This window comes from Kitasatospora sp. NPDC058032 (assembly GCF_042885845.1).
In the GTDB taxonomy this organism is placed as follows: Bacteria; Actinomycetota; Actinomycetes; order Streptomycetales; family Streptomycetaceae; genus Kitasatospora.
Genome location: NZ_JBHVRK010000008.1, coordinates 263587 through 318986, shown reverse-complemented (window position 1 = coordinate 318986; position 55400 = coordinate 263587). Strand labels below are relative to the sequence as shown.

Genomic DNA, 55400 nt, shown 5'->3' with positions numbered 1-55400 from the left:
GGCGTCGTCCCGGCTCGCCCCGGCGATCTCGACGTCCAGCTGGTGGAACTCGGCCAGGTGGCGGCTGGTCCCGGCGGTCTCCAGCGGCTCCAGCCGGACGTTCGGCGCGATGCAGAAGATCTTGTCGAAGGCCAGCAGCGAGGCCTGCTTGTAGAGGATCGCGCTGGTCATCAGCTTGTAGCGGTGGCCATAGAAGTCGACGTCGACCTGCTTGGAGCCGCGCGAACCGGGGTCGGTGACCGGGCCGATGATCGGCGGGAGCAGTTCGGTGAAGCCCCGGCCGCGCAGGTACTCGCGGGCGGCGGAGAGCAGGTGGTGCTGGAGCCGGAGCGCGGCGCGGGTGGTCGGAGAGGTCAGGTGGCGGCCGGGGTCCGGGAGCGTCGCGGCGGCGGTCGCGGGGGTGGGCCCGTCGGTGGTCATGGCGTGGTGAGTCCCAACTCTCGTGGTGCGGCGGGTGTTCGGGCGGGTTCCGGGGTGTCGGCGGCGCGGCTGTCGTAGCTCCACTGGAGGTGGGAGAGCGCGCCGAGCAGGTCGGAGGAGCCGAGGATCGGCGGACGCGGGCCGCCGGACAGGCCGGCGATCGGCATCGAGCCGACGTCCGACCAGTGCAGCCGCCCGTCCGGGCCGAGCGAGCTGCGGGCCCGGCCGGCGTTGTCGGGGTGCAGGCAGTAGGGCACGTCCAGGTAGCCGGCCGCGAAGGCGCGCACCAGGGCCCGGCCGATGTCGGCGTCCAGCTCCAGCACGGCGCCGATCAGGGCCCGCGCCTCCGCCTCGATGCCGGTGTCGGGCACGGCGAGCGGCGGGCGCGACGGCTCGGCGTTGGCGGCCACGGCGGCCGTCTCCAGCGCCCGGACGTTCTCGGCGACGGTCGGGATCCGGTGCGCCTCGGCGGTCGTCTTCACGATCAGCCGGGCCGCCCCGGTGCGCACCGCCAGCCGGGCGGCGTCCTCCAGCAGCAGCCGGGCGCCGCCGGGCGTGCGCGGGAAGACGCCCATGTAGGCGTAGAGCACGAGGTGGTGGTCGACGTCGGGCAGCAGCTCGCCGGCGAGGCGGCCGAGCACGGTGAGCGCCTCCTCGTCCTGACGCGGGTCGGGCTGCTGGGCGTAGCTGAGCGAGACGCTGCGCAGTCCGTGCTGCCGGAAGAACAGCGCCTCCAGCAGGCTCGTCGCGATCAGCAGGCTCGGCGGGCAGAGCTGGCCCATCAGGCAGCCGCCGAACGTCTCCAGGTGCGGTTCGGCGCCGAACTCGCGGATCGAGGCGAGCAGTTCGCAGCTGCGCCGCCAGCTCTCCACCGCCTCGCGCAGCGGGGTGCGGCTGTAGGGCAGGCAGTAGGAGACCGGGCCGCCCTCGGTGGCGTCCAGGCCGACCGCGAGCAGCGCGCGGACGATGTGCTCGGGCAGCGCCGAGCCGTGCCGGACCTGCACCGGGAAGCCCTCGCCGGCGACCCCCCGCAGCACCGCCCGGGTGACGTCCACCGGGTGGCCGGCGATCGGGTAGCCGTTCAGCCCGATCCCGTCGGCCAAGGCGCGGCGGGCGGCGGCGAGGTCACCGGTGCGGGTGTAGCTGTCCAGGGTGATGGTGCCGACGGTGACGGCGTCCGCGCCCCGGGTGGCGAGCAGGCCGTCGCGCATCCGCAACGGGTCGGCCATGCCCATCCGGGGCTGGACCACCAGCGCGCCGGCGGCCCTGGCCCGGGCGACGAAGGCGCCGAAGCCGGCTCTGGCGGGGCGGGAGCCGCCGGGCGCGGCGGCGGCGAGGGCGCTCACCGCAGCACCCGGGAGACGCTCGCCACGGGCAGGGACAGGGGCAGGGGCAGGACGGGGCCGGGCGACCCGGCGGTGGGCAGCGAGCCGACGAAGGCGCGGAAGTCGGCGACCGACCGGCCCTCCTCGAAGACCCCGTCGAACCCGGCGGCGAGCAGCGACCGCTGCCGGTCCGGGTCACCGGGGCCGGCGATGGAGAGCTTGCCGCCGATCACCGTGGGCGTGCGGCCCAGTTCGGGACAGGCCCGCAGCGCGCGGATCACCCGCAGGCCGTCGTGGTGGCCGTGCCCGTTGACGCTGCTGAGCACGATGAGGTCCGGCGCGGCCCGCCGGCACTCGGCCACCAGCAGTTCGTCCGGTACGCAGGCGCCCAGGTTGGTGACCCGGTGGCCGAGCTCCTCCAGCAGCAGTTGCAGGAAGACCAGGTTCCAGGTGTGCGAGTCCGAGGCCATGGTCGACACGACGACCTCCAGCCCGGCCGGTTCGGCCGCTGCGCGCTGCTGCTCCAACTGGTCCACGGCGCAAACCCTCTGTGTCGGTGAGTGATGGACAGAACGCTAGGGAGGATCCGGCGGGCGGACCGGCAGCTCACCCGGCAAGAGACGGGCAGTATCGGCGGCACCCGGGCACCCGGGCACCCGGACGCACCCGGGCGGCGCGCGGGACGGGGGTGCGCGGAACGGGGGGCGCCTCGAAGAACGGGTGTCAGCTCGCCGTCGCGAGCACCGGGTACGCCCCGGCGGCACCGAACAGACGGCGGCACAGGTTCAGCACGGTGAACCGCACGCCGTCGCGGGCGGGGACGCTGCGGATCAGCCCGCTCGCCAGCAGCTCGTGCACCGCGGCCAGCGACTCCTGCGGGGGCCGCCCGCTCAGCTCGACGGCGTCCTCCCCCGACCAGTCCCCCGGTTCGGCGGCCAGCCGCGCCAGCAGGTCGCGCTGGCCCATCGTCAGTCGGTCGAGCGCCGCGTCCAGGGCCTCGCCGACCCCACCGCGTCCGCCGAACCCGGCCGGCGGAGGGGCGAGCTGGAACGGCCCTTCGGCCAGCCGGGCCACCAGCTGGCGCGGGGAGAGCACCGTCGACCAGCCGGCGGCCAGCTCCAGCGCGCCCGGCAGGCCGTCGAGCTGGCGGCAGAGCGCGGCCACCGCCGGTGCCTCCTCGGGCTCCAGCCGGTAGCCGGGGCGCAGCCGGCGCAGATGGGACAGCAGCAGCCGGACGGCGCCCACTTCGGCGAGCGCCAGCGGATCGTGGTCGAGTTCCGGCGCCGGGGTGGGCAGCGGGGCGAGCGGGATCACCTGGCCGCCGGGCAGCGGCTGCGCGACCCGGGCGGTGATCAGCACCCGCAGGCCCGGGCAGCGCTGGAACAGCTCGTCCAGCAGGGCGGGCTCCACGCCGGTGTCGGCGCCGTCCAGGACCAGCAGGGTGGGGCGGGTGCCGATCGCCCGGGCCAGCTCGGCACGGCGCTCGGGGCCCATGCCGGGCCGGCTGGCCCAGTCCGTCCAGCGCACCGACCAGCGGGCCGTGCGGTGCAGCCGGCAGGCCGCCTCCAGGACGAGTCTGGTCTTGCCGACCCCGCCGAGGCCGGTCACCGTGACCAGCCGGTCGCCGTGCACGGCGAGGGCGTCGGTCAGCGCGTCGACCTCCGGCTCCCGGCCGACGATCGCGCCGCGGGCCACCGGCGGGGCGGCCGGTTCGTCGCGCGGCTCCTCGGCGAGCGTCTGGCGGCGCGCGGCCGCCTCGAACACCGTGCGGCTGCGGCCCTCCAGTCGCAGCGCGTCGGCCAGCAGCCGGACCGTCTCCTGCCGGGGGCGCTGCACCCGTCCGCTCTCCATGTCGCGGATCGCCCGGACGCTCAGGGTCGCGTGATCGGCGAGCACCTGCTGGGTCAGGCCGATGCGCTCGCGCCGGATCCTGAGCAGCTCTCCGAAGCCCGCCGTCGAGTGCAGGGTGTGAACGCCGTCCATGCTCCGTCCGCCTTCCGTGGGTTGGCCAACTACCGGGGACCAGGGGCTCGGTCCGCCGTCCGGCGCGCCGAGGGCGGCGCCGAGCGGTGGTGACCGTCGACCCGGGGTTCCCCTGCCGCAGATGGTCCACGGCCCTGCTCTACGGCCGATCAACGGCCGATCACCGCAGGTTCACGACACCTCCGCATCGTCCACGAACCCTCCCGAGAAGGGCGCGACGGTTCCGGGGGCAGGCATGGATCCGGCCCGGGCGTACCGCATCGGGGAACGGTACGACCGGGCCGGTGATCGGGGGCGGGGCGTCAGACGCGCTGCATGCCCGGGTTGTAGGCCTCGGTGACGAAGGAGGCGGCGGTGCTGACGGTGCCGCCCGGGCGGGTGATGTGCGAGATCACCCGGTAGTCGGCCCGGGCGTGCTCCTCGTTGAGCGTGATCGTGGTGTAGCCGCGCCGCCCGTCGTAGAACTTCATGTGCGGGTTGGCCGCCGTCAGGGTGCCCCAGTTGCCCGGGTGCTCCTCGCCGTCGCCGTCACTGGCGATCGAGGTGCCGACGATCTCGACGCCGACGGTCCGCGAGTTCGGGTCGTCGAAGTTGCGCTTGACGTCCATCGCGTAGGCGACGTGCACGTCACCGGTGAGGATGACGAGGTTCTCGACGCCGATGTCCTCGACGCCGGCCAGCAGCCGCTCACGGGCGGCCGGGTAGCCGTCCCAGGCGTCCATGGACAGCTTGGAGGTCGCCGCGGTGGTGTTCTTCCGGCGGGAGAAGACCACCTGCTGCGGGACGACGTTCCACACCGCCTTGGACTTGCGGAAGCCGTCCAGCAGCCAGCGCTCCTGGGTGGCGCCCATCAGGGTGCGGGTCGGGTCCTCCGACTCCGGGGTGGGGAACTGCCAGCCGTCGCCGTTGGCCTGGTCGGAGCGGTACTGGCGGGTGTCGAGGATGTCGAACTGCGCCAGCTTGCCGTAGTGGTGGCGGCGGTACAGCTTGAGGTCGGTGGCGTCGGGCTTGGGCATGCGCAGCGGCATGTTCTCCCAGTACGCGCGGGTGGCGGCGGCGCGGCGGGCGACGAAGGCCTCCACCGACTGGTTCTTCTCCGGGATGCCCGCGGCGTAGTTGTTCTCGACCTCGTGGTCGTCCCAGGTGACGTACCAGGCGTGCGCGGCGTGCGCGGCCTGCAGGTCCGGGTCGAGCTTGTAGAGGGCGTACCGCAGGCGGTAGTCCTCCAGGTTGGTGGTCTCGTGGTTGAACAGCGCCGGCAGGGTGCGGTCGGTGTACTTGCGGTCGCCGCCGACGGCGTCGATGCCGTATTCGTAGATGTAGTCGCCGACGTGGAAGACGGCGTCCAGGTCTTCGTCGGCCAGGTGCTTGTAGGCGGTGAAGTAGCCGTCCTCGTAGGCCTGGCAGGAGACGAGGCCGAAGCGGACCTCGTCGATCTTCCGGCCGCGCGCCGGGGAGGTGCGGGTGCGGCCGACCGGGCTGACCCAGCCGCCGACCTTGAAGCGGTACCAGTAGACGCGGTCCGCGTCGAGGCCGTCGACGTCGACGTGCACGGCGTAGTTGAACTCGGCGTAGGCCTTGGCGGTGCCGCGCCGGGTGACCTTGCGGAAGGCCTCGTCGCGGGCGATCTCCCAGTCGACCTTGACCACGCCGGTGGGCGGCAGGCCGTTGCCGGGCTCCAGGGGGCGAGGGGCCAGACGGGTCCAGAGCACGACGGCGTCGCTGAGCGGGTCCCCGGAGGCGATGCCGAGGGTGAACGGGTTCTCGGTCAGGGCGCGGGGCGCGATCTCGGCGTCGGCGGCGTGCGCGCTCGGCAGGTTGGTGGTGAACGCCAGCGCGGCGGCGGCCGAGGTGACGGTCAGGAAGCGGCGGCGGCCGATCCCCAGCCGGGTCGCGGCCTCCCGGAACTGCTGGTCGTGCGAGGCCTGGTCGTCTGTGCGGGCCATGGGTCTGGACTGCCTTCCGTACGCTGGGCGTGACCGGCGGGTGACACCGGCTGTGTACGGAGGGTATTGGAGTGGACCCTGCGGTACGGCGAGCATCGCGGCACCGGCGCAGAAGTGATCATCAGGTGATGACGGCAGCCGAATCGGGCAATCGGACGATAATGCCCCCTCGCCGCCGACGGGCCGTCGGCGCCGCCGCACCGTCGGGCCGACACGGGGTCTGCAACCGAATGGGGCGGCCGGCGCGGACCCGCCCGCCCCACTCGGCCTGCCGGCCCTGCCCGCTCGCGGATGGGCGGGCGCCGCCCGTCCCTCCACCGCGAGCGGGTGGCCGTCCGCGAACACGGCCTCCCGGCCTGTGCGGACGCCGACCAGCAGGTCTTCGATCGGGCTCCGGTGACCAGCGCTCGAAAGCGCCCCGGAACGCCCCGAGCACGCCCGCCCACCGTAGCGCTCCCCGACCGGCGTGTCAGGGCAATCACCTTGAGCGGAAGGCGAGTTCGGCGGGAGTCCCGAGCGTGATCACGACCGCGAACGAGCCGCAGCCAATCACGCCGCGGCGCCCGGCCGCAAATCGGGCACCGGGAACCGACGCACCGTCATGAACCTGACCCACCAGCCGGGTTCGGCGGTTCCGCCGACGCGGTCCCGCCCGCCCCGGTCCGTGTCCGCCCGGTGAAATCCCCGGACGGACACATTTCCGGTCCGCCAATATTCCGGCAAACGGCCGGTATCGTTCCGCTTCTTCAGAACGACTTCATACAGCCGAAACAGCCCACGCTTTCTTCGCCGCCGACCGGGTGCTAGCCTCGCTTCAATCTCGCGCCGCTTGAACCGCCCTTTACCCGGGTGATTCACCGCCGGAAATCCTGGACAGCCATGCACGCCACCCCGTTTCGGTAATCCTGAAAGGGTTCAGCATGTCCGCTCCCGCCAGTACCCCCGCCACCCCCGCCGGCCCCGGCCTGCTCACGCCCCGACCGATCGTCGGGCTGCTCACCGACTTCGGGCTCGTCGACGACGCCGTCGGCATCTGCAAGGGCATGGTGCTCAGCATCGCCCCGCACGCCAACATCGTCGACGTCACGCACGACGTCACGCCGTTCGACATCTACGAGGCCGGCCTGTACATCCGCGACTCGTTCCGCTACTTCCCGCCCGAGGCGGTCTTCGCCTGCGTCACCTTCCCGCACACCGGCGTCCAGGACAACGCGATCGGGGTGCGTACGCCCCAGGGGCACACCTACTTCGCCCCCGACAACGGACTGCTCACCCGGATCGTCAAGGAGGCGGGCGTCGCCGAGGTCCGCCGGATCACCGCCGAGAAGGTTCGCCGACCCGTCATCGACCCGACGTTCTACGGCCGCGACATCGTCATTTCGGCCGCCGCGCACATCGCCAACGGAGTGCCGTTCAGTGAGATCGGCGAGGAAATCGACGCCGCCGGGATCACCCTTCTGGAGATCGCCGAACCGGTCGTCGAGGGCGACTGGATAATCGGCGAGGTGGCGATTCTCGACAAGAACTACGGGAACGTCTGGACGAGCATCACCCGGGAATTCCTGGACACCCGGGGCATCGACTTCGACACCGAGCTGGAGATCGAGATCGGCGGCGCCCGGCTCACCACCCCGCTGCGCCGCACCTTCGGCGAGACCGGCGAGGGCGAGCCGCTCGCCTACATCGCCAGCCGCGACCAGCTCGGACTCGCCCTCAACCAGGGCGACTTCGCCGCCCGGTACGGGGTCGAGCGCGGGCACGCGGTCCGCGTGAAGGTGCGCTGATCCCACCGTGCGCGCGCAGGGGTACGCATTCGCGCTGCTGACCGCCGCCTTCTTCGGCGCCGGCGCCGTGCTGGCCAACCGGGTCACCCGCGAGATCGACCCGCTGCTCACCACCGGGCTCAACCTGTCGATCGGCGCCGTGCTGCTGGCCACCCAGCTGGCGGTACGGCGCCGACCGCTGGTCCCGCGTGGCCTGACCGGGCGGGACTGGATCCGGCTGGGCTTCGTCTCGGTGGTCGGCACCGGCCTCTCGCTGGCCCTGGTGATCGGCGGACTGAGCCGGACCAGCCCGGTCAACGGCGGCTTCCTCATCCAGCTCCAGGGCCCGACGGCCGTCCTGGCCTCCGTGCTGCTGCTCGGCGACCGGCTGCGCGGGTGGCAGTCGGCCGGGCTCGCGGTCACGCTGGCCGGCGGGGTGCTGGTGGTGCTGCGCGACCCCGGCGCGGGCTTCACCTCCGTCGGCACCGGCGACCTGCTGGTACTGGCGGGCGCGGTGCTGGCCGGGCTCGCCTTCCTGCCCGCCAAGACGCTGATGGCCAAGGTGCCGGCGCTGCAACTGGGCCTGTGGCGGCTGGTCCCGGCGGCGGTGGTGCTGCTGCCGGTCCTGCTGCTCACCCCGGGTCCGCTGCGCTGGCACCCGACGGCGGGCACGCTCGGGCTCCAACTCCTGCTCGCCGTCACCAACTTCTGCCTCGCCTACGTCACCCTGCACCTGGCGCTGGAGCGGCTGCGCCCCTGGGAGACGGCGAGCGTGCTGCAACTGGAGCCGGCGTTCACGGTGCTCGTCGCCCTGCTGGCGCTCGGGCTCGCGCCGACGCCGCTGCAACTGCTGGGCGGGGTGCTGATGATCGGCGGCGGACTGCTCGCCAACCGGCCCGCACCGACCCGCGGCCCCGCACCCGCGACCCCGCCCGCGCCGGCGACCCCCTCCGCACCGGCCGCCACCCCCGCACCGGCGTCCCGGCCGGCCCACGACCCGGGCGACGGCGACCCGCCGCCGCCCGTTCCCACCCGACCCGCCTACCAGAACAGCCGAGGTACCACCCCATGAAGGCGATCCGCGTCCACGCCCCCGGCGGCCCCGAGCAGCTCCAGGTCGACGACGTCCCGGTGACCGAGCCCGCCGCCGGCGAGATCCGCATCCGCACCGAGGTCATCGGCGTCAACTACGTCGACGTCTACCACCGCCAGGGCGTCTTCCCCGTCGCCCTGCCGTTCGTCCCGGGCATGGACGCCGTCGGCACGGTCGACGCCGTCGGCCCCGGTGTCACCGAGCTGTCCGTCGGCGACCGCGTCGCCTACGGTGAACTCCCCGGCGCCTACGCCGAGTTCGTCACGGTCCCGGTGCGGCTGGCGACCACCGTGCCGGACGGCCTCGACTCCGGGACGGCCGCCGCCGCGATGCTCCAGGGGCTCACGGCGCACTACTTGGCGCACGACTCGCACCCGATCGCCAAGGGCCAGGTGGTCGTGGTGCACGCCGCCGCCGGCGGGGTCGGGCAGTTCCTGGTCCAGTTCGCCAAGCGCGCCGGGGCGCACGTCATCGGCACCGTCTCCACCGACGAGAAGGCCGCGCTGGTCACCGAACTCGGCGCCGACCACGTCGTGCGCTACGACCGGGAGAACTTCCGCGAGGCCGTCCACCGGATCACCGACGGCGCGGGCGTCGACGCGGTCTACGACTCGGTCGGCAAGGACACCTTCCTCGACGGCCTCGACTCGCTGCGCCCGCGCGGCACCCTCGTCGTCTACGGCCGGGCCAGCGGCACGCCCGACCCGATCGACCCGTTCACGCTGGTGCAGAAGGGCTCGCTGAAGCTCACCTGGCCCAGCCTCACCCACCACGTGCTCACCCGCGAGGACTTCACCGCCCGCACCGGCGACCTCTTCGCCGGACTCCTCGACGGCACCCTGCGGGCCCGGATCGACCGCACCTTCGACTTCGCCGACGCCCCCGCCGCGCACGCCCGGCTGGAGCGCCGGGAGAGCCTCGGCAAGATCCTGCTGCGCCACCCGTAGGCGCCCGCAGGCGCCCGCAGGCCCCCGCAGGCACCCGTAGGCACCCGTAGGCACCAAGACCGACGCCCCGCCGGACGCCGCCCGCGCCCGGCGGGGCGTCACCTGCCCCGACAACCGGTCCGAACGGCCCCAAGCACGGGAGGACACTCACCCATGGCTCCCCACTCCCCCGGCCCGACCGCCGCCCGCCACCGCCGGATCGCCGTGGTCGGCGCCGGCCCGCGCGGCCTGTCCGTCCTCGAACGTCTGCTGGCCAACGAGCGCTCCCGCCCGTCGGCCGCCGCCCTCACCGTCCACCTCGTCGACCCCTACCCGCCCGGCGCCGGCCGGGTCTGGCGCACCAACCAGTCCCGGCTGCTGCTGATGAACACCGTGGCCTCGCAAGTCACCGCCTACACCGACCCGAGCGTCGCGATCGACGGCCCGGTCGAGGAGGGCCCCAGCCTCTACACCTGGGCCAAGTCCGCCGTCCCGCAGGGCGCTCCGGGCGAGTACGACGACCAGGTGCGGGCCGAGGCCCGCGCGCTCACCCCCGACGCCTACCCGACCCGCGCCTTCTACGGCCGCTACCTGCGCGACGTCCACCGCCGGGTGCGCGCCGGCGCCCCGGCGCACTGCCGGATCGTCGAGCACCGCACCCGCGCCGTCCGGCTGACCGACGCCGACCCGGTGCCCGGCGCCGCCCAGGTGCTGGTCCTCGCCAACGGCCGCCGGATCGCCGACCTGGACGCGGTGGTGCTGGCCCTCGGCCACCTGGCGACCGGCCCCACCGGCGCGGAACGCACCCTGACCCGGGCCGCCGCCACCCACGGCCTCGTCCACCTGCCGCCCGCCAACCCGGCCGACCTCGACCTCGCCGCCCTGCTGCCCGGCCGCCCGGTCCTGTTCCGCGGCCTGGGCCTCAACTTCTTCGACCACCTCGCCCTGCTCACCCGCGGCCGCGGCGGCCGGTTCGCCGAACGCGACGGCCGGCTCGTCTACCACCCCTCCGGGCAGGAGCCGCTGATCCTGGCCGGCTCGCGGCGCGGCGTCCCCTACCACGCGCGCGGCGAGAACGAGAAGGGCGCGCACGGCCGCCACCACCCCCGGCTGCTCACCGAGGACCACGCGGCCCGGCTGCGCGAACGGGCCGCCGCCGGCAAGCCGGTGCGCTTCGCCCGCGACCTGTGGCCGCTGGTCGCCCGCGAGGTCGAGGCCGTCTACTACGCCACCCTGCTCGCCGCCGCCGGCCGCCCGGAGGACGGCGAACGGCTCGCCGAGGAGTACCTGGCCGCCGCCGGCCCCACCCGCACCGCCGCGCTGCTCGACCGCCACGGGATCCCCGCCGCGCAGCGCTGGGACTGGCACACGCTCGCCCACCCGTACGCGGGCCTGCGCTTCGCCTCCCGCGCCGAGCACCGCGCCTGGATCGTCGAGCGCCTGGAGCGCGACGTGCGCGAGGCCCGGGCCGGCAACCTCAGCGGCCCGCTCAAGGCCGCCCTGGACGTGCTGCGCGACCTGCGCAACGAGATCCGGCTGGCCGTCGACCACGGCGGCATCGAGGGCTCCTCCTACCGCGACGACCTGGAGTCCTGGTACACCCCGCTGAACGCCTTCCTCTCGATCGGCCCGCCGGCCTCCCGGATCGACGAGCTGCGCGCCCTGATCGAGGCCGGGGTGGTCGACCTGCTCGGCCCGGACGTCCGGATCGCCCTCGACCCGCGCGGCACCCCGCCCGCCTTCACCGCCCACTCCCCCGCGATCGACGCACCGCCGCTGCGCGCCGCCGTCCTCGTCGAGGCCCGGCTGCCCGAACCCGACCTGCGGCGCACCGGCGACCGCCTGCTGCGCGGACTGCTGGACGACGGCCAGGCCGGCGTCTACCGGATCCCCGACGCGACCGGCCCCGGGTACGAGACGGGCGGGCTGGCGGTCAGCGAGCGGCCGTACCACCTGCTCGACGCGAAGGGGCGGGCGCACCCGCGCCGCTTCGCCTACGGTGTCCCCACCGAGGCGGTGCACTGGGTCACCGCGGCCGGCATCCGACCCGGCGTCAACTCGGTGACGCTGGGCGACTCCGACGCCATCGCGCGCGCCGTCCTCGCGCTGCGCCCGCTGCGCCCGGCCGTCGCCGTGGTCCCCGCCCAGCGCCGCCCCGCCCCGCGCACGCCCGTCCACCCCGGCTGACGCCGGCCACCGCCGCCCCGGTCCCCTCCGTCCCGCCGGACGGAGGGGGCCGGGGCTTTCGCGGTGCCCCGCCGGACGCCGGGAGCGGGGGTGCGCTGGCGGGACGGCGGCCGTGCGCTGTGGGCCGATTCGGCACCGGACCAGCGAACTAGCGTCTCAGCGTCGGTGGGAGGAACGGGCCCGGCCCCCGGGCCCGTTCGGCCGCCGCACCCCTCTCCGCCGCCCACGCCGGGCAGCGGTCGCACCCCAGCACAGGAGGCTTTCGAGGTGTCTGTCATGCCGGTCGGCGGGATCGTCCCCCGCACGGAGGAGGATGTCGCCGGGAACGCCGCCGACCTCGTCGTCCGCAACGCCAGGATCCACACCGGGGACGCCCGCCGCCCGCAGGCCGGTGCCCTCGCCGTCCGGGACGGCGTGATCACCGGCGTCGGGGACGACGCGGACGTCGCCCCGTTCGTCGGACCGTCCACCACCGTGGTGGGCGCGCTCGGCCGGCGCGTCGTGCCCGGCCTCAACGACGCGCACCTGCACGTCATCCGGGGCGGCCTCAGCTACGTGCTGGAGCTGCGCTGGGACGGCGTGCGCTCGCTGCGCCAGGCGCTCGCGATGCTGCGCGAGCAGGCCGCCCGCACGCCCTCGGGCCAGTGGGTGCGCGTGGTCGGCGGCTGGTCGGCCGAGCAGTTCGCCGAGCGCCGGCCGCCGACCCCCGCCGAGCTGAACGAGGCCGCGCCGGACACCCCGGTGTTCGTGCTGCACCTCTACCAGTCGGCGATCCTCAACCGCGCCGCGCTGAAGGCCGTCGGCTACGACGCGACCACCCCCGACCCCAAGGGCGGCCAGATCGTCCGGGGCCGCGGCGGCGAGCCCACCGGCATGCTGCTGGCCGCCCCCGGCGCCCTGGTCCTCTACTCCACGCTGGCCAAGGCGCCCGCCCTGCCGCCGGAGGACCGCAAGGCCTCCACCCGGCACTTCCTGCGCGAGCTGAACCGCTTCGGCCTGACCTCCGCGATCGACGCCGCCGGCGGCTTCCAGAACTTCCCGGAGAACTACGCGACGGTGACCGAGCTCGCCCGGGAGGGCCTGCTCTCGCTGCGCATCGCCTACCACCTGTTCCCGCAGACCGGCGGGCAGGAGCTGGACGACCTCAGGCGCTGGATCGAGGCGGTCCGCCCGGAGGACGGCGACGAGTGGCTGCGACTCAACGGCGCCGGCGAGAACCTCACCTGGGCCGCCGCCGACTTCGAGAACTTCGCCGAGCCCCGCCCCGAACTCGGTTCCTACGAAGCCGAGTTCGAGAAGGCCGTCCGGCTGCTCATGGAGAACGGCTGGGGCTTCCGGCTGCACGCCACCTACGACGAGACCATCCGACGCGACCTCGCCGTCTTCGAGAAGCTCGCCGCCGAGGGCCTCTTCCCGCAGGGCAACCGCTGGCTGTTCGACCACGCGGAGACCGTGTCCCGGGAGAGCCTGGACCGGATCGCCCGGCTCGGCGGCGCGCTCTCCGTGCAGAACCGCCTCTCCTTCCAGGGCGAGACGTTCACCCGCCGCTACGGTGCCGGCGCCGCCGCCGAGGCCCCGCCGATCCGGGCGATGCTGGACCGCGGCCTGAACGTCGCCGCCGGCACCGACGCCACCCGGGTCTCCTCCTACAACCCGTGGGTCGCCCTGCACTGGCTGGTCTCCGGCCGCACGGTCGGCGGCCTGGCGATGCGCCCGGCGCAGAACCGGGTGGACCGGGCGACGGCGCTCGCGATGTACACCGCCGCGGGCGCGGCCCTCACCGGCGAGCAGGACGTCAAGGGCGTGCTGCGGCCCGGCTGCTACGGCGACCTCGCGGTGCTGTCCGACGACTTCTTCACCGTGCCCGAGCACGAGATCCCGGACATCGAGTCCGTGCTGACCGTGGTCGGCGGCGTCCAGACCGTCCTCACGGCCGCGGCGGCCGTCACCGCCGCGGTCGGCGGCGGCGGCGACGCCCGGTACCCGCTGATCGTGCTGCTGGGCCTGGCCATGGGTCTGCAGAACGCGGTGGCCCGCCGGCTCGGCGTGCCCGACCTCACCACCACCGTGCTCACCCTCACCCTGACCGGCCTGGCCGCCGACTCCCCGGCGGCGGGCGGTGCCGGGCCCCGCCCGGGTCGCCGGATCCTGTCGGCGCTCGCGATGCTGCTCGGCGGCCTGGTGGGCGCGGTCCTGGTCCGGCACGGGCAGCCGTCCGTCGCGCTGGCCCTGGCCGCACTGCTGCTGCTGGCCACCGCCGTCACCGCCCGCCGGCTCTCGGCCGCGGACGCCCCCTGGGCGCCGCCGGTCTCCTGAGCGGCGCACGTCGCCCTGGACCGCCGCTCCTCACCAGGGGCGGCGGTGCAGGGCGACGTGCACGGTGTCGACGACCTGGATCATCGCGGCCCGCGCGGTGCCGGTCGGGCAGCTCCCGGCCAGCAGCAGGAAGCCGTGCACCGTCCCCTGGTAGCGGGTCGCCACCACCGGGACACCGGCCGCCCGGAGCCGGGCCGCGTAGGCCTCGCCCTCGTCGCGCAGGACGTCGGCCTCGGCGGTGACCACCAGGGCCGGGGGCAGCCCGGCGAGCTGGTCCAGGGTGGCGCGCAGCGGCGCGGCGGTCGCCTCCCGGCGCCGCCGTTCGTCGGGCAGGTAGGCGTCCCAGTAGCGGCGCATGTGGTCGCGGTGCAGGAAGTAGCCCTTGGCGAAGCGGTGGTAGGACGGGGTGTCGAAGTCGGCGTCGGTGACCGGGCAGACCAGCACCTGCTGGACCAGCCGGACGTCCCCGCGCTCGCCGGCCAGCAGGGTCAGGGCGGCCACCAGGTTGGCGCCCGCCGAGTCGCCGACGGCGGCGACCCGCTCCCCCGCCAGCCCGATCTCGTGGCCGTGCTCCCGGATCCACCGCAGGACGGCGTAGCACTGCTCGATCGCCACCGGGTAGCGCGCGCCGGGCGCCCGCGCGTAGTCGACGTGGACCACGGCGGCGTCGGTGCCCAGGGCGAGCTCCCGGACCAGCCGGCGGTGGCCGGTGGCGTCGCCGGGCGTCCAGCCGAGGCCGGGCAGGAACAGCACTACGGGGCACGGATCGGCGGCGCCGGCCGGCCTGGTCACCTGGACGGGCACCCGCCCGGTGGGACCGCAGGGCAGCGCGAGCCACTCCTCGGTGGTGGCGCCCGGATCGTCCGGACCGGTCCCGTCGCCGGGAGCCGCCGCGGGCGCGTCGGCGGGCGGCGGTGCGAAGAGGTGCGGCGGTTCCGCCGCGGTCCGGTCGGCCGCCCGGGCGGCCAGGAACTCCCGGAGCGCCCGGTCGAGCACCGGTCCGTGGTCGGGGAAGGGGATGGGGTCGGGCAACTCTTCGCTCCTGGCTTTCGGTCGGTCGTGCGCTGCGGAGCCGCCCGGGGTTGCGGGGCCGCGGGGCGCGGTCCGGGGGGCGCGCCGGCCCGTCAGCCGGGCAGGTCCGTCAGCCGGGCAGGTCCGTCAGCCGGGCAGGTCCGCTCCCGCCCCGCGCCCGGCGCGCCAGTCCCGCGGCGGCACCCCGTAGGCGGCGCGGAAGGCCCGGCTGAAGTGCGCCGGATTGACGAACCCCCAGCGCTGGGCGACCGCCGAGACCGTCGGCGCGGTCCGTCCGCGCCGGGCCAGCTCACGGGCGCACTCCTCCAGGCGGCGCCGCTGGACGAGCTTGCCCACCGTCACCCCTTCGCCCTCGAACAGCCGGTGCAGGTAGCGGACGGAGATGTGGTGGGCCTGGGCGATCGGCTCGGGCGCGAGTTCGGGGTCGCCCAGGTGCCGGTCGATGTACCAGCGCACCCGGCGGACCAGCTGCGCGTTGGGTGTGTCCGGCCCGTCCGCCGCCCGGGTCAGGGTGAGCTGGGCGACCAGCGCGCTCAGCAGGTCGGCGAGGCTGCCGGCCAGCCGGTCGCCGACCGGCACGGGGTAGGAGTGCGCGGAGGCGGCCAGGCCGTCCAGGAACGGCAGCAGCACCGGTCCGCACCCGTCCGCCGGGCCGACGGCCGTCGCCGACGCCCGCCGCAGGTCCTGCTCCGGCACGCCCAGCAGCCGGCGCGGCAGGTGGAACAGGTGGGTGCGGAAGCGCTCCGGGTAGTCGAAGGCGTACGGGCGGGCCGTGTCGTACAGCACGAGCCCGCCGGCCGCCACCTCGGCCCGGCGGCCGTCCTGCACCAGCACGGCCCGGCCGGAGACCTGTACGCCGACGCCGACCTGCGGTTCGCTGCGCGGGGCCCGGGCGATCAGGGCCGCCGTGCGGGAGAAGCGGGCGGCGTCCGCCTCCAGGGTGGAGACCCGCACGTGGCCGAGCCGGTGCGAGACCAGCAGCCCGTCGAACGGCCGCCCGGTGAGCGGGCGCAGTTCGAGCGGTACCAGCGTCCGCGACAGGGCCCCGCCCAGGTACGCCGCCTTCTCGCCGTCCGGGACCGAGGTGGTCGTCACCCGCACGCCCATCTGACCGCCTTCCGTCGAAATCCCTGCACGATCAGCCTGACCGAAAGGGCAAACGCCGCGTTAGGTCATCTGACTGTCGTACTGAGTACGCGTCGGCGGTCGGCTCAGCGGGCGACCGGGTGGCCGAGGGCGTGGGCGAGCGCGGCGCGGGAGGTGATCCCGAGCTTGGGGAAGATCTTGTAGAGATGCGCCGCGACCGTGCGCGGCGACAGCCGCAGCCGCTGGCCGATCTCCTTGTTGGTCAGGCCGGTCGCGGCCAGCCGGGCGATCCGCAGCTCCTGGCCGGTCAGCAGGGCCGGCACGGACGGGGCCTCGGACGGTCCGCGCTGCGGCGGGACCAGCGCGTCGCCCGCCGCCCGCAGCTCCTCCTCGCACTGCGCCGCCCAGGGCGCGGCCTCCAGCCGGCGGAACACGTGGTGGGCCGTGCGCAGCACCTCCCGGGCCCCCGAGCGGTGGCGGCGGCGCAGCCAGGAGCCGTGGGCGAGCCGCAGCCGGGCGAGGTCGAAGGCCCACCGCTCGGCGCCCGGCACCTCGTAGGCGGCGCGGTAGGCGTCGTCGGCGTCCTCGTCCGCGGCGGCCACCGCGGTGGCCGCCGCGACCAGGAAGGCGTGCCGGCCGGAGATCTCCGCGGAGCGGGCCCGCCGGACGGCCGCGAGGTGGGCGAGCGCCTCCTCGCGCCGGCCGGCGTGCACGGCCGCGGCCACCAGGTCGAACACCAGCGCGTGGTGCCGGGGCGGGGAGCCCGCCGGCCGCCCCGCCGGGAGGAGCCCGCAGAAGTGCCCGTACGCCTCCTCGTGGCGCTGGTGGGCGAGCGCGGCCAGCCCGCGCAGATGCGTCAGGCGGTCGAGCACGAACCGCATCCGGGCCCGGACGGCGGTCGGCCGCACGGCCCGCTCGACGGCGTCCAGCCCGGCCTCGTCGCCGCGCCCGGCCAGGAAGGCGGCGTGGTACTGGCGGAACAGCAGGGCGTTGGTGCGGTAGCCGAGTTCCTCGGCGATCTCCGCCTCGCGCAGGCAGTCGTCGGCCCGCTCCCAGTCGCCGAGCAGGAAGTCCTGGTGGCTCTTGGCCTTCGCCACCGAGCCCTGGCCCGCGTAGCCGTGCAGCCGGGTGAAGCGCTGCCACAGGTCGGCCTCGGGGCAGTCGAGGGCCGAGGTGGTCCAGAGCAGCAGCCAGGCGGCGCCGGCCTCCTGCTCCGCGGTGAGGTCCCCGGCCACCGCCAGCAGGGCGTCGGCGACGCCCGGGCCCGGCTCCGTCCAGGCGCGCAGGCAGAGCCGGCCCACCTCGGAGACGGCGTCCCGGTGGCGCTGCAGCGCCTGCCAGGCCCAGGGGTCGTCGGTGTAGCTGGCGGCCAGCAGCAGTTTGAAGAAGGCCTGCTCGACCAGCCCGCCGAAGGTGTCCGCGCCCGGCGCGGTCATGGTGTCGAGGGCGGCCGGCAGCAGGGCGGCCGAGGACGCGAAGTCGACGTGGTGGCTCTGGTCGGCGTAGACCACCGCGTAGGCGAACACCGGCGCGACGTCCGGCGGGACGGTGCCGGCCTTCAGCTCCTCCACCAGGGCGGCGGTGTGGCGCAGCTGCCCGCCGCGGGCGGCCATCACGGCGGCCCAGCTGAGCCGGCGGACGCGGTCGCCGGAGCCGGGGCTGAGCACGGCGGCGCGTTCGAGCAGCAGCGCGCCCTCGGCGTCGCCGCCGCGCCGGGCGAGGTCGCGGCCGGCCTCGGCCAGGCGGCCCGCGAGGTCCTCGTCCGGCAGCAGCGCGGCGGCGGCCTCGTGGACCAGCCGGCCGGGGTCGTCGGGCGCGAGGGTGTCCGCCAGGGTCCGGTGGGCCTCGCGGCGCGCGGCGTCGGAGGCCGCCGAGACCACGGCGGTACGGGCCAGCGGGTGACGGAACACCAGCTGCCCGGCGGCGTCGAGCCGGGCCAGGCCGTCCGCCTCGATCCGCTCCAGGGTCTGCCGCACCTCGCCGTCCGGGACGGCGCGCAGCCACACGCCGCTGCTGAGGTCCGGGCCGGTGGCCAGGGCGCCGAGCAGCAGCAGGCGGCCGGCCTCCGGGGTCATCGCGTCCAGCCGTTCGGCGAACATCCGCTCCAGCCGGCGCCCGAGCGGCAGCCGCTCGGGCAGCGGGGCGACCCCGCGCTGCTGGGCGGCGGCCAGCTGGCGGGGCAGCTCGACCAGGGCCAGCGGATTGCCGGCCGCCTCGGCGAGCACCCGGTCGCGGGTGCCGCCGGCCAGCTCCGGGTAGCAGGTGCCGAGCAGCGCGGCGGCGTCCGCCCGGGGCAGCGCCCGGACGTCGACGGGCTCGGCCGACCAGGTCCGGGTGGCCGCCCCGTCCGGGCGGGTGGCGCCGACGATCACCAGCGGCAGCTCGGCGCAGCGCCGGTGCAGGAAACCGAGGACGGTGGCGCTGGAGGAGTCGATCCAGTGCAGGTCGTCCAGCAACAGCAGGACCGGGGCGGTGCGCACGGCCTCGTCGAGCAGCGCGAGGGCGGCGGCGCCGACGGCGAAGCCGCTCGGGGTGCCGGAGCGGGCGCCGAACGCGCTCTCCAGGGCGTCCCGCTGGTGGGCGGAGAGCGCGTCGGAGCGCTGGAGCAGCGACCAGAGGGCCTGGTGCAGGGCGCCGAACGCGAGGTCGGTCTCGGCCTCGGCGCCGACGGCGCGCAGCACGGTGAAGCCGCGGTCGCGCGCGGTGCGCTCGGTCCAGGCGAGCAGGGTGCTCTTGCCGACACCCGCGTCGCCGCGCAGCAGCACGGTGGCGCCGCCCGTGCCGCCCCCGGCCCGGTCCAGGGCGGCGGTGAGCAGTTCGGTCTCCCGCTGCCGCCCGACCAGGGCCGGATCCTGCCTGTCGTGCGCCACGCGTCTTTCCTCTGAGGTCGGTCGGCCCCCCTGCGGGGCACCCCAGGCTATCGCCTGTCGGGGTCCCTCCTGCCCGCCGTGGGCGCGGGGGCGCTCCAGCCGCCGCTGACCTCCTTGACCGGCTTGTGCGGGAAGCGGCGCTCGGCGTACTCCCGGGCGCGCGAGCCGGGCAGGACGTAGAGGGTCTCGGTCTTCTCCTGGAGCGGGCGCAGCACGGTGTCCATGAAGTGCCGCCGGTCGTCGAGGTAGGGACCGAGGACGTCCTCGCCGGCCGGGCAGACGGCGAGGCAGTAGGCCGCCTTGTAGCTCGGCTTGAAGGCGAGGCTCTGCCACATCGAGGCGTTCTCGGCGTCGGTGACCCGGCCGCGGAAGTCGGCGGCGTCCTCGCTGTCGGCCACGGTCTGCACCCAGTCGGTGAAGCCGGCCATGAACTCGCGGTAGTTGTGGGTGGCGCAGGCCAGGAAGTCGAAGTCGCCGTCCTTGGTGATCGCGCCGACCGGGCAGGCGGCGACGCACAGCTTGCAGTCGACGCAGGGGTTGTAGTCGAGCGGTTCGCCGTACGCGCTCACCTCGGCGTCGAGCAGGAGGGTGGCGAGCAGCACGAAGCTGCCGTAGCGGGGGTGGATGACGTTGCGGTGCAGCCCCATGACGCCGAGGCCGGCGGCCACCGCGACCGTCTTGTGCGCGACCACCCAGATCCGGCCGGGGAAGTGCTCCATCTCCATGGGGAAGGTCGCCGAGGGGTTGACGGCGCGGTGGCCGGCGTCCTCCAGCGCGCGGACCACCGTGCGGGCCGCGTCGTTGACGAGTTCGCCGGCCCGGTGGAACTCCTGGTTGGCGACGCTGCGCGCGGCCGAGCGGACGTCGTCCCGGTTCATCCGGACGACGAGCGACACCAGCGTGCGCGCGCCGGGCAGGGCGTGCAGCACATGCTCGCGCTCCCCGGCGAGGTCCGGGTGGTCCAGGCCGACGGCCGCCGCGTCGTCGGCCCCGGCGCGCAGGCACAGCTCCCGCAGCCAGGCGGCGTCGATCGGCGGCGGCGGGGCGGCTTCGGCGCCGGCCTCGGTGCCGGCCTCGGTGCCGGACACGGCACGGGCGGCCAGCACCGCCCGCACCGAGGGGTGCTCGGCGAGCCTGCGCGGCAGCTTGGGTCCCATGGGCGGCCTCCGAATGCCTGTCAGTTCGGTTTTCCAACCAGCTCGGCGCCAGTCTGACGCATGGATAGTTTGAAAACAAGACTGACAAGACCGGCGCATCGGGACCGTCGTTCCCCCCGATCGGGACCAACGGCCCGCAGACCCGCCGCCGCCGGACCGGCAGGCTGTATCCCAGCAGGACAGCACGGCACCGAGGAAGACCCCAACACCGCACCGATGCACAGCAGTTGAACCGCACTACGGCACAGTCGCACGGTCCGGTCCGACAACCGTCGGTCCACCGAGGTCCCGCCCGGGACCCCCCACCGAGGAGCCCGCCATGGCCGTTCAGCACCTCTCCGCCGCCCGCACCTCCGGCAACCCCTTCCGTCGCGCCGCCGCCCACCGCACCGCCTCCGCCACCGCCTCCGCCCCGCTCACCGCGGGCGGCGCCGCCCTCGCCACCGCCCGGATCGCCCTCGGCGCGGTGTTCCTCTGGGCCTTCGCCGACAAGACCTTCGGACTCGGCTACTCCACCGCCGACGGCCGCGCCTGGATCGACGGCACCTCGCCCACCAAGGGCTTCCTGAGCCACGTCGCCGCCGGCCCGTTCCGCGAGACCTTCCACTCCATGGCCGGCCAGGCTTGGGCGGACTGGCTGTTCATGCTCGGCCTGCTCGGCATCGGGCTCGCCCTGGTCGGCGGTGTCGCCCTGCGGATCACCGCCGTCGGCGGAACCGCGCTGCTCGCCCTGATGTGGGCCGCCGAGTGGCCGCCCGCCCGCCACCTCGCCGACGGCAGCGCCAGCGGTTCGACCAACCCACTGCTCGACGACCACGTGCTCTACGCCGTCCTGCTCTTCGCCCTCGCCGCCACCGGCGCCGGCCGCACCTGGGGCCTCGCCCGCCGCTGGGCCGCCCTCCCGATCGTCCGCGACCACGCCTGGCTCCGCTGACCCACCACCCCCGACAGCCGGGGCCGGTCGCGATCTCCCCCGCGACCGGCCCCGGCTCGTTCCGCTTTTCGGGCCTCCTGAGAAGCTGGCGCCATGCCCAGGAAGCGCCCGCGCACCGCCGCCATGGCCGAACTGACGGCCGGCCTGCCGCCGGTCCAGTACACCTACGGCGCGGGCGTACCGTCGCCCGGCGGTGCCACCGAGTTCGTCGACGACCGGGGGCAGCGCTGGCGCAAGGTCCGCGGGCCGCTCGACCCCCGGCTGGTGAAGCGCCTGCTCACCACGGCCGACGCGGTGATCACCGGCCACGGTGCGGGTTCCTCGTTCCGGCACATCGCCGCAGCCGACCGCGCCGACACCTGGCAGGCCGTCAAGAACCGGCTGTCCGATACCGGCGAGTCCCCGACCTGTCGCCCCTTCGAGTTCGTCTCGGCCGACGGCCGGACCCTCCTCTACCTGGAGGAGTGGTGCTGAGGCGCTCCCCCGTCGCCCTCACCTTGCACGGTGGCACTTGCCGGGCACCTGCGGAACGTATCCGGAGTGGTCAATTCACCTGCGAAGGTGCGGTAGTGGCGCTAGAGTCGCGCCCGTAACGACCGCCGCCCCGACCGCCGGCGGAGCACACGGAGCACCCCGTACCACCGCACGCACCAGCGGCCCGGTCCGCCGCACCGGCGCCGGACCGGGCCGACATGCCGCCGAGCAGACAGGGACCCCGTGCCATGACCGTCCGACCCGGCCGACGAACGGCGACCGCCGTCGCCGCCGCCGCCCTCAGCACCGGAGCACTGCTGGGAGCCGCCCCCGCCGCACCCGCCGCCCCGGCCACCTCCACCGCCTCCACCACCACCCCCGCCATGACCGCGCTGCCGACCGGCGTGCCCGGGAAGTCCTACAGCGACCCCACCGGGGTCAACGGCGCCGGCGTCGTCGTCGGCTACGCCTACGCCTCCGGGCAGGGCGTCGAGGCCAGCGCCGTCCGCTGGGCCGCCGACGGCACCCCCGCCACCCTCCCGCCGCTGCCCGGCGAGAAATTCGCGCAGGCCCTGGGGGTGAACGACGCGAACCTCGCCATCGGCATCTCCTGGCCCACCGGCCGCACTTCCTGGCAGTCGACCGCCGTCCGCTGGGCCGCCGACGGCACGCCCACCGCCCTGCCCCCGCTGCCCGGCGACCTGTACAGCAGGGCGGCGGCGATCAGCGGCAGCGGCATCGTGGTCGGCACGTCCTACACCGGTTCCGCCGGCACCCATGCGGTGGCCTGGCGCCCGGACGGCACCACCGTCACCCTCGCCCCGCTGCCCGGCGACACCGCCAGCGAGGTCACCGGCGTCAACGCCGCCGGCCTCGCCATCGGCCGCTCCTACACCACCGTCGGCTCGTTCCACGGCATCGTCTGGAGCCCGGACGGCACCCCGGTCCGGTTCCAGAGCGGCCCGACCTCCGGCAGCGGCGACTGGCCGGTGGGGATCAACGACGCCGGCACGGTGATCGGCGTCGCCGACCGGCCGCAGGGGATCGGCACCAGCCGCCACGGCCTGGTCCGCTCGCCCGGCGGTGCCCTGCGCGACCTGGGCCCGTACACCTCGCCGACCGCGATCAACGCCTCCGGCACCGTCGTCGGCCAGTACCAGCCGGACCTGGGACAGCTCACCACGCACGCCGCCCGCTGGAGCCCGGACGGCACCCTCACCCCGCTGCCCCGGGAGCCCCTGACCGGCGGCAACTCGGTCGCCGTCGGGATCAACGGCGCCGGCACCGCGATCGGCTACGCCTGGGACGGCATCCCGGCCCGCCAGTACCAGTCGGGCCGGATCTGGGCGCCCGACGGCACCCTCACCAACCTCGCCCCCAACAGCTCCGACAACACCACCCTGTTCGTCAACGACGCCGGTCTGGTCGTCGGCCTCTTCCTGCTCCGCTCGCCGGGCAGCCTCTACCCCTCCCACCTGACGGTGGTCTGGCGCCCCTGACGCCCGGCCGCCCCGCCGCCCGGCCACCCCGCCGGCCGGTTCACACGCTCATGCCGTAGCCGATCTCCTCCGCGGCGACGCACCAGAACGAGTTCTCGTCGGCGACGGCCGCGGCGTCGAGCTCTCCGAACCCCTCCAGCAGCCGTTCGGTGAGCGCCTCGGCCGCCTCCTCCGCCGCCTCCCAGGCGGCATCGTCACCCGCGCCGTCACCCGGGCCGTCGTACGCGGCGGCCTCGGTGGCGGCCGCGTCGTAGGCGCGGGTGAACGCGACGAAGGCCGCGACACCGCTGTTCACCAGATCGCGCCCACCGTCCTCCGGCAGGCACCACAGCGAACCGTCGTCACGCCGGACCGCGAGCGCGCTCAGCCCCGGGTCGACCGCGACCAGGGCGAAGCGGACGCCGTCGACCACGCGTTCCGCGAACGGGGCGTCCTGCCAGGCGCCGGGGTACGGGCAGCCGGCGCGGCCGGCCAGGAGGGAGGCGAGTTCGGCGTCGTCCATGCCGGCAAGCTACCCCGCGCCACCGACATCGCCCTCCCCGGCCGCCTCCACCAGGACCAACGTCCCGGTGCTGCCCGCCCGGACGGCGTGCCGGGCACCCGCCGGCACCCGGTACAGCTCCCCCGGTCCTACCGTCACCCCGGCCCCGTCCACCAGCAGTTCGAGCCGGCCGTCGAGCACCAGCAGCAGCTCGGCGTCCTCGTGCACCTCGACCGGCAGCGGCCGCCCGTCCATCCGCAGCACCTTCACCGCGGCCGTCCCCACCCGCCCGAGCACGGTGGAGTCCCACGGCGTCGGCAGCTCGGACGCCGTCGCGTACAGGTCGAGCGGGTTCATGGCGGCCTCCTCGGCGGCCCCGCCCGCCGGGGAGGCGGACGGGGCTCACGGTGGTGTTCGGAAGGGACGGCTCCGGACGCTACCCGACCACCCGCTCCGGTCGGTCGACCGTTCGGTAAAACCTCTCCGCCGCCTCCGGCCCGGACCCGGTGCCGAGTCGGCGCCGCAGCAGCACGGCGGCCAGCGCCGCCAGCGCGAATCCCGCCCCGACCCACGGGAGTTGGCGCACTCCCGGGCCGGCGACGACGAGTCCGCCGACCGCGGTGCCGAGGGTGATGCCCAGGTTGGAGAAGGAGATGAACAGGCTGTTGCCGAACTCCGGCGCGTCCTTCGCGTCCCGGGCCAGCCAGGTCTGGCTCACCACCAGCCCGCCCGAGTGCACCGCGCCCCAGAGCAGCACCGCGAGCACCATCGGCGCGGGCCACGGACCGACCGCCCGGACCACGGCGTAGACGAGCACGAACAGGACGGGGAAGGCGGTCACCGTCCGGACCGGGTGGCGTTCCAGCAGCCGCCCGAAGACGAGGTTGCCGAGCACCATCACGATCCCGAAGGCCATCAGCAGGGCGCCGACCGTGGACCCGCCGAAGTGCGTGACGCGCTCCAGGTACTCGGCGAAGTAGCCGTAGACGGAGAACATCGCGGCGAACACGGACACCACGGCCGCCAGCGCGAGCCAGAGCCGGGGGCGGCGCAGGATCCCCAGCTGGGTGCCGTAGGAGAGCCGCCGCTCGGCGGGCATCGCCGGGAAGAGCGCCAGGATCCCGATCAGGGCGAGCAGGTTGGCGCCCGCGCCGAACCAGAAGGCCGCCGCGAGGGAGACGTGCTCGGCGAGCGCGGAGGTGACCGGCACGCCGAAGGCGAAGCCGAGCGTCACCCCGGCGAAGACGGTGGTGGCGGCCCGGGTCGCCTTCTCCGGGGGCACCAGCCGGGCGGCGGCGGTGAGCGCCACCGCGAAGAACACCGGGTGGAAGACCGCCGGCACGATCCGGAAGACCAGCATCACCGCGAACCGGTCGGTGAGCGCGTAGACGGCGTTGGACAGGGCGAACACCGCGAGGGCGACCGCCAGGACGGTCTTGCGCCGCACCCCGGAGGCCAGCAGCGTCGCGAACGGGCCGGCGACGGCCACCACCAGCGCGAACACGCCGACCAGCCACCCGGCGGTGGAGGGCGGCACGGAGAGTTCCTCGGAGACCCGGGGCAGGACGCCGACGACGCCCATCTCCGTGGTGATGATCCCGAACACCCCCAGCGAGAGGGTCAGGACGACCGGACCGGTCTTTCCCATGGCAGACCAACCTACAAATCTAGATAGTTAGATGAATTTTGCGGGCAGAAAGCCCGCAGGAGGGCGCAGCGGGGCACGGCGCGGCCTTCTCCGGGCGTCAGAGCTCGTCGCGGACGTACGCCGCGAAGGCGGCGATCGTCTCCTCGTCGCGGCGGTAGAAGGTCCACTTGCCGATCCGCTCCGAGACCAGCAGTCCGGCGTCCCGCAGGATCTGCAGGTAGCCGGAGACCACCGACTGGGCCAGCCCCGAGCGTTCGCGGATGTCCGTCACGCAGACGCCGATGTGGAAGCCGACGCCGCGCTCGCGGTAGTACGCCTCGTCGAAGTAGCGCTCCGGCGTCTTCAGCCAGTGCAGGAACTCCGCCCGCGCGGGGTTCGCGAGCGCCTTGTGAACGGCCAGCGGGTCCACCGTGCACTCCTTTCGCGAGCCCCTCAAGACGCATCCAATATTCTCGATACGAAGAAACCTGTCAACCCGCCCGGCGGTCAGCGGGAGAGGCCCGCGTGGTGGGCGAGGATGGCCAGGCGGACCCGGTCGCGGGCGGCGAGCTTGTGCAGCAGGCGGCCGATGTGGGTCTTGGTGGTGCCCTCGGTGATGTGCAGCCGGGCGGCGATCTCGGGATTGGTGAGGCCGTCGCCGACCAGGGCGAGGACTTCGCGTTCGCGGGCCGTGAGGGCGGCGACGGCCTGGCGGGCCCGGGCCCGCGCCGGGTCCTCGGGGGCGCCGGCCGGCCCGTCGGCGAGCAGTCCGGCGATCAGCCGGCGGGTGACCCGGGGCGCGAGCGCGGCCTCGCCGGCGGCCACCGCCCGGGTGGCGGCGAGCAGTTCGGCCGGCTCGGCGTCCTTGAGCAGGAAGCCGCCGGCGCCGGCGCGCAGCGCACCGCGCACGTACTCGTCCAGTTCGAAGGTGGTGAGGATCAGCACCCGGCTGCCCGACGGCCCGGCGGTGATCCGGCGGGTGGCCTCGATGCCGTCCAGGCCGGGCATCCGGATGTCCATCAGCACGACGTCCGGCCGTTCGCGGTGGGCGAGTTCGACGGCCTGCGCGCCGTCGGCCGCCTCGCCGGCCACCGTGAAGCCGGGGGCGAGGCGCAGGATGCCGGCGAACCCGGCCCGCACCAGGGCCTGGTCGTCGGCGACCACGACACGGATCGTCACGACCCGGCCCCCGTCGCGGCGGCCGGCGGCAGCCCCGCGTCCAGCGGCAGGCCCGCCGTGACGCGGAACCCGCCGGACGGCGTCGGCCCGGCGAGGCACCAACCGCCGTACGGGGCCACCCGTTCGCGCATTCCGGCCAGGCCGCTGCCGCCGGACGGCGCGGCGGCGCGGGCGCGGCCCTCCGCCCGGCCCTCCGCTCGGCCCTCGGCGGGGCCGTCGTCGGTGACCTCCAGCCACAGCTCGCCGTCCCGGTACTCCACCTCCACCCGGGCCGCCGCCGCACCGGAGTGGCGGACCACGTTGGCGAGCGCCTCCTGCACGATCCGGTAGCCGGACAGGCCGACGCCGGGGGCCAGTTCGCGCTCCCGGCCGCGGATCCGCACCCGCACCGCGACGCCCGCCGCGCCGGTGCGCTCCGCCAGCCGCTCCAGGTCCGCCGCCACCAGACCGGGCGCGGGGGCGGACGGCGGCTCGCCCGGCCCGGCGTCCTCGCGCAACACGGCCAGCAGCGCCCGGATCTCGCGCAGCGCCTCCGCGCTCACCGTCCGGATCGCCGCGAGCGCCGCCCCGGCCGCCCCGTCCTGCTGCCCGGACCGCTCCAGCGCGTACCGGCCGTAACCCGCCTGCACGCTCACCACGCCCAGGCTGTGCGCCACCACATCGTGCAACTCCCGTGCCAGCCGCAGCCGTTCCTCCGAGGCCGCGGCGCGTTCCAGGGCCACCGCCCGGGCGGCCAACGCGGCGGTGTGCGCGCGGTGGCGGCGCACCGCGTCCCCCAGCACCCAGCCGGCCGACTGCCCGATCACCGCGAGCAGCACATTGCTGCCCACCTCGGCGGGCGCCGCCAGGGTGACCGCCCAGCCGACGGCCTGCGCGCCGAGCGCCACCCGCGCGGCCCGCCGGTCCCGGGCCGCCGCCGTGTACGCCACCAGCATCCCGACCAGCACCGCCCAGAACCCGACGACCAGCGCGATCGCGGGCTGCCGGCAGGCCACCACCGTTCCCGCCCAGGCGAACAGGGCGAGCCCGCAGGCCCCGACCGGGTCCCGCCGCCGGGCGGCCAGGGCCATGCCGAGCACCACGGTGGCGAGCAGGGCGACGGCCACGGTGGCCGGGCTGTCCGGCGGCGGGTTGCCGCGCCCGTGCGGGTCGAAGTGCCGGGCGGCTTCGAGCACCCGGGCGGCGGTCACGGCCGTGCCGGCCAGCGCGGTCAGCGGGTCGGTCCACACCCGGTGCGCGGGCGTCAGCCGCTTGGTCCACGGGACGGGCGCGACCCGCTCGTCGTTCTCCACCCGGCCAGGCTAGCCACGGGCGGGCGGGCCGGCATCCGACCACGGTCGTATGCCCACGGCCGGACGCGCCGGACGATCCCGGGGCGCCACCGTGGGGGCCGCAGAGACCAGCCCGCCCCTCGGAGGAACAGCCCCATGGCGCACCACCCGTCGCACCACCGTTCACGCCCGGCCGTCGCCGCGCTCACCGTCCTGCTGGCCACCGGCGCGCTGGCCACCACGGCCGTCCCCGCCGCCCGGGCCACCCAGGCCGCCGGGGCCGCCGTCACGCGCACGGGCACCGGTACGGGCGCCACCGTCCCGATCCCGATCACCCTGCCCGCGCCCACCGGCCCGCTGCCCGTCGGCACCACCACGCTCCACCTCGTCGACCCGCAGCGCCCCGACCGCTGGGCCCCCACCCCGCGTCCGCGTGAGCTGATGGCCCAGCTCTGGTACCCGGCCGCCGCCTGCGGAGCGCCCGGACACCGGCTCGCGCCGTGGACGGGGCCGGCCGAGCAGGCCCACCTGGAGTCCGACTACCTCGGCGCCGCCCCCGGCCGGCTCGCCTGGCCGGTCACCCACTCCCGCGAGAACGCGCCCGCCGACCGCACCACCCGCCACCCGGTGGTCCTCTACTCCCCCGGCTCGCGCTCCGACCGCTCCTTCGGCACCCTCGCCGCCGAGGACCTCGCCTCCCGCGGTTATGTGGTGGTCTCGCTCGACCACACCTTCGACGCCGGTGAAGTCGCCTTCCCGGACGGCCGGCTGGAGGTCCGCAACAAGCCGGCCGTGTTCGCCATGACCGACGAGGAGATCGTCGCCTACCGCACCGCCGACACCCGCTTCGTCCTCGACCGCCTCACCGACCTCGCCGCCGGCACCAACCCCGACGCCGAGCAGCGCCCCCTCCCGCCGGGCCTCGGCGCGGCCCTGGACCTGGGCGCCGTCGGCGTGGCCGGGCACTCGATGGGCGGCGCCACCGCCGTCCAGACCCTGCACGACGACCCGCGCGTGCTCGCCGGGGCCTCCCTGGACGGGCCGGTCTTCGGCACCGTCGCCACCGACGGCCTGGACCGCCCGCTGCTCCTGTTCGGCGCCGCGGACGACCGGCCGACCCGCGACGCCATGTGGGACTCGCTCTGGCCGCGCCTCACCTCCTGGCGCCGCCAGCTCCTGATGGACGGCTCCGGGCACGGCAGCTTCGCCGACCTGGAGGTGCTGTTCTCCGCCGCCCGCTCCGCCATGTCCTGGACCGACGAGGAGGTCGACCACCTCATCGGCACGGTCCCGCCGCTGCGCGCCGTCGCGGCCCAACGCGCCTATCTGGCCGCCTTCTTCGACCTCCACCTCCGCCACCGGCCGACGCCGCTGTTCACCGTCCCGTCCCCCGCGAACCCGGAGGTCCACCTGGTCCGCTGACGGCGGCGGCCGGGGCGGCGTCCCGGGTGGCCGGGGCGGCGTCCGGCCGGCAGGACAGGATTGGACGAGGCGGGGCCCGGGCTTGTAGCTTTCCGCTGACGACCGTGACGCCGCCCGAGGAGGTGAGACCCATGAACGCAGGACAGACGTGGGTGCTCCCCCTTTCCGTCACGGCCGGCGACTGACGCAGGTGTCGCCGGGAGCGCCTCGACATCAGGCACTCCCGAAAGGCAACACCCCGTGAACTCTCTGAACTTCACCGCCGAGTCCTCGTCGAACGGCATGGTCGAGCGCGATTTCACCGTGGGCGGTGTCCCCGGCGTCCTCTGGTCGCCGGCCTCCGGCACGGCCGAGCGCGCGCCCCTGGTCCTGATGGGCCACGGCGGCGGCGCCCACAAGAAGCACCCCGCGATGACGGGCCGGGCTACGCTCCTCGTGCACGGCTTCGGCTTCCACGTCGCCGTCCTCGACGCGCCCGGTCACGGCGACCGCCCGCGCGGCGCGGACGACGAGCGCGACATCGCCGCCCTGCGCAAGGCCCAGGCGGCGGGCGAGCCGGTGGGCCCGATCGTCGTCCCGTACAACGCCCGCCTGGCCGAGTCGGCGGTGGGCGAGTGGCGGGCGGCCCTGGACGCCCTCCAGGAGCTGCCGGAGATCGGCGCCGACGGGCCGGTGGGCTACTTCGGCATCGCCCTGGGCACCGCGCTCGGGATTCCGCTGGTGGCGGCCGAGCCGAGGATCAGGGCGGCCGTCTTCGGTCTGCACTGGCCCGACGCCCTGACCGAGTACGCGCGGCGGATCACCGTCCCGGTCGAGTTCGCCCTCCAGTGGGACGACGAGCTCATCCCGCGCGAGGACAGCCTCGCCCTGTTCGACGCCTTCGCCTCGCAGGAGAAGACCCTGCACGCCAACGCGGGCAAGCACTTCGACTTCCCGAGGTTCGAGGCCGACAGCGCCGCCAGGTTCCTGGCCCGCCACCTCGGCCACTGAGTCGAGCGATCCCCCGCCGCCACGCACCCTCCGGCGGCGGGGGATGAGCAGCCGCTCGCCGAGAACGCCGCCCACCGACCAGGTGGCGGGGCCGTCCCGGACGCCGTCCCGGACGCCGTCGCGGCGGCGACGGCGTCGCGGGCACCGCCGGGGCTTCCGTAGGATCTCGTGCGTGGCCAATCGACGTGACATCGAGCGCGACGTCCTGGGCGCCATCGCGGAGTTGTCGGCGTGCGGGCTGTCGACGGGCGAGCTCTTCCGCGGCCTCCACACCCTGCTGGCGGGCCCGCTCGGCTTCGACGGCGGCTGCTGGCACGGCACCGACCCGGTCACCGGCTTCCCCACCTCCACCGTCGCCGACGGGCTCGACCCCAGCCGGTTCGAACAGGCCGTGCACCTGGAGATGTTCAGCGAGGACAGCACCAACTTCACCGCCATCCGCGCCGCCGGACACCGGGTGCAGACCCTCGACCGCGCCACCGGCGGCCACCGCGAGACCAGCATCCGCTACCGGGAGTTGCTCCGGTCCTGCGGCTACGGGGACGAACTGCGCATCAACTTCGACCTCGGCGGCGGCCGCTGGGCCAGCGCCGCCTTCATGCGCGGACACGGACGCGGCCGCTACGGCCCGGCCGAACTGCGGCTGGCCGAACGCATCACCACCCCCATCGGCGCCGCCCTGCGCACCGCCCACCTGGTGACGCTGCGCCGGGCCCGCACCGACGGGCCGGTGCAGGCCGGCCACCCGCCGGCCGTCGCGATCCTGGACGGGCAGGGGCGACTGCGCTCGGCCGACGCGGGAGCCCGCGAGCTGATCCGGCGGATGGCCGAACCCATCTCCCACGCCTGCGCCGTGCCCACCGGCTTCCTCACCGTCGCCTGCCAGGCCGCACGCAACGCCGGCACCTCGGAGGTGCGGGTGTGCACCCCGGACGGCCAGTGGTTCGCGCTGTACGCGTCGCCGCTGGACGGCGGGGGCGGCCGGGGTGGCAGGGGCGGCGAGGTCGCCGTCCTCATCTCCCCCGCTTCGCCCCTGCACCGCCTGCCGGTGGCGATCCTCGCCCACGGCCTGTCCCCGCGCGAGCGCCAGGTCGCCCTGCACGCGGTGCGCGGCAGCAGTACCAAGGACATCGCCACGCTGCTCCACCTGACGGTGCCCACGGTCCAGCAGCACGTCACGGCCATCCTCGACAAGACGGGCGTGCGCAACCGGCGCGAACTCGTCGCCCTCCTGACGGCCGATCACCTGCCGACGCTCGGCCTGCCTCCGCGGACGTAGCGGGGATTCCCGCAACGAGCGGCCGGCCGGTCCGAGGACCGGCCGGCCGCCGGAGACGGGCCGTTCAGTCCCAGGGGTTCGCGGGCTGGCCGCTGATCGCGGTCCAGAACCGGGTGCCCGTGGGCAGTGTGCCGTTGGCCCACAGGCCCCAGCCGTGGCCGTCGTGGAACTCCGCCATCCGCCAGCCGCCGCCGAAGCTGCCGGCACACTTCGCGTCGGCGACCGCGAGGCTCGGGAGCTGCCAGCCGGCCAGCCCGGTGGTCGCCTTCACCTCACCGCCCGCCCAGGCGTGGAACCCGCTGGTGGGTATCCCGTTGGGGGCCGAGCGTCCGTCCTGGCGGATGCACAGCACCGGCAGCACCGCGTTGGCGGGGTGGTCGCCCTGGTACGGGTTGCTGTGGCTCAGGTCGTCGAACCCGACGTGCACCAGGTTGTCGGCACGCTGCTCCAGGGTGGTCCAGGTCATGCCGGCATGCCCGCCCGGGGCACCCCAGACCGTCTCGTAGGTGGTGCGGTCGATGTCCCACTGCTGGAGGGCGGAGCCGCCCTGGGCGCAGACGTTCGCGATGAGCGTCCAGCCGCCGTAGCGCTTGCCGACGTTGTCCAGGCACCAGCCGGTGTCCGGGTTCCTGATCTTCATCCCGACCAGGCCGTAGAGCGCCGGCGAGGGTTCGTAACGGGTGATCGAGAACAGCTGCTTGGCGTCCCACGGCGCGCAGGACTTGACGGTCGGCTTCACCTCGGTGAAGGACAGGCAGCCGTGGCCGCGGGACTCCGCGAGCATGAACTGGTCGGGCCCGAGCCGGTTGATCACCCACATGCCGGGGTTGTCCGACGGGGCGCAGGGGTGCATGTCCTGGCCATTGACCGCGCCGTCCGGACAGCGCTGGGAGGCCTGGTTGAGCAGCACGGTCGCCGGGCCGTCCGCCGAAGCGGCGGTCGGCAACAGCCCCAGACCCGCCAGTGCCAGCGCGAGCGCCAACAGGACACGTCTGACTGAGGTGAAACGCACGAAGCACTCCATGGTTGATCGACTGGTGCGGGAAGAGGAGCGGGCCGGCCCGATCGGCCCCCAGTTTGTCCGTGTCCGGTCGACATCCGGTATCCGAGTTTTCTAGGAGGGCCCGCCCCCGCGCTCCCACCGAGCCTGTTGACCCTCACGCGACGGGAGGATCTAGCGTCCGGGGTCATGAAGATCATCGTTCATGACACGGCGAGCGGGATGCTCGCGATGTTCCGGCGTCCGGTGGCCGAACGCAGGGACGCCCTGAGGGAGTTGTACCGTCCGCTGGAGGGCGCGATGAGCGCGGTGATGGGCGAGGTCGACCTGGTCGCGATGCACGAGCGCCTGGGCGGCGGCTGCCGGCTCGACCGGGAGGACGACCGGTACCTGCCCGCCGTGCGGCGGATGCGCGAGGCGGGCGTCTGGCAGCGGGTCGAGGAGACGCTCGCCGCCGCGTGGGAGCGGATCGACGGCGCGGTGCCCGGCGTCGCGCACGCCGACACCGTGCACGTCGTCCTGGTGCTCGGCGACCCCGACGACGAGCACCTGACCGTTCGCAGCAGCGGCTACCTCGGCATGGGCGGGATCCCGGGCGCGATCCAGCTGGTCATGTGGCCCACCGAGACCGCCCTGGCCAGGATCGGCTACGCGGCGGCCCACGAGCTCCACCACAACGTGCGCTACGCCAACGTGGCCTGGAACCCGATGACCGTCACCGTCGGCGAGCAGGTCGTCGCCGAGGGGCTGGCCGAGGCCTTCGTCCGGGAACTGGCCGGCGAGCGGGCCATGGGCCCGTGGGCCACGACGCTGACCGGCGAGGAGCTGGAACGCGCCTACCGGAAGGTCACCGCCGGGATCGACGTCGCCGGGATGGCGAACCTGCCCCCGTACGTGCACGGCGACGCGACGGCGCGGATCCTGGGCTGCGAGCCGGTCGGGCTGCCGGACTTCGCCGGGTACGCGGCCGGGCTGCGGATCGCGGACGCCCATCTGGCCGCCACCGGGCTGACCGCCGCCGCGAGCGTCGCGCTGCCCGCGCGGGAGGTCCTCACCAACGCGGGCGTGCCGACGACCCTCTGACCGGAGCGCCCTCCGGAGCGGGCGCGCTCAGGGCCTGCGCCCCGGGCGTTCCCCGATGCGGAGTGGGAAGTCGGCGCTTCCGACTTCCCATTCCGGGGGCGACGAGGCGGTGTGGCGGTCGAGGTGGGACGGAGCCGCACGCCGTCGTCCTCCCGGAGGGGCACTGTCCCGCGCCTCGGCCAACAGGAGGCCGACCACGTCACCGGACTTGTGAGGGAAGCCAGCCGCTCTGCACCGCCCGCACCCCGAACTCGAAGCGGCTGCGCGCGCCCAGCCGCTCCATCAGCTCCGTCGCCACCCGTCGCGCGGTGCGCGGCGAGACACCCAGCCGCTTGGCGATCGCCTCGTCCGTGAGCCCGTGCGCCAGCAGCCGCACCACCGTCGCCTCCTGCGTGCTGAGCCCACCCTCCTCCGGCGCCGCCGGCGAGGCGGCGCCCAGCGGCCGGGCCTGCGTCCACACGTGCTCGAACAGCGCACACAGCGCCATCAACGTGCCGTCCCCGCTCAGCACCACCGCACCCGCCCGGGTGTCGTCACCCCGCACCGGGATCAGCGCGGTCGCCCGGTCGAAGATGATCATCCTGGTCGGCAGCTCCGGCACCGTGCGCACCTCCCCGCCCAGCTGCGCCAGCCAATCCACGTACGACACCGTCGGCTGGCTGTTGCGCACACTGTCCTGGTAGACCGTGCGCATCCGCACCCCCCGGCCCAGCAGCGCCTCGTCGTGCGGACGCGAGGCGGCGATGCTCTCCGGGCTGTGCCCGCCACCGGGCGCGAAGGTCATGATCTCGGCCGTCAGGCCGCGTGCCAGCGCGGCGATCCGGTCCCGGATCCGATCGAGCCCGACCAACTGCTCGACCCCCGCGTTCGCGCTGTCCGGCCGCAGGTCCGCGAACTCCGCGATCAGCTGCGCCGCCGCGGCCCTGGACGCCTCGACCCGCTGCTGCTGGGCGGCCAGTTCGGCCTGCTGGCGGGCCATCAGCAGTTCCATGCCGACCTCCGGCGACACCGCGCACAGCTCGCCGGCCCGCTCGTAGGACGGACGGATCAGCGCCAGCGTGCTCAGCAGGTCCAGGCACCGCCGGATCTCCCCCTCGTCCTGGCCGAGCCGCTCGGCCAGCGCCCGCACCCCGTCACAGGGATGCGCGAGCATGCTGCGGTAAACGGCTTCCGAGACGGCATCAAGCCCCAGTGCAGTGAGCAACGCCCGTTCCCCCGGTGTCACATCGATTGATGATTCGCATGCGATCATCTCACGCGGGCGTTCGAATCGACCAGGGGAATCGGCCTGGACACTTTGGGCAGAGGCCGCAAACGGCCACCCCGGGCGCCTATGCCGGACGGCGACGGTTCGACAAAGTCCCCCCATGTACCTCATTCACGCCCGGATCCAGCCACCCGGCCCCGCCCCGGGGCCGGACGCCGTGATCGGGCCCGGTACCGCCCGGACACTGCTGGCCGCGGCCCTGCCGCAGGAGCGCATCGAACACGTCGTGGTGCACCGGTCCGACGGCGACGACGGCCTCGACGGCGTCGTCCTGGGTGTCTTCCTGCTCGCCGAACGCCTGGAGGACGCCGAGTGCACCGTCGCCGCGTTCTGCCGCCGTACGGCCGAGGCGCTGCCCGTGCTGCGCGGCTGGACGCTGTCCTCCGTCAACGCCCCGCTCGTCGCCCCGTTCTACGAGCGGCTGCTGGACGGAAACGGCCCGGCTGGACGAATCCGTCCACTGCCGTTTTCGTCCAGCGAGAACCCCTTCCACCCGTTCTGAGCTGCGGCGAAGCTATTGATCAGCAGCCGGGCCCACCGCCCGGGAAGCCACCGGACAGGCGTCAACCGCGGGACGCGAAGCCGGTGGTGCCATGCACGTTCGTCACCACTGCCGAGAGGTTCCGTCACCATGTTCCGCACCCCGCTCACCAAGGCCGCCGCGGTCGCCGCTCTCGCCCTCACCGCCGTCCTGCCGCTGGCCGGCCAGGCCTCCGCCAACACCATCTGGGACACCCCCGCCACCGCGGTCACGGCCAACACCATCTGGGACGCGCCCGTCGCCGTCGTGCCGGCGAACACCATCTGGGACTGACGCCCGGCCCACAACGCCGCCCCACGGCCACGGCGGACACCCGCCCGGCCGCCGGCCGCGCACGACCGCTGCTCCTGCAGGGCAGCCGTCCGGCGCCCGGCCCACGCACCACGCAGCACCCTCCTCGCCCTCCGCGCCGTCCGCGGCCACCGCCGCCGCGCGAGAGCCCGTCTCCTTCACCCCGTCAGGAGTGCCACGACCATGCCTTCCTCCGCACCCTCCACCCTGTCCAAGCTCACCCGCATCGCCCTCGCCGCCTCCATCGCCGCGTCCGGCGCGGTCGCCGTCACGGCCTTCACCACCACCACGGCCCACGCCGCCACCACCTCCACCGTCGGTGGCCAGATCAGCCGCTCCGAGGTCATCTCCCGCGCCCAGTACTGGTTCAACCAGGCCCAGAACCCCGCGCTGTCCTACAGCTGGTACGCGAGTTTCCCCGACTCCAGCGGCCGCTACTACCGCAAGGACTGCTCGGGCTACGTCTCCATGGCCTGGCACCTGGGCTACAGCGCCGACACCCGCGCCATCGAGGATTCCGAGACCTACGAGATCCCGCGCAGCGAGCTGCGGGCGGGTGACGTCCTCAACAGCTACCGGGACCACGTCCTGCTCTTCGAGAAGTGGGACGACGCCGCGCACACCAGGTTCTCCTACTACGCCTTCGGCTCGACCCCGGTGAAGCACGCCACGAACAAGTCGATCAACGATGCGCAGTTCGACAGCCACCCCAACTCGGACTACAAGGCCCTGCGCTACAAGCACATCGTCGAGGACGTCACCACCGCCCCGTCCGCGCTGCCCGCCGGCACCCTCGTCAAGTCGCCCAACGGGTCCACGGTCAAGGTCATCATCAACGGCGCCGGCGTCCCGGTGACCGGCGCCGACGTCGCCGCCGACGGCTACGACCTCTCCAAGGTGGTCACGGTCGACGACGGCGCGTTCAACGCCCTGCCCACCGTCCCGCCGCCGGGCACCGTCGTCCACGACCAGGGCGGCGGCAACTCCCGCTACGTCGTCATCGGCAACGCCGCGCTGACCATCTCCGGCAGCGACTGGACCGCCGACGGCTACGACAAGCGCCCCGACCTGGGCGTGCCCACCTCCTGGCTGCAGGGCGCCGTCGCCAGCACCCCCTCCACCGGCCTGGTGGTGATGGACCAGTCCGGCGCCGACAACAGCCGCTACGTCATCATCAACGGTTCCGCCGTCCCCATCGGCGCCCCCGAGTGGACCGCCGACGGCTACGACAAGCAGACCCTCATGGGCGTGCCGACCGACTGGCTGAGGAACGCCGCGGCCCGCCAGCTGGCGCCCGGCACCGTCGTCATGAACCAGTCCGGCACCGACAACAGCCGCTACGTCATGGTCGACGGCGCCGCCCTGCCGATCTCCGCCGCCGAATGGCAGAACACCGACTACAGCCTCCGGCCGCTCATGGGCGTGCCCGGCACCTGGCTCAACACCGCCGCCACCAAGAGCCCCTCCTCCGGCACCGTCGTGATGGACCAGACCGGCACCGACAACAGCCGCTACGTCATGATCAACGGCACCGCCGTCCCGATCAACGCCACCGAGTGGACCGCCGACGGCTACAACACCCGGCCCCTGTTGGGCGTGCCCGGCGCCTGGCTCAACACCGCCGCCCACAAGCCCGTCCCGGACGGCACCCTGATCAAGGGCCAGGCCGGCGCCGACTCCAGCGTCTACGTCATGGTCAACGGCTCCGCGCTGCCCCTGACCGGCACCGAGTACGCCACCACCTACGGCAACCGGTCCGTCCTGGGCGTCCCGGAGGCGTGGCAGGCCGCCCAGGCCGCCCGCCCGCTGGCCAACGGCACCGTGATCAAGAACGCCGACAACACCGACTCCAGCATCTACGTGATGGCCGGCGGCAAGGCCGTCCCGCTCACCCCCGCCGATTTCACCGGCTACGGCTACGACCAGGCTCCGCTGCGTGCCGTTCCCGGCACCTGGGAGCAGCAGGCCGCCGCCAAGAGCGCCCCGAGCAACGGCACCCTGCTGCAGTCGTCCGACAGCACCACCGTCTGGCAGGTCGTGGCCGGCGGCAGCAAGAAGGCCGCCGCCCCCGGTTCCTACAACCCCGCCGACGTGGTGAAGGTCCCGACCGCGCTCACCGCCGGGCTCCCCACCGTCACCGCCTGACCCACCCCGCTCCGCCGCGCCCGGGGCAGCCCGGCCACCACCGGCCGGGCTGCCCCGCCGCCCGCCGGCCGCTCCTGCCGCTTGTACCGCTCGCACCGCCGTTCACCACGCCGCCCGCCGCCCGCCGTGCCCTGCGCACACCCCGAAGGGGAGCCCGCCACCATGGCCGCCATCCGCAAGAAGCCCGCGCTCACCGCCGCCACCGTCCTGCTCGCCGCCCTCGCCGCCCCCGTCGCCCTCGGCACCGGCCAGGCCTCCGCCGCCTCGGTCGCCACCTGGGACAAGGTCGCCCAGTGCGAGAGCACCGGCAACTGGAGCGCCATCAACCCCGTCGGCCCGTACTACGGCGGACTCCAGTTCTCCCAGAGCACCTGGCTCTACTTCGGCGGCGCCCGCTACGCCCCCTACGCCCACCAGGCCACCAAGCAGCAGCAGATCCTCATCGCCGAGAAGGTCCTCGCCGTCCAGGGTCCCGGCGCCTGGCCGCACTGCAGCCCGGGCACCGGCCTGGCCACCGACCACGCCGACCCCTACCCGGCCGGCACCGGCTACCCCGACCCGGCCACCCTGGCCGCCGGCACCCTGGTCAAGTCGCCCAACGGACCGACCGTCAAGGTCCTGGTCAGCGGCGCCGGCCTGCCGGTGACCGGCTCCGACGTCGCCGCCGACGGCTACGACCTGAACAAGGTCGTCCTGGTCGACGACGCCCGCTTCAACGCCCTTCCCACCAACCCGCCGGAGGGCACCGTCGTCCACGACCAGGGCAGCGGCAACTCCCGCTACGTCGTCGTCGCCGGGGTCGCCCTGCCCGTCTCCGGCGCCGACTGGACGGCCGCCGGCTACGACAAGCGCCCCGACATGGGCGTGCCGAGCAGCTTCCTCGCCTCCGCAGTCGCCGCCACCCTCCCCACCGGCCTGGTGATCCACGACCAGGCGGGCGGCACCGCCCGGTACGTCGTCGTCCGCGGCGCCGCCCTGCCCATCTCCGGCGGCGAGTGGACCGCCGACGGCTACAACACCCGCGCCGACATGGGCGTTCCCGGCGCCTTCCTCGCCTCCGCGGTCGCCACCACCGTGCCCACCGGCACCGTCCTCGCCGGCCAGTCCCTCGGCGACCCGAGCCGCTACGTGATGATCAACGGCAGTGCGCTGCCCATCTCCGCCGACGAGTGGACCGCCAACGGCTACAGCACCCAGCCCCTGCTGGGCGCGCCCGAGACCTGGCTGGCCGGCGCCGCCGCCAAGCCCCTCGCGAACGGCACCGTCGTCAAGAACGTCAACAACGCCGACCCCAGCGTCTACGTGATGGCCGGCGGTCAGGCCGTCCCGCTCACCCCCGCCGACTACACCGCGTTCGGCTACGACCAGCGCCCCCTGATGGGCGTGCCCGGCGCCTGGATGGCCGGCGCGGCTGCCAGGACCGCTCCGGCCGACGGCACCCTGCTCGTGTCGCCGGACAGCACCACCGTCTGGCAGGTCGTGGCCGGCGGCGGCAAGAAGGCCCTCACCGAGGCCGACTTCGGCCCGGGCAAGCTCAGCTTCTCCGACGTGGTCCGGGTGCCCACCGCCCTGACGGCCAAGCTCCCCACCGTCACGTCCTGACCCCTCGTCCCACAGCGCCCCGGGCCGCCCAGCCAACCACGGCTGGGCGGCCCGTTTGTCGTCCTCCGTCGGGGTCAACGAGGCGGTGTGGCGGTGGAGGTGGCGGGACGGGGAGCGGGGTGGCGGTGGTCGCCGTGGTGGCGGGTGGTGAGGGGATAGGCCCACGCCAGGAGGGCGAGGAGCAGCACGAACGGGAGCACGGTGCAGAGCGCGGCGCCGCCGGCGACGGCGGGCGGCGGTGCGCTATCGCGGGGTTCAGCGGGCATCGGTGAGGTCGAGTTCGGCCCAGACGGTCTTGGCGTTGGGGTGGCGGGGAACGGTGCCCCAGCGGTCGGCGAGGGCGTCGATCAGCACCAGGCCCCGGCCGGACTGGGCGTCCGAGGCGCTGCGGGCGGTCGGCAGGACCGGGAGGACGGGCAGGCGGTCGCCCCGGCAGTCCGAGACCTCGATCCGGAGGGTGGCGCCCCGGCGCACAAGGGTGGTGAGGCGGAGGTGCAGCTCGAATCCGCGCCCCGCAACGCGACCGTGCCTGATCGCGTTCGACGCCAGCTCCGCAACGATGATCAGAGCGGAGTGGAAGGGCTCACCGAACGCGGAATCGACTCCCCAGAGGGCGAGTTGGCGTCTCGTCACGGCGCGGCAGAGGCAGGCTCCTTTGGGTGTGGCGTCGAGTGTGATGGTGTGGCGGCGGGGGTTGTCGAGCGGAATTTCGGTCGTCATGGAGAAAATCGTGGCGGCCCGGACGTACGCTGACCACGAGTCCGGCGGGCACGGAGCGTGCTTGTGCGGACGCGGAGGGTCGGCCGGTCGGGGCGGCCCGGATCATTCGGTCGCATACACGTGTGAGCAGGGGTGATTCCCATGGTGAGTGGCGTCGAGCGCACGGTCTTCGACGACGGGGAGACGGCGGAGAACTCGGACGGGGTGGCCGAGTTCTACAGCGCGGTGGGGAAGTTGATGAAGATGTTCCGCGAGCGGGCGGGGCTGACGCAGCGGGAACTGGCCGACATCATCGGCTACAGCGAGGACATGTTGGGTGCGGTCGAGCGGGGGAAGCGGACGCCGAGAGTCGAGATCCTGACGAAGGTGGACGACGCGGTGGGCGCGGGCGGGGCGCTGAAGCTCATCGCGGACGACGTGATGAGGGCGAAGATCCGGGTGAGTGAGCGACACCCGGCGTTCTCCAAGGCCTTCACGCAGGAGGAGTCGAAGGCGATCGAGATCCACGAGTACAGCAGCCTGTACATTCCCGGACTGCTGCAGACCGAGGCGCACGCGCGGGCCCTGTTCAACATGCGTCGGCCCTGGCTCTCGGTCGAGCAGGTCGACGAGTGGGTGGCCGCGCGCATGGCGCGGCAGGAGATCCTGAGCCGCTGGCCGCTGCCGCTCATGAGCTGGGTGATCGACGAGAGCGCGCTGCGCCGCCCGCTGGGTGGCTGGGACGTCCACCAAGCCCAACTGCACCACCTGCTCAAGGTCGCCGAGGTCCGTGGCCTGGAGTTGCAGGTCATGCCCCTCGATCGCACCGAGAACGCAGGCATGGGAGGGTCGTTCACCCTACTCACTCCCAACGGTCGCGCGCAGATCGCGTACGTGGCAGTCCAGCACATCAACAGGCTCATCACCGACCCGGTCGAGGTCCGTAAGATGGCTGCACGGTACGGCACCCTCAGGGGCCAGGCACTCACCATGAAGGAGTCCCTGACCCTGATCGAGAAGATTCTGGGAGAGCGGTAGTCATGGCCGAACTCGCGTGGTTCAAGAGCAGCTACAGCAGCAACGAGGACGCCCAGTGCGTCGAGGTCGCCGAGACCCCCGGCACCGTCCACGTCCGTGACTCCAAGGACAAGAGCGGCCCGCAACTGGCCTTCGAGCCGGCCGCCTGGAAGGCGTTCGTGTCCTTCGCCGCGAACGCCGACGTCTGAAACACCACCCCACCGACGGCCCGCCGCTTCCCCAGCGGCGGGCCGTCGGCGCATCCTGAACCCATGACCGAGCCGACCTGGTTCAAGAGCAGCCACAGCAGCAACGAGGGCGCCCAGTGCGTCGAGGTCGCCAAGACCCCCGGCACCGTCCACGTCCGCGACTCCAAGGACAAGACCGGCCCCCAGCTCACCTTCGACCCCGCCGCCTGGAAGGCGTTCGTGAACTTTGCCGCAGGCTACGACATCTGAGCTACCACCACGATGGCCCGCCGCTCCCCAGCGGCGGGCCATCTGCGTTCCCGGCACTCAAACGCCACCCCTGCCGACAAGAGCCAGCTGAACGGCTTGGCCGACGGATTGATACGCCTTGAACAGTTGCTGACCCCGCACCACGGGGAGTACTCCTAGTAGCGAACCGACTACAGAACGGGGCGACCCGCCGAGGCGGATGTTCCACCTCAGCCGGGATTGCACAACCCGGACACCTGGTCGAGCTGTTGATCCCGTCAGTACCACCAGCGAATTGGAGCGCAGCACAGATGGCAACCGCACCGTGGGGCACCACCCGCATGGGGCCGTTCACGGCCACCGTCCCGGTCCCGAAGTACCTGCCCACCATCGACCCCGAGACGCAGGTCGCCGTGTTCGTGGACGAGCACGGCCGCACCATCGAGATGGGCGGTCACGGCACCAGCACGAGCGGCCTGACGCCCACCGCGACGACGCCCGATGGGAACCCGGGCGCCCCGACCGACGCCGACACCAGCGAGTCCTACGATCAGGACCAGAGCGACAGCTGATGGACGACCGAAGCAGGTCGGTGCTGGTACTGACCAATCCCCTCGACGTGACCGCCGATGCGGTACTCCGGGTGCTCGCCGAGCGCCGGGTGCCGGTGGTCCGTCTCGATCCCGGCACCGACCTGCACACGGGTGCCTCACTGACCGCCACGTACCGCACGGGCGACCAGCGGGGCACCCTGCGCACTGCCGGCCGGGACCTCGATCTCACGGCCGTCCGGTCCATCTGGGTACGCCGAGCGTCACCCTATGAGGGGCCGCCCGACCTGGACGGCCAGGACCGCCGGTTCGCCGCCTCGCAAGCCTTGTGGGGCGCGGGCGGCATCCTCGCGTCACTCCCGGCCGCACACTACGTGAACCACCCTTGGGCCAACCGTGCCGCCGAGCACAAGCCGGCCCAACTGGCGGCCGCGCAGAGCCTCGGCTTCCTGGTTCCCGAGACGGTGATCACGAACAACCCCGACGAAGCTCGCGAATTCGTGGCGACCCACACCAACGGGACGGTGTACAAGCCCCTGTGGAATACCGCCTACGCGGTCGACGGGCGGCCGCACGCCGTGTGGGTGCGCGAGGTCGATCCGGTCGACATCAACGACGCCGTGTCCGTCTGCCCGCACCTCTTCCAGGAGAAGGTGCCGAAGGGATTCGACGTACGGGTGACGGCCGTCGGCGACCGCCTGTTCGGTGTCCGGATCGACAGCCCCGACCTCGACTGGCGGCGCCGTCAGGACCAGATGACGTGCACGCCGATCGACGTACCCGGGTCAGTCGCGCGTTCGGTTGCCGCCTACATCCGACAGCTTCGCCTGGTCTACGGCGCCTTCGACTTCGCGGTGACCGACTCGGGCAACTGGTACTTCCTCGAATGCAACCCGAACGGCCAGTGGGCTTGGCAGCCGGCGGAGACCACCGACGCCATTGCCCATGCCCTCGCCGACCAGCTACAGAAAGGCCGTGACGCATGAGCACACCGGCTGACCTCCGCGCCGCTCTGGCCGACAGGCTCACCGAGAACGGCGTGCTGACCGAACGCGAGTGGGAGAGCGCCGCGAGGAGCGTTCCGCGAGAGCTCTTCGTCGGAAGCTATTTCGCCCCCGTCAGCGGCAGCGTCCCGACCAGCTACCGGCCCGTCCGCGAGGGCGAGCCCGGCTGGCTGGAGAACATCTACGACGACCAGACGTTGGTCACCCAACTCGACGGTCGCATCAGGCCCGAGGACACCGCCGGGGAGACCGCGACAGGCGTCCCGTCGTCGTCGTCCACCCTCCCTTCCCTGGTGCTGCGCATGTGGCACCAACTCGATGTCGAGGCCGGGCACCGCGTCCTGGAGGTCGGCACCGGTACCGGGTACTCGACCGCCCTCGGCGCGCACCGTCTCGGGGACGCCAACCTCACCAGCATCGAGTACGACCCGGTGGTCGGCGGGGCTGCCGCTACGGCGCTCAAGGCGGCCGGGTTCGCGCCCCGGCTGGTCATCGGTGACGGGCTGCGCGGCGACCCGGGACACGGTCAGTACGACCGGCTCATCGCCACGTGCTCGGTGCGGTACATCCCTCTGTCGTGGCTTCACCAGGTGAAGCCGGGCGGTCGCATCCTGGTCACATTCTCCGGCTGGAGCTACGCGAACGCCCTCGCGCTGCTCGACGTGACCGGCCCCGGCGAGGCGACCGGTCGATTCCTGGCCGACCCGACCAGCTTCATGATCGCCCGCCCGCACGACCGGCCGTCCCTCCCGACGTTGGACCTGCTGCCCGGAGAGGAGCGCGCAACGCTGGTCGACCCGGCGGTACTCGACAGTTGGATGGGCGGCTGGGTGGCCCAGCTCGCGGCGCCGGAGGCCATCCGCATGGGTGTGGGTGCGCAACAGATCCTCTGGGACGTGGCCACCGGATCGCAGGCCCGGACGGCACCCGGCCCCGATGGCGGTTGGACCGTGACACAGCGCGGACCTGCCGCCCTCTGGGACCGCGTCGAGCAAGCGGTCCAGACCTGGCAAGCGGCCGGTGAACCGCACCAGGACAGCTTCGGAATCACCGTGTCGGCGACCGGACAGCGGGTCTGGCTCGGCACCGAGGCCGGGCCGGGCTGGAACCTGCCCATCTGACGTGATCGAACCGAACTCCACCGCGAACTGCGACGTCTGAAACAGCACCATCCCGAGGGCCCGCCGCTTCCCTGCGGCGGGCCCTCGGCGCATCCCCATGCCCGCCCTGGGCATCGTCGGAACGACCTTCCTGGTCACCCTGGAATCGACAATGACCTCCCAGGACCTGACCTGGCGTCGGCGGGGCTGGGGCCTGGGCCGATTCGGCACCGTCGCCTACCCCGCAGTCATCATCGCGTTCCTCCGCCGTACGGGCCTCGTGTGGTTGCCGCTGTCACCCGCCCTCACGGCGACCGTCGGGAAGTCCTGCCCCTCCCCCAACCGCGGGCGTGGGAAGTCGGCCGGCCCGACTTCCCACGCGGGAACCAGTGGTAGATCGTCGTGCCGCTGTTGGGGTGGCCGACGAGGTGCGGGCCGCTGTAGACCTCCATCGCGTTGCCGACCAGGGAGGCGCCGCCGTCGGTGTCGGCTATCAGGCGGCTCTTGAACGCGGCGACGTCCGAGCTGGTCGGGGAGCAGGGCAGGTCGACCCGGACGTACGGGAACCCGCCCGACTCGTCGCTCAGCTGCTTGCCCATCGCGTCCACGCCGGTACCGCCGTTGTTCGGCGAGATGCCGACCCACCACCTGCCGATCAGTGCCATGATCGGTGCGGTACGGGCGCGTTCACGACTGAAAGGTGATCACAGATGCTGCTTCGCGATGTCGGGCACGGCGACGTCGACGCCTACGTCCGGATGCGTTGCGACCCGCTCATGATGGCCGAGTTGGGCGGTCCCCAGTCCCGGGAGGGAATGGCGTCGAGGGTGGGCCGGGACATCGAGCGGGTGGCGGCGGGCACGGACTGGATCAAGATGATCGTGCCCGACGCGGCGGCGCCGGACGTGGTCGCCGGGGCCGTGAACCTGTGGATGCAGGGGAGCGGGGACGAGCGGACCACCGAGATCGGGTGGATGGTGCTGCCGGAGTTCCAGGGGCGGGGGCTGGGCAAGCGGGCGGTCCACACCCTGCTGGAGCAGGCCCGCGAGGACGGCCGGTGGGGGCTCGTGCACGCCTACCCGGCGACGACGAACGCCCCGTCCAACGGCATCTGCCGCACGCTGGGCTTCCGCCTCCTGGGCGAGCAGGACACGCCCTTCGGGGACCGGGTCATCCGGTCCAACCACTGGGTCCTGGACCCGCGCGGCGATCTGGCCTGAGCCCCGGCGGTGGCGCGGCGGATCAGCCGGCACCGGCGGGCACGTGGGCGGCGCTGCGGCTCTTCACCTGCCCGGCCGACCGCACCCACCCGTTCAGACCGCCCGCTGCCCGCCGCGGCGGGCAGCGGGCGGTCTCCGGCCTAGACGCCGGTCTCGTACGTGACCCAGGTCGTGCGCTCGGCAAGGGTGTTGTACAGCGCCTGGGCCTGGTGGTTGTCCTCGGCGGTCACCCACTGCACGAACGTCCGCCCCTCGGCCGCGGCGAGTGCGCGCAACTGCTCGATGAGCGCCCGTCCGACGCCCCGGCCGCGGACCTCGGGATCGGTGAACAGGTCGTCGAGGAAGAGGCCCGTCGTCCCGGTGTACGGGGAGGGGACGGGGCGGTGGTGCGCGAATCCGACGACGGCTCCGTCGACCTCCGCGACGAGGGCGTCGCACTCGTGCCCGGGATCCGTCAGCCAGGCCCAGGCGCGGGAGACGACCTCCTCGGACTCCTCCAGCCGGTAGAACGCGCGGTACTGGCGGAACAGCACGCGCCAGCGGGCTTCGTCGCCTGCGGCGAGGGGGCGGACGGTCGGGGAGTTCGTGCTCATGTGGTGCTCTTTCCTTACGTGGTGCTTGATCGGTGCGCGGGCGGCTTTCCGGTGAGGTCCGGCGCGTTATGCGCGGACGGCGGACAGGGACCGCTTCTGCCGGCCCTCCCCGTCGAAGTTCTCGGGCGAGAGCCACTCCCGCAGCGCCCCGCCGACCTGCGGCCACTCGGTGTCGACGACGGAGTACCAGGCGGTGTCGCGGCTACGGCCCTTGTAGACCACGGCCTGGCGGAAGATCCCCTCGAAGGTGAAGCCCAGCCGCAGGGCCGCCCTGCGCGAGGGCTCGTTGAGGCTGTCGCACTTCCACTCGTAGCGGCGGTAGCCGAGCTCGTCGAAGGCGTAGGACATCAGCAGGAACTGGGCCTCCGTGGACAGCGGGGTCCGCTTCAGCAGCGGGGAGAAGGCCACGCTGCCGACCTCGACGACGCCGTTGGAGGGGTCCTGGCGCATCAGGGCGAGGGTGCCGACGGCCCGGCCGGTGCGCGGGTCGACGACCGCGTACTGCAGGGGGTCGTCCGCCCGCGTCTCCGCCGTCACGTGGGCGCGGTAGTCGGCCGGGCCGTCGAACGGGCCGGACGTCATGTACGTCCAGTCCGCGCCGTCCGCCGCGAGGGCGTAGGCGGCGTACAGGTCGTCGGCGTGACGGTCCGCGTCCAGGGGTTCCACCCGGCAGAAGCGGCCTTCGAGGGTGACCCGGGCGGGCGCCGGGCGCGCCGTCCAGCCGGGCAGGGGGTGGCCGACGGGCTGGCCGTATTCGTTGGGACGTGCGGACATGTTCTTCTCCTGGTGTGCCGGTCCTTCCAGGCTAGGGACCGCGTGGACCCTCGATAAGGTCCACGGTACGGTCGTTCCATGGAGCCACGACGTGAGACCCTCGGGCCGCAACTCGACTTCCTGCTCCACGAACCGCTGTCCCGCACGCGCGGCGGGGACTCCCTGCAGAAGCAGCTGCTGCACCGCCTGCGGGCGGCCGTGCTCGACGGCCGGCTCCCGGCGGGCAGTCGCCTGCCGGGCTCGCGCGCCCTGGCCGAGGGCCTCGGGGTGTCACGCAACACCGTGACGCTCGTCTACGACGTGCTGGGCACGGAGGGCTACATCGAGCCCAGCCGGCAGGGCACCCGGGTCGCCGCACTGGCCCGCCCCGAACCGGCGGACCGCGCGTACCCCGCCCCGGCCACCCTGGGGCGGCGTGCCGCGCGGATCCGCAACCGCGACCCCGGCGGCGTCGACTCCTTCGCCTTCGCCTCGGGCGTCCCCGCGCTGGCCCAGTTCCCCCTCCCGGCCTGGCGACGCTCCCTGGACCGGGTGCTCCAGCGGGGCGGGACGGAGCTGCTGGGGTACGGCCCGCCGCGCGGCGAACCGGCCCTGCGGACGGCCGTCCTGCGCCACCTCGCGCTCGCCCGCGGCATGCGCTGCGCCCCGGAGCAGGTCGTCATCACCGAAGGGGCGCAGGAGGCGCTCTCGCTGTGCGTGCGGCTGGTCACCGACCCGGGGGACACCGCCTGGGTCGAGGACCCGGGCTACCGGGGCGCGCAGACGGCGCTCGCCGGCGGCGACCTGACCGTCGTCCCCGTCCCGGTCGACGGGGACGGCCTGCGGACCTCCGCGTCCGACTGGACGGACCGCCCGCCGCGCCTCGTCTGCACCACCCCCGCGCACCAGTACCCGACGGGCGCGGTCCTCACCGCGGCCCGACGCCTCGACCTGATCGAGAAGTGCCGCCTTCACGGCGCCTGGATCGTCGAGGACGACTACGACAGCGAGTTCCGCCACAGCGGCGAACCCCTCACCTGCATGCAGGGCCTGACACCCGCCGCGCCCGTGTTCTACGTCGGCACCTTCAGCAAGACCCTCTTCCCCTCCCTGCGGCTGGGGTTCCTCGTGCTGCCCGAGCAACTGGTCGACCGGGCGGCGCCGGTCGTGGACGAGCTGCTGCGCGGCGGGCACCGTCACGAGCAACTCGCCCTCGCGCACTTCATGGAGAGCGGCCAGTACGGCCGGCATCTCGCCCGCATGCGCCGCCTCTACCGCCGCCGGCGCGACGCGCTCAGGGCGGCCCTGGTCGAACACTTCGACGTGCCCCACACCGTGACCGGCGGGGACAGCGGGATGCACCTGACCGTACGGCTGCCGCCGGACGTCCCCGACCGGGCCCTCGCCCATGCCGCCCGCCGCCACCGACTGGCCCCCCGGCCGCTCTCCCCGCACTCCCTGAACCCCGACACCGCCCCCAACGGACTCGTCCTGGGGTACGGCAACACCCCCGAATCCGCGTTCGCCCCCGGCCTGCGTCAACTCTCTTACCTCGCACGGGCCTTGGACTGACCTCCAGATCCCGGAACATCGACAGTTTCGCTACGGCTTCGTGCGTTCCGCTCCCCCGCCGACGGCTTCCCTGGGACCATTCCCGCAGGGGGTTGCCATGAACGCTCGGATCAGGAAGACCACGCCTCCGGGCCGGTTCCGGCTCTCCGGAACCGTCTCCCGCCGGCTGATACCGGCCCTGCTCGTCCTGGCAGGACTGACCACCACCGCTCTCGGCTTCGCCTGGTTCGCCGACGCCGACATGCGGATGAACGCCTACCGCGCCGCCCCGCCGTGCAGCACGGCGGAGGCCCACGGGCCCGACGCACGCTGCGTGCGGCACGAGCCGGGCACGGTGACGGCCAAGGCCGTCCACCGCGGCTCCGGCCCCTCCGCCGACGACCCCGAGAAGGAGCACAAGCTGACCGTGACGCGCGAGGCGGCTCCCACCCGCAGCTACGAGGTCGGCAGGGCCCTCTACGAGGACGTGGAGATCGGCGCGACCGTGGACCTGACGGTCTTCCGGGGGCGGGTGGCCGCGATCGCCTATCGGGGGCACCACATCGATACCCCGCGCCCGTCCATCACGGTCTACTTCGGAACGGTCCTCCTGGTCGGCCTGGGGGCCGCACTCACCTCCCACGGCCTGTCCTGGCCCCGCCTGGGCCCGAGCCCGGCCCGGTTCGCCACCGTCGGCGGTGCCGCCGCCGGCCTGGCCTTCCTCAGCGGCATGGCCTTCATGTGGCTGCCCCTGTCGTCCGGCCTCCTCCTCGCCCTCCCCGTCCTCCTCTGGCTGATCGTGACCGCCACCGCCACGGCGATCACCTGGAACGACTGACCCCGCGGGCGCGGAACCCCTGCAGAAGGCGGCTGTCGGCCGCCTACGTCGGCTGGCTCAACGTGGCGGTCGCGTCGAGGCTGACGATCGGCAGGCCCTCCTCGTACGACACGCCGATGCCGCCGGCCAGCTCGGCGACGGCGTCCTTCAACTGCTTCGACGTCGTGCCCGCCTTCGTGGTGGCGATCCTGATGCCGGATCCGTCCGGGAGCATCGCGACGGAGTGGACCGGAGCCGGGAGCCTGTTCGACTTCGCCGCCTCGGCGATCAGGTCGAGCACGGGGTCGACCGTTCCTCGTGAGTACCGGCACTTCCGGATGAGCGTGTAGGACGTCTCGACGCCCGGGTGCGCCGCCGCAGCCGCTTCGACCAGGGTCCGCGCCCGCGCCTCGTCGGTCGCGAACAGGATGACATGCCGCCCGGCCGGGTCCAGTTGGAGTGCGCCGAAGGTGTCCTTGAAGTCCGCACGCCCCTGTTCCCCGAGCGCCGATTCCAAGTTCTGCAGCGCGGAGTAGGTGCGCCCGTCGATCGGCGACGCCGGGCGGGGCTCGGCCGCTCCGCCGCACGCACCGAGCAGAAGGCTCGCGAGAAGACCGGCCGACCAAGCGGCGATCGAACGGTGCGGATTCATCGATGGATCCGTTCTTCCTTGCGCGTTACCCGTCATGACGCTCCGTCGGCCCACCCTACGGGAGGCCGGTTCGGAGTCGTCCGGGACCCGGCGTCGGCCTTCCATCCTGGCCGCTGTCAGGCGGCTTGGGCGTGACGGTGGCCGGTGGCGGGGTCGAACGGACCGACGGACAACAGGAGTTCCCGGATGCGCAGGCCCAGGTGCAGGGTGGTGCGGTCCGCGCCGTTGTTGAGGTCGAGGCCGGTGATCTCCTGGATCTGCCGCAGTCGGTAGTACAGCGAGGTGCGGTGGACCCGGAGTGCTTCGGCGGTCCTGGGCATCGATCCGGCGTGGTCGAGGAAGCACCGCAGGGTCGCCTCCAGCCGAGGCCCGTTGCTCGATTCCAGCAGGGTGCGCAGCGGCCTCGGGAGCAGCGACTCGTTCAGGGCGTGGTCCGGCAGTTGCAGCAGCACGGCGAACTCGCCGAGGTCGTCCCAGGAGCCGATGCCCCCCAGTCCGGGCATCCGGCGCGCCGCACGCACCGCGACGAGCGCCTGCTCGTAGGAGGTCCGCGCGCCGGTGAGGCCCGTCTGGTGGGCGCCGATGCCGATGACGGGGTCGGCCGAGGCGCCCAGCCGGCTGCCGAGGGCGTCCAGGAGGCGTGCGGACTGCTCCCGGAGGGCGTCCTGGGTCAGCGGCCGGTCGGCGAGCTGGAGCAGGACGGCCCGGTGCGACGAGACCGTGAAGGCGGCGCTCACCGACCGGGTGCGGCCGAGTCCCTCCAGGGCCCGGTGGAGCGCGGTGGTCACCTGCCCGGCGGGCAGCTGGGAACGTTTCACCTGCACGACGCCGACCACCGCGTGGGGCGCGTCCGGGAGCAGCGCGTCGTCGAGCAGCCGCTGCCGGGACTCGGCACGCGTGGCGGCGTCCGGGCCCAGCAGCGACAGCAGGAGCTCCCGGTGCCCGGTCCGCTCCTCCTCGGCCGCGAGGCGGTCGGCGTACAGCCGGCCGACGACGGCGGGCGTCGCCCGGGCGATGGCCCCGGTCTCTTCCGGCGTCAGGCGGCCCTCCGGCGCGATGACGGTCAGCAGGCCGAAGAAGTGGCCGCGCTCGCGCAGCGGCACGCAGTAGCGGGGAAGCAGGCCGAGATCGTCCCGGCCGTCGAGGTACCCCGGCTTCGACCACCGCGCGACGCCCCGGTCCAGGACGTGACGCGCGACCTCGCCGCAGGCCTCTCCGTGCAGCAGGCTGTGGACACGGACCGGGTCCGCGTCGTCGAAGTGGCGGCTGGAGCAGAAACGCCTGACCGAGGGGTCGACCAGGGTCACGGACCGCCGGAGCGACTCCGCGAGGTCCTCGATCAGCGCCTGCAGCGCGGTACTGCAGCCGGGGGCTCGCAGCCACCGTTCGGTCATGGCGGTCCCCGTTCGCGCTCGCTGTCCCGTTCGTTCTCAGGACACGCTGGCACCACCGCGATGCCCCACGGTGCACGGTTCTTGTCCCTGTCCGCGGCGTCCGGGGCGGCGCGCGGAGGCGCTCACCCTCGTGGCGGGGACGTCACCGTGCCGCGGAGCCGCCGCCACGCGCTCGGGGACACCCCGTGGGCCGACCGGAAGCGGCGGCTGAAGTGGCTCGGGCTGCTGAACCCGCAGCGGGCGGAGACGGCGGCGACGGTCAGCCGGTCGTACCGCGCGGAGGCGAGCATGCGCCGTGCCTTCCCGAGCCGCTCCTCGATGAGCCACTGCTCCAGGCTGATGCCCGCCCCGCCGAGCAGGGTGTAGAGGCGACGGACCGAGACGGCGTGCTCCGCCGCGATCCGCTCCGGCGTCAGGTCACGGTCCGCCAGGTGGGCCCGCGCGTACGCCATGACCCGGGTGAGCAGGGTCTCGTCCATCGTCGACCTGACCTCCACGCTCTCCTCGGCGTGCGCGGCCGAGAGGAGCAGCGCGCGCACCAGTTCCGTGGTGGCGGACGCCAGGGCCTCCGCGCCGGGGTCGGCCTCCAGCCGGGCCGGATCGTGCCACAGGCCCCGCAGGTGCTGCAGCACCAGGCCGTGCAGCGGGCTGGCGCGCAAGCGCAGGGACGCCCGCTCCACCGTCTCCACCGGCACACCGAGGCGGTGCATGTCGAACATCAGGGCCTGGGAGGCGCCGTCCCCGGACCAGCCGTAGGTGCGGGGCGACAGCTCGTGGAAGACGCAGATGTCGTGGGAACCGAGGACTTCCCGCCGGCCCGCGACCTCGGCCCGGTGGACGCCCAGGGGCTGGAGCGAGACCGAGACCACGGGGCTCTCCCGGTGGTGGCGGACGTGCTGGGCCGTCCGCCGGACCTCGAAGCCCGAGTTCCGGGTGGCGAAGAGGTCCAGCCCGCCGACCTGCCAGAGCTCCATGCGGGCGTGGATTCCGGCTTCCCCCTCCTCGTGGGCGATGTCGTTGGGCACCAACGAGTCGGTCAACGCATGACGGAACGCCTCCACGCGCTCACGCGGCGGAACGGTGTGGAGGTCGAGCAGCAGCACACTTTCTCCCAGGAAAGCCGGATTCGGACGGTCTGTCGCACCGGCCAACAGCGAGAACCCCGCACACCTTCCCGAGCCCCACGCGCGAGCGCGTACGCGAGCGGCGCGGCCCCCGCTACTCCAGCCACACTCCGTCCCGCATGATGACGCGCCCGCGCAGTTCCCGCTCGCCGCGCCAGGCCCGCACCGTGCTCGGGACCACCCGGATGTACAGATAGGGGCTCTCCTCCGTCCGTGGGTCCCACCCGAACTTCTCCAGGAAACCCTCCGCCGCCGCCGCGGGAACCTCGCCGTCCGGGAAGCACTGCGCCTCGCCCTGAAGCAGGACCACGTCGGCGGTGTCCGGCAGCGCGAGGCGCACGCGCGGCTCCGCGCGGACATTGCGCACGGTCACGGATCCGGCGCCGGTGCACATCCACACCGCCTGACCGTCCCACAGGAACCACAGCGGCACCTGGTGCGGCCCGTGCTCGGGGTGGGCCGTCGACACCCAGACGTCCCTCTCGGTGGCGAGCCGTTCCAGGCTCTCGCGCTTACGCTCCGCCGTTTCGCGGCGGACAGTTCCCGTGCTTTCCATGAGGCCCGACCCTAACCACGCCGACCCCCGGCCGCCTGCGGCGCAGGACCTGGTCCGGCTACTCCCCGCGACCGATCACCCCCTCGGCCATTGTGCTGACCTCAGCCGTCGAGGCCCCGGTCAGCAGACCGTGCCCGGGCGCGCCGCCGTTGCCCGCAGGAGGTCCCGCAGCAGGGCGAAGTCGACGGCCTCCGGCCGGCGGAAGCGCAGACACCCCTTGCCCGTGTTCGGGCCCGCCAGCCGCTCGGCGAACGCCTCCCGCACATCACTGCGCATCACGTAGAACGAGATGTACTGCTTCTGGCTCGCGAACGCGGCCTCGGCGACACCGTCCCGCTCGTACGCGGGCATTCCGTAGGCCATGACCTCGGTGAAGCCCGTCAGTTCCCGACGGCAAAGCCGCCGCAGTTCGGCCAGCACGGCTCGACGGTCCTCGGGCGCCTCGGCCAGGTAGTCGTCCACCGTTGCCGCGGAGCTTTGCACCATATTTCAATGATATGCCGAATTCTCCATCGGGTTCGGCCGCTGTTCAGCGGCGTGTGGCCCGGCCGATGATCTCCGACCAGAACCGGTCCCTACCGTCGTGGCCCACACCACTTCGGGAGCGAACATGCACGACATCCACGAGTCCGGGCACGAGTGCGGGTGCCCGCGGACCGCCGACCTCGACGGGGACGGGCCGGCGGCGGCGGGCCGGCGCCGGTTCCTGCGCGGGGCGGGCCTCCTCGGGGCCGGGGTCGGAACGGTGGGACTCGGTCTGCTCGGCGCGGGGCCCGCGCAGGCGGCCGAGCCCGGGGCGGACCCGGCGACGGCGGACGGTGCGGCGAGGCCGGCCAAGGCGGCGAAGGCGGAGAAGGCGAAGAAGGGGCGCTGGCAGCCGGACCCGGACGCCCGGCGGTTCACCGTCGTCGTCATGCCGGACACCCAGTACCTGTTCGACCAGGACCGGATCCACCCGGCGCCGGTGGAGGCGTCGATCCGCTACGTGCTCGACGGCGGGGTCAACCGGGAGGACGGCACGGACGACAACATCGTCTTCCTGGCCCACCTCGGCGACGTCACCGAGAACGGGCTGCCCGCCGAGTTCGCCGCCGTCTCCAAGGTGTTCGCCCGGCTGGACGACGCCGGCGCGGCCTACGGCGTGCTCGCCGGCAACCACGACGTCGGCTCCTCGACCGACGACCAGCGCGGCAGCACCCCGTACCTGGAGACCTTCGGCAAGGCGCGGGCCGCCCGCACCTCCGGGTACCACGGCTCCAGCCCGGACGGCTACAACACCTGCCACGTCTTCACGGCGGGCGGCCGGCCGTGGATGCTGCTCTCGCTGGACTGGCGGCTCTCGGACGCGGGCTTCGCCTGGGCCAACGCGGTGATCGCCGCCAACCCGAAGGTGCCGGTGATCCTGACCACCCACGACCTGGCGTACGCCGACGACGCCGGCCGGGCCGAGCTGTCGGGCTACGGCAGGAAGCTCTGGGACCGGCTGATCAGCGGCAACGACCAGATCTTCCTCACCGTCAACGGCCACTACTGGCCGCCCGGCCGCACCGTGCTGCGCAACAAGGCCGGCCACGACGTGCACGTCCACATCACCAACTACCAGGACCGCTACTACGGCGGCGCCGCGATGATCCGGGCGTACCGCTTCGACCTGGACCGGAACACCGTCGACGTGTCGACCTTCTCGCCGTGGATCCAGGAGATCGCGGCCGAGGAGCGCAACACCCTGGCGGCGCAGCAGGTCGAGCTGACCTCGGACGTGGACCGCTTCTCGCTCGCGATCGACTTCGACCGGCGCTTCGCGGGCTTCGCGCCCGTCCCCCAGCGCCCCGCGCGCCGGGCGGCCGAGCTGCTGGTCCGGGACACGGTGGCGTACTGGCGCTTCGACGGCGGTGGCGGCGACGGCACGGCCCTCGCCCCGCAGCAGGTCGTCAAGGACCTCACCGGGCAGGGCAACGACCTGCTGTGGCGCAGTTCCCCGGGCACCCCCGACGGCGCGCTCACCTGGTCCGCCGAGCACCACCCGGACCAGCCGGGCCACGGCAGCCTGCTGTTCAAGGGCACCCGGTCGCCGGTGCGCGGCAGCTACCTGGAGACCGCGCCCACCGCGCCGCTGAACCGGGAGACCTTCGAGCGCGGCTTCACCGTCGAGGCCTTCTGCAAGCTGCCCGCCGACTGGGACTCCGGGCAGAGCCGCTGGTCCGCCCTGCTCAGCCGGTGGGGGACGGCGAGCGAGGCGGGCCGCAGCGGCCCGGGCACGGACGCGGACGAGCCCGTCGTCACCCTCAGCCTCTCCGAGGCGCCCGCCCTGCAGTGGTGCGTCTACCCGCTCAACCAGACCGGGGCGTCGACCTGTTGGGGCCACCAGCTGCCCCTGGACCGGTGGTGGCACGTCGCGGTCGTCAACGACGGCAGGCTCAGCCGGATGTACGTCGACGGCTGCGAGGTGGCCCGCAACCCGTCGACCCCGGCCGTGGGGCTGGCCACGCTGGGCCGGCCGTGGATGCTGGGCGGCTACGCGTACGCGGGCGTGCTGGACAAGGTGTTCCACGGGCACATCGGCGACGTCCGGATCGTCAAGCGGGCCCTGCGGGTGCGGGAGTTCATGACCGCCTGAGGTCGACCACGGGTGCGGGGGGGGGGCGCCGCCGGCCCCGGGGCCCCCCCCCCCCCCACCCCAACCCACAAAGACGGGGGCGTGTAAAACACGGGGGGCGCCCCGGAGGGACCCCAAACCGGGCGT

The 55400-nt window shown here is 73.9% G+C and carries 53 protein-coding genes (1 of these 53 running past the window's edge); 26 read left to right on the top strand and 27 right to left on the bottom strand.

The features are described from left to right. The 5 genes from ACFVUH_RS16510 to ACFVUH_RS16490 form a co-directional block, all read right to left on the bottom strand. Window positions 1-420 carry the 5' end (the start) of an asparagine synthetase A gene (locus ACFVUH_RS16510; protein WP_387913870.1) on the bottom strand. Its footprint begins 591 nt before the window's first position, so 420 of the gene's 1011 nt are visible here — the first part of the coding sequence; the start codon lies at window positions 418-420; its stop codon lies beyond the left edge, outside the window. Continuing rightward, window positions 417-1766 carry a methylaspartate mutase gene (locus ACFVUH_RS16505; RefSeq protein WP_387913868.1) on the bottom strand — a complete coding sequence of 450 codons (1350 nt, stop codon included), beginning with the start codon at window positions 1764-1766 and terminating at the stop codon, window positions 417-419. Before ACFVUH_RS16505 ends, ACFVUH_RS16510 begins: the two co-directional genes overlap by 4 nt. Beyond that, window positions 1763-2281 (bottom strand): cobalamin-dependent protein, encoded by a 519-nt coding sequence (locus ACFVUH_RS16500; protein WP_355371818.1) that lies wholly within the window; start codon window positions 2279-2281, stop codon window positions 1763-1765. The genes ACFVUH_RS16505 and ACFVUH_RS16500 overlap by 4 nt, the downstream gene beginning before the upstream one ends. Window positions 2282-2468: 187 nt before the next feature. Next, a complete protein-coding gene (locus tag ACFVUH_RS16495; protein ID WP_355371816.1) occupies window positions 2469-3728 on the bottom strand; it encodes a helix-turn-helix domain-containing protein in 1260 nt (419 codons plus the stop codon). 302 nt (window positions 3729-4030) lie between these two features. Next, window positions 4031-5674 (bottom strand): alkaline phosphatase D family protein, encoded by a 1644-nt coding sequence (locus ACFVUH_RS16490; protein ID WP_387913866.1) that lies wholly within the window; start codon window positions 5672-5674, stop codon window positions 4031-4033. A gap of 920 nt (window positions 5675-6594) precedes the next feature. On the opposite strand from ACFVUH_RS16490, the gene ACFVUH_RS16485 reads away from it, so the two are divergent. The 5 genes from ACFVUH_RS16485 to ACFVUH_RS16465 all read left to right on the top strand — a co-directional run bounded on the left by ACFVUH_RS16485 (window position 6595) and on the right by ACFVUH_RS16465 (window position 13959). Continuing rightward, window positions 6595-7458: an SAM-dependent chlorinase/fluorinase gene (locus ACFVUH_RS16485; RefSeq protein ID WP_355371812.1), complete on the top strand. Its 864-nt coding sequence runs from the start codon at window positions 6595-6597 to the stop codon at window positions 7456-7458. 7 nt (window positions 7459-7465) lie between these two features. Continuing rightward, complete coding sequence (locus ACFVUH_RS16480; protein ID WP_387913865.1) at window positions 7466-8509, top strand: DMT family transporter; 1044 nt, start codon at window positions 7466-7468, stop codon at window positions 8507-8509. After that, entirely contained in the window at window positions 8506-9477 is a 972-nt protein-coding gene (locus tag ACFVUH_RS16475; protein WP_387913864.1) for a quinone oxidoreductase family protein, read from the top strand. The genes ACFVUH_RS16480 and ACFVUH_RS16475 overlap by 4 nt, the downstream gene beginning before the upstream one ends. A gap of 153 nt (window positions 9478-9630) precedes the next feature. Beyond that, on the top strand, window positions 9631-11643 hold the full coding sequence (locus ACFVUH_RS16470; protein ID WP_355371803.1) for an FAD/NAD(P)-binding protein: 2013 nt from the start codon (window positions 9631-9633) through the stop codon (window positions 11641-11643). A gap of 276 nt (window positions 11644-11919) precedes the next feature. Further along, window positions 11920-13959, top strand: coding sequence for an amidohydrolase family protein (locus tag ACFVUH_RS16465; protein ID WP_387913888.1), 2040 nt, complete (start codon window positions 11920-11922; stop codon window positions 13957-13959). Window positions 13960-13989: 30 nt separating this feature from the next. Here ACFVUH_RS16465 and ACFVUH_RS16460 read toward each other — a convergent pair whose 3' ends face one another. From ACFVUH_RS16460 to ACFVUH_RS16445, 4 genes are all read right to left on the bottom strand, one after another. Then, on the bottom strand, window positions 13990-14991 hold the full coding sequence (locus ACFVUH_RS16460; RefSeq protein ID WP_387913862.1) for an alpha/beta hydrolase: 1002 nt from the start codon (window positions 14989-14991) through the stop codon (window positions 13990-13992). Window positions 14992-15117: 126 nt separating this feature from the next. Further along, window positions 15118-16086: a helix-turn-helix domain-containing protein gene (locus ACFVUH_RS16455; protein ID WP_387913861.1), complete on the bottom strand. Its 969-nt coding sequence runs from the start codon at window positions 16084-16086 to the stop codon at window positions 15118-15120. A gap of 116 nt (window positions 16087-16202) precedes the next feature. Continuing rightward, complete coding sequence (locus ACFVUH_RS16450) at window positions 16203-18947, bottom strand: BREX system ATP-binding domain-containing protein (protein ID WP_387913859.1); 2745 nt, start codon at window positions 18945-18947, stop codon at window positions 16203-16205. Between the two features lie 47 nt (window positions 18948-18994). Beyond that, window positions 18995-20104 carry a 4Fe-4S binding protein gene (locus ACFVUH_RS16445; RefSeq protein ID WP_387913858.1) on the bottom strand — a complete coding sequence of 370 codons (1110 nt, stop codon included), beginning with the start codon at window positions 20102-20104 and terminating at the stop codon, window positions 18995-18997. Between the two features lie 319 nt (window positions 20105-20423). Here ACFVUH_RS16445 and ACFVUH_RS16440 point away from each other — a divergent pair, with 319 nt between their 5' ends. The 3 genes from ACFVUH_RS16440 (at window position 20424) to ACFVUH_RS16430 (ending at window position 23011) form a co-directional block, all read left to right on the top strand. Next, window positions 20424-21038, top strand: coding sequence for a hypothetical protein (locus tag ACFVUH_RS16440; protein WP_387913857.1), 615 nt, complete (start codon window positions 20424-20426; stop codon window positions 21036-21038). A gap of 93 nt (window positions 21039-21131) precedes the next feature. Further along, complete coding sequence (locus ACFVUH_RS16435) at window positions 21132-21512, top strand: hypothetical protein (protein ID WP_387913855.1); 381 nt, start codon at window positions 21132-21134, stop codon at window positions 21510-21512. Between the two features lie 248 nt (window positions 21513-21760). Then, the gene (locus ACFVUH_RS16430) at window positions 21761-23011 is read left to right on the top strand and encodes a hypothetical protein (RefSeq protein ID WP_387913854.1); all 1251 of its coding nucleotides are present in this window, start codon (window positions 21761-21763) and stop codon (window positions 23009-23011) included. A 40-nt stretch (window positions 23012-23051) separates the two neighbouring features. Here the strand turns inward: ACFVUH_RS16430 and ACFVUH_RS16425 are convergent, their stop codons facing one another. The 6 genes from ACFVUH_RS16425 to ACFVUH_RS16400 all read right to left on the bottom strand — a co-directional run bounded on the left by ACFVUH_RS16425 (window position 23052) and on the right by ACFVUH_RS16400 (window position 27590). After that, window positions 23052-23513, bottom strand: coding sequence for an SUKH-4 family immunity protein (locus ACFVUH_RS16425; protein WP_387913852.1), 462 nt, complete (start codon window positions 23511-23513; stop codon window positions 23052-23054). A 9-nt stretch (window positions 23514-23522) separates the two neighbouring features. Continuing rightward, window positions 23523-23849 carry a cupin domain-containing protein gene (locus ACFVUH_RS16420; protein ID WP_387913851.1) on the bottom strand — a complete coding sequence of 109 codons (327 nt, stop codon included), beginning with the start codon at window positions 23847-23849 and terminating at the stop codon, window positions 23523-23525. A gap of 79 nt (window positions 23850-23928) precedes the next feature. Continuing rightward, window positions 23929-25140 (bottom strand): MFS transporter, encoded by a 1212-nt coding sequence (locus tag ACFVUH_RS16415; RefSeq protein WP_387913850.1) that lies wholly within the window; start codon window positions 25138-25140, stop codon window positions 23929-23931. A gap of 97 nt (window positions 25141-25237) precedes the next feature. Continuing rightward, complete coding sequence (locus tag ACFVUH_RS16410; protein WP_355367812.1) at window positions 25238-25549, bottom strand: helix-turn-helix transcriptional regulator; 312 nt, start codon at window positions 25547-25549, stop codon at window positions 25238-25240. 77 nt (window positions 25550-25626) lie between these two features. Then, on the bottom strand, window positions 25627-26298 hold the full coding sequence (locus ACFVUH_RS16405; protein WP_355367815.1) for a response regulator transcription factor: 672 nt from the start codon (window positions 26296-26298) through the stop codon (window positions 25627-25629). Further along, a complete protein-coding gene (locus ACFVUH_RS16400) occupies window positions 26295-27590 on the bottom strand; it encodes a sensor histidine kinase (RefSeq protein ID WP_387913848.1) in 1296 nt (431 codons plus the stop codon). Before ACFVUH_RS16400 ends, ACFVUH_RS16405 begins: the two co-directional genes overlap by 4 nt. A gap of 135 nt (window positions 27591-27725) precedes the next feature. Here ACFVUH_RS16400 and ACFVUH_RS16395 point away from each other — a divergent pair, with 135 nt between their 5' ends. The 3 genes from ACFVUH_RS16395 (at window position 27726) to ACFVUH_RS16385 (ending at window position 31260) form a co-directional block, all read left to right on the top strand. After that, window positions 27726-28991, top strand: a complete 1266-nt coding sequence (locus ACFVUH_RS16395; protein ID WP_387913846.1) for an alpha/beta hydrolase family protein — start codon at window positions 27726-27728, stop codon at window positions 28989-28991. A 240-nt stretch (window positions 28992-29231) separates the two neighbouring features. Further along, window positions 29232-29981 (top strand): alpha/beta hydrolase, encoded by a 750-nt coding sequence (locus ACFVUH_RS16390; RefSeq protein WP_387913845.1) that lies wholly within the window; start codon window positions 29232-29234, stop codon window positions 29979-29981. A 172-nt stretch (window positions 29982-30153) separates the two neighbouring features. Next, window positions 30154-31260 (top strand): response regulator transcription factor, encoded by a 1107-nt coding sequence (locus ACFVUH_RS16385; protein WP_387913843.1) that lies wholly within the window; start codon window positions 30154-30156, stop codon window positions 31258-31260. 64 nt (window positions 31261-31324) lie between these two features. Here ACFVUH_RS16385 and ACFVUH_RS16380 read toward each other — a convergent pair whose 3' ends face one another. After that, window positions 31325-32272, bottom strand: coding sequence for an RICIN domain-containing protein (locus tag ACFVUH_RS16380; RefSeq protein WP_355367828.1), 948 nt, complete (start codon window positions 32270-32272; stop codon window positions 31325-31327). Window positions 32273-32449: 177 nt separating this feature from the next. Here ACFVUH_RS16380 and ACFVUH_RS16375 point away from each other — a divergent pair, with 177 nt between their 5' ends. Next, on the top strand, window positions 32450-33343 hold the full coding sequence (locus tag ACFVUH_RS16375) for a DUF2268 domain-containing protein (RefSeq protein WP_387913841.1): 894 nt from the start codon (window positions 32450-32452) through the stop codon (window positions 33341-33343). 199 nt (window positions 33344-33542) lie between these two features. On the opposite strand, the gene ACFVUH_RS16370 is transcribed toward ACFVUH_RS16375, so the two are convergent. Further along, the gene (locus tag ACFVUH_RS16370) at window positions 33543-34547 is read right to left on the bottom strand and encodes a LuxR C-terminal-related transcriptional regulator (RefSeq protein WP_387913840.1); all 1005 of its coding nucleotides are present in this window, start codon (window positions 34545-34547) and stop codon (window positions 33543-33545) included. 163 nt (window positions 34548-34710) lie between these two features. Here ACFVUH_RS16370 and ACFVUH_RS16365 point away from each other — a divergent pair, with 163 nt between their 5' ends. The 4 genes from ACFVUH_RS16365 to ACFVUH_RS16350 all read left to right on the top strand — a co-directional run bounded on the left by ACFVUH_RS16365 (window position 34711) and on the right by ACFVUH_RS16350 (window position 39189). Continuing rightward, window positions 34711-35112, top strand: coding sequence for a hypothetical protein (locus tag ACFVUH_RS16365; protein WP_387913838.1), 402 nt, complete (start codon window positions 34711-34713; stop codon window positions 35110-35112). A gap of 129 nt (window positions 35113-35241) precedes the next feature. Then, window positions 35242-35424 carry a hypothetical protein gene (locus ACFVUH_RS16360; protein ID WP_387913837.1) on the top strand — a complete coding sequence of 61 codons (183 nt, stop codon included), beginning with the start codon at window positions 35242-35244 and terminating at the stop codon, window positions 35422-35424. Between the two features lie 201 nt (window positions 35425-35625). Further along, window positions 35626-37587: a hypothetical protein gene (locus ACFVUH_RS16355; RefSeq protein WP_387913836.1), complete on the top strand. Its 1962-nt coding sequence runs from the start codon at window positions 35626-35628 to the stop codon at window positions 37585-37587. 162 nt (window positions 37588-37749) lie between these two features. Further along, the gene (locus tag ACFVUH_RS16350; protein WP_387913835.1) at window positions 37750-39189 is read left to right on the top strand and encodes a transglycosylase family protein; all 1440 of its coding nucleotides are present in this window, start codon (window positions 37750-37752) and stop codon (window positions 39187-39189) included. 74 nt (window positions 39190-39263) lie between these two features. Here ACFVUH_RS16350 and ACFVUH_RS16345 read toward each other — a convergent pair whose 3' ends face one another. Then, entirely contained in the window at window positions 39264-39455 is a 192-nt protein-coding gene (locus ACFVUH_RS16345) for a hypothetical protein (protein ID WP_380715204.1), read from the bottom strand. Then, window positions 39445-39909 (bottom strand): ATP-binding protein, encoded by a 465-nt coding sequence (locus ACFVUH_RS16340; RefSeq protein WP_355367840.1) that lies wholly within the window; start codon window positions 39907-39909, stop codon window positions 39445-39447. Before ACFVUH_RS16340 ends, ACFVUH_RS16345 begins: the two co-directional genes overlap by 11 nt. Before the next feature lie 141 nt (window positions 39910-40050). Between ACFVUH_RS16340 and ACFVUH_RS16335 the strand changes: the two genes are divergently transcribed. From ACFVUH_RS16335 to tgmC, 6 genes are all read left to right on the top strand, one after another. Then, window positions 40051-40926 (top strand): helix-turn-helix domain-containing protein, encoded by an 876-nt coding sequence (locus ACFVUH_RS16335; protein WP_387913833.1) that lies wholly within the window; start codon window positions 40051-40053, stop codon window positions 40924-40926. 2 nt (window positions 40927-40928) lie between these two features. Then, complete coding sequence (locus ACFVUH_RS16330; RefSeq protein WP_380690136.1) at window positions 40929-41114, top strand: DUF397 domain-containing protein; 186 nt, start codon at window positions 40929-40931, stop codon at window positions 41112-41114. A gap of 63 nt (window positions 41115-41177) precedes the next feature. After that, a complete protein-coding gene (locus ACFVUH_RS16325) occupies window positions 41178-41363 on the top strand; it encodes a DUF397 domain-containing protein (RefSeq protein ID WP_387913831.1) in 186 nt (61 codons plus the stop codon). 290 nt (window positions 41364-41653) lie between these two features. Next, window positions 41654-41914, top strand: coding sequence for a putative ATP-grasp-modified RiPP (gene tgmA, locus ACFVUH_RS16320; protein ID WP_387913829.1), 261 nt, complete (start codon window positions 41654-41656; stop codon window positions 41912-41914). Continuing rightward, window positions 41914-42879, top strand: coding sequence for an ATP-grasp ribosomal peptide maturase (gene tgmB / locus ACFVUH_RS16315; protein ID WP_387913827.1), 966 nt, complete (start codon window positions 41914-41916; stop codon window positions 42877-42879). Before tgmA ends, tgmB begins: the two co-directional genes overlap by 1 nt. After that, window positions 42876-44018: an ATP-grasp peptide maturase system methyltransferase gene (tgmC, locus tag ACFVUH_RS16310; protein ID WP_387913826.1), complete on the top strand. Its 1143-nt coding sequence runs from the start codon at window positions 42876-42878 to the stop codon at window positions 44016-44018. The genes tgmB and tgmC overlap by 4 nt, the downstream gene beginning before the upstream one ends. 284 nt (window positions 44019-44302) lie before the next feature. Here tgmC and ACFVUH_RS16305 read toward each other — a convergent pair whose 3' ends face one another. Then, the gene (locus ACFVUH_RS16305) at window positions 44303-44662 is read right to left on the bottom strand and encodes a hypothetical protein (protein ID WP_387913824.1); all 360 of its coding nucleotides are present in this window, start codon (window positions 44660-44662) and stop codon (window positions 44303-44305) included. Window positions 44663-44707: 45 nt separating this feature from the next. Between ACFVUH_RS16305 and ACFVUH_RS16300 the strand changes: the two genes are divergently transcribed. Further along, a complete protein-coding gene (locus ACFVUH_RS16300; RefSeq protein WP_387913822.1) occupies window positions 44708-45217 on the top strand; it encodes a GNAT family N-acetyltransferase in 510 nt (169 codons plus the stop codon). A gap of 140 nt (window positions 45218-45357) precedes the next feature. On the opposite strand, the gene ACFVUH_RS16295 is transcribed toward ACFVUH_RS16300, so the two are convergent. Together ACFVUH_RS16295 and ACFVUH_RS16290 are read right to left on the bottom strand one after the other, a co-directional pair. Continuing rightward, complete coding sequence (locus ACFVUH_RS16295; protein WP_387913820.1) at window positions 45358-45810, bottom strand: GNAT family N-acetyltransferase; 453 nt, start codon at window positions 45808-45810, stop codon at window positions 45358-45360. Window positions 45811-45876: 66 nt separating this feature from the next. Further along, a complete protein-coding gene (locus tag ACFVUH_RS16290) occupies window positions 45877-46584 on the bottom strand; it encodes a GNAT family N-acetyltransferase (RefSeq protein WP_387913818.1) in 708 nt (235 codons plus the stop codon). Between the two features lie 78 nt (window positions 46585-46662). Here ACFVUH_RS16290 and ACFVUH_RS16285 point away from each other — a divergent pair, with 78 nt between their 5' ends. Beyond that, window positions 46663-48135: a PLP-dependent aminotransferase family protein gene (locus ACFVUH_RS16285; protein ID WP_355367876.1), complete on the top strand. Its 1473-nt coding sequence runs from the start codon at window positions 46663-46665 to the stop codon at window positions 48133-48135. 97 nt (window positions 48136-48232) lie between these two features. Beyond that, complete coding sequence (locus tag ACFVUH_RS16280) at window positions 48233-48952, top strand: hypothetical protein (RefSeq protein ID WP_387913816.1); 720 nt, start codon at window positions 48233-48235, stop codon at window positions 48950-48952. A gap of 43 nt (window positions 48953-48995) precedes the next feature. Here ACFVUH_RS16280 and ACFVUH_RS16275 read toward each other — a convergent pair whose 3' ends face one another. From ACFVUH_RS16275 to ACFVUH_RS16255, 5 genes are all read right to left on the bottom strand, one after another. Next, window positions 48996-49583 (bottom strand): hypothetical protein, encoded by a 588-nt coding sequence (locus ACFVUH_RS16275; RefSeq protein ID WP_387913815.1) that lies wholly within the window; start codon window positions 49581-49583, stop codon window positions 48996-48998. Window positions 49584-49699: 116 nt separating this feature from the next. Continuing rightward, window positions 49700-50977 carry a PucR family transcriptional regulator gene (locus ACFVUH_RS16270; protein WP_387913813.1) on the bottom strand — a complete coding sequence of 426 codons (1278 nt, stop codon included), beginning with the start codon at window positions 50975-50977 and terminating at the stop codon, window positions 49700-49702. 122 nt (window positions 50978-51099) lie between these two features. Beyond that, window positions 51100-52080, bottom strand: coding sequence for a helix-turn-helix domain-containing protein (locus tag ACFVUH_RS16265; RefSeq protein WP_387913812.1), 981 nt, complete (start codon window positions 52078-52080; stop codon window positions 51100-51102). 115 nt (window positions 52081-52195) lie between these two features. Then, complete coding sequence (locus ACFVUH_RS16260; protein ID WP_387913810.1) at window positions 52196-52657, bottom strand: pyridoxamine 5'-phosphate oxidase family protein; 462 nt, start codon at window positions 52655-52657, stop codon at window positions 52196-52198. Window positions 52658-52777: 120 nt separating this feature from the next. Continuing rightward, window positions 52778-53143: a DUF1801 domain-containing protein gene (locus tag ACFVUH_RS16255; protein WP_355367894.1), complete on the bottom strand. Its 366-nt coding sequence runs from the start codon at window positions 53141-53143 to the stop codon at window positions 52778-52780. Window positions 53144-53267: 124 nt separating this feature from the next. On the opposite strand from ACFVUH_RS16255, the gene ACFVUH_RS16250 reads away from it, so the two are divergent. Continuing rightward, window positions 53268-55274, top strand: a complete 2007-nt coding sequence (locus ACFVUH_RS16250; protein WP_387913809.1) for a LamG-like jellyroll fold domain-containing protein — start codon at window positions 53268-53270, stop codon at window positions 55272-55274. Window positions 55275-55400 lie beyond the last annotated feature (126 nt).

What these genes read in the sequence shown, in the direction of transcription:
- ACFVUH_RS16485 (WP_355371812.1), top strand. Translation starts at nt 6,595, where the DNA reads ATGTCCGCTCCCGCCAGTACCCCCGCCACCCCCGCCGGCCCCGGCCTG.
- ACFVUH_RS16375 (WP_387913841.1), top strand. Translation starts at nt 32,450, where the DNA reads ATGAAGATCATCGTTCATGACACGGCGAGCGGGATGCTCGCGATGTTC.
- ACFVUH_RS16395 (WP_387913846.1), top strand. Translation starts at nt 27,726, where the DNA reads ATGGCGCACCACCCGTCGCACCACCGTTCACGCCCGGCCGTCGCCGCG.
- ACFVUH_RS16420 (WP_387913851.1), bottom strand. Translation starts at nt 23,849, where the DNA reads ATGAACCCGCTCGACCTGTACGCGACGGCGTCCGAGCTGCCGACGCCG.
- ACFVUH_RS16285 (WP_355367876.1), top strand. Translation starts at nt 46,663, where the DNA reads ATGGAGCCACGACGTGAGACCCTCGGGCCGCAACTCGACTTCCTGCTC.
- ACFVUH_RS16425 (WP_387913852.1), bottom strand. Translation starts at nt 23,513, where the DNA reads ATGGACGACGCCGAACTCGCCTCCCTCCTGGCCGGCCGCGCCGGCTGC.
- ACFVUH_RS16325 (WP_387913831.1), top strand. Translation starts at nt 41,178, where the DNA reads ATGACCGAGCCGACCTGGTTCAAGAGCAGCCACAGCAGCAACGAGGGC.
- ACFVUH_RS16345 (WP_380715204.1), bottom strand. Translation starts at nt 39,455, where the DNA reads ATGCCCGCTGAACCCCGCGATAGCGCACCGCCGCCCGCCGTCGCCGGC.
- ACFVUH_RS16330 (WP_380690136.1), top strand. Translation starts at nt 40,929, where the DNA reads ATGGCCGAACTCGCGTGGTTCAAGAGCAGCTACAGCAGCAACGAGGAC.
- ACFVUH_RS16250 (WP_387913809.1), top strand. Translation starts at nt 53,268, where the DNA reads ATGCACGACATCCACGAGTCCGGGCACGAGTGCGGGTGCCCGCGGACC.
- ACFVUH_RS16360 (WP_387913837.1), top strand. Translation starts at nt 35,242, where the DNA reads ATGTTCCGCACCCCGCTCACCAAGGCCGCCGCGGTCGCCGCTCTCGCC.
- ACFVUH_RS16465 (WP_387913888.1), top strand. Translation starts at nt 11,920, where the DNA reads ATGCCGGTCGGCGGGATCGTCCCCCGCACGGAGGAGGATGTCGCCGGG.
- ACFVUH_RS16475 (WP_387913864.1), top strand. Translation starts at nt 8,506, where the DNA reads ATGAAGGCGATCCGCGTCCACGCCCCCGGCGGCCCCGAGCAGCTCCAG.
- ACFVUH_RS16300 (WP_387913822.1), top strand. Translation starts at nt 44,708, where the DNA reads ATGCTGCTTCGCGATGTCGGGCACGGCGACGTCGACGCCTACGTCCGG.
- ACFVUH_RS16365 (WP_387913838.1), top strand. Translation starts at nt 34,711, where the DNA reads ATGTACCTCATTCACGCCCGGATCCAGCCACCCGGCCCCGCCCCGGGG.
- ACFVUH_RS16440 (WP_387913857.1), top strand. Translation starts at nt 20,424, where the DNA reads ATGGCCGTTCAGCACCTCTCCGCCGCCCGCACCTCCGGCAACCCCTTC.
- ACFVUH_RS16305 (WP_387913824.1), bottom strand. Translation starts at nt 44,662, where the DNA reads ATGGCACTGATCGGCAGGTGGTGGGTCGGCATCTCGCCGAACAACGGC.
- ACFVUH_RS16270 (WP_387913813.1), bottom strand. Translation starts at nt 50,977, where the DNA reads ATGACCGAACGGTGGCTGCGAGCCCCCGGCTGCAGTACCGCGCTGCAG.
- ACFVUH_RS16435 (WP_387913855.1), top strand. Translation starts at nt 21,132, where the DNA reads ATGCCCAGGAAGCGCCCGCGCACCGCCGCCATGGCCGAACTGACGGCC.
- ACFVUH_RS16430 (WP_387913854.1), top strand. Translation starts at nt 21,761, where the DNA reads ATGACCGTCCGACCCGGCCGACGAACGGCGACCGCCGTCGCCGCCGCC.
- ACFVUH_RS16495 (WP_355371816.1), bottom strand. Translation starts at nt 3,728, where the DNA reads ATGGACGGCGTTCACACCCTGCACTCGACGGCGGGCTTCGGAGAGCTG.
- ACFVUH_RS16335 (WP_387913833.1), top strand. Translation starts at nt 40,051, where the DNA reads ATGGTGAGTGGCGTCGAGCGCACGGTCTTCGACGACGGGGAGACGGCG.
- ACFVUH_RS16260 (WP_387913810.1), bottom strand. Translation starts at nt 52,657, where the DNA reads ATGGAAAGCACGGGAACTGTCCGCCGCGAAACGGCGGAGCGTAAGCGC.
- tgmC (WP_387913826.1), top strand. Translation starts at nt 42,876, where the DNA reads ATGAGCACACCGGCTGACCTCCGCGCCGCTCTGGCCGACAGGCTCACC.
- tgmA (WP_387913829.1), top strand. Translation starts at nt 41,654, where the DNA reads ATGGCAACCGCACCGTGGGGCACCACCCGCATGGGGCCGTTCACGGCC.
- ACFVUH_RS16255 (WP_355367894.1), bottom strand. Translation starts at nt 53,143, where the DNA reads ATGGTGCAAAGCTCCGCGGCAACGGTGGACGACTACCTGGCCGAGGCG.
- ACFVUH_RS16470 (WP_355371803.1), top strand. Translation starts at nt 9,631, where the DNA reads ATGGCTCCCCACTCCCCCGGCCCGACCGCCGCCCGCCACCGCCGGATC.
- ACFVUH_RS16280 (WP_387913816.1), top strand. Translation starts at nt 48,233, where the DNA reads ATGAACGCTCGGATCAGGAAGACCACGCCTCCGGGCCGGTTCCGGCTC.
- tgmB (WP_387913827.1), top strand. Translation starts at nt 41,914, where the DNA reads ATGGACGACCGAAGCAGGTCGGTGCTGGTACTGACCAATCCCCTCGAC.
- ACFVUH_RS16340 (WP_355367840.1), bottom strand. Translation starts at nt 39,909, where the DNA reads ATGACGACCGAAATTCCGCTCGACAACCCCCGCCGCCACACCATCACA.
- ACFVUH_RS16295 (WP_387913820.1), bottom strand. Translation starts at nt 45,810, where the DNA reads ATGAGCACGAACTCCCCGACCGTCCGCCCCCTCGCCGCAGGCGACGAA.
- ACFVUH_RS16355 (WP_387913836.1), top strand. Translation starts at nt 35,626, where the DNA reads ATGCCTTCCTCCGCACCCTCCACCCTGTCCAAGCTCACCCGCATCGCC.
- ACFVUH_RS16445 (WP_387913858.1), bottom strand. Translation starts at nt 20,104, where the DNA reads ATGGGACCCAAGCTGCCGCGCAGGCTCGCCGAGCACCCCTCGGTGCGG.
- ACFVUH_RS16415 (WP_387913850.1), bottom strand. Translation starts at nt 25,140, where the DNA reads ATGGGAAAGACCGGTCCGGTCGTCCTGACCCTCTCGCTGGGGGTGTTC.
- ACFVUH_RS16350 (WP_387913835.1), top strand. Translation starts at nt 37,750, where the DNA reads ATGGCCGCCATCCGCAAGAAGCCCGCGCTCACCGCCGCCACCGTCCTG.
- ACFVUH_RS16290 (WP_387913818.1), bottom strand. Translation starts at nt 46,584, where the DNA reads ATGTCCGCACGTCCCAACGAATACGGCCAGCCCGTCGGCCACCCCCTG.
- ACFVUH_RS16275 (WP_387913815.1), bottom strand. Translation starts at nt 49,583, where the DNA reads ATGAATCCGCACCGTTCGATCGCCGCTTGGTCGGCCGGTCTTCTCGCG.
- ACFVUH_RS16490 (WP_387913866.1), bottom strand. Translation starts at nt 5,674, where the DNA reads ATGGCCCGCACAGACGACCAGGCCTCGCACGACCAGCAGTTCCGGGAG.